The 55,435-nt window shown below is 64.0% G+C and carries 58 protein-coding genes, 1 tRNA gene and 1 pseudogene (2 of these 60 running past the window's edge); 39 read left to right on the top strand and 21 right to left on the bottom strand.

The window, feature by feature from the left end; translation table 11 throughout:
* Positions 1-812, top strand: partial view of an SDR family oxidoreductase gene (locus LB516_RS16150; protein WP_224719951.1) — the 3' portion only. Its footprint begins 55 nt before the window's first position; only the last 812 of its 867 coding nucleotides appear in the window; its start codon lies beyond the left edge, outside the window; it ends in the stop codon at positions 810-812.
* Here LB516_RS16150 and LB516_RS16145 read toward each other — a convergent pair.
* Both LB516_RS16145 and LB516_RS16140 read right to left on the bottom strand, forming a co-directional pair.
* Positions 806-1,006 carry a type II toxin-antitoxin system ParD family antitoxin gene (locus tag LB516_RS16145; RefSeq protein WP_224719950.1) on the bottom strand — a complete coding sequence of 67 codons (201 nt, stop codon included), beginning with the start codon at positions 1,004-1,006 and terminating at the stop codon, positions 806-808. The genes LB516_RS16150 and LB516_RS16145 overlap by 7 nt on opposite strands.
* A gap of 262 nt (positions 1,007-1,268) precedes the next feature.
* The gene (locus LB516_RS16140; RefSeq protein WP_411969396.1) at positions 1,269-3,368 is read right to left on the bottom strand and encodes an OmpA family protein; all 2,100 of its coding nucleotides are present in this window, start codon (positions 3,366-3,368) and stop codon (positions 1,269-1,271) included.
* 198 nt (positions 3,369-3,566) lie between these two features.
* Between LB516_RS16140 and LB516_RS16135 the strand changes: the two genes are divergently transcribed.
* Together LB516_RS16135 and LB516_RS16130 are read left to right on the top strand one after the other, a co-directional pair.
* A complete protein-coding gene (locus LB516_RS16135) occupies positions 3,567-4,013 on the top strand; it encodes a YcgN family cysteine cluster protein (RefSeq protein WP_041163697.1) in 447 nt (148 codons plus the stop codon).
* A 264-nt stretch (positions 4,014-4,277) separates the two neighbouring features.
* A complete protein-coding gene (locus tag LB516_RS16130) occupies positions 4,278-4,634 on the top strand; it encodes a hypothetical protein (RefSeq protein WP_015316248.1) in 357 nt (118 codons plus the stop codon).
* Positions 4,635-4,802: 168 nt separating this feature from the next.
* On the opposite strand, the gene LB516_RS16125 is transcribed toward LB516_RS16130, so the two are convergent.
* Positions 4,803-5,513: an SIMPL domain-containing protein gene (locus LB516_RS16125; protein WP_140617816.1), complete on the bottom strand. Its 711-nt coding sequence runs from the start codon at positions 5,511-5,513 to the stop codon at positions 4,803-4,805.
* Between the two features lie 135 nt (positions 5,514-5,648).
* On the opposite strand from LB516_RS16125, the gene LB516_RS16120 reads away from it, so the two are divergent.
* From LB516_RS16120 to LB516_RS16070, 11 genes and pseudogenes are all read left to right on the top strand, one after another.
* Positions 5,649-5,724: transfer RNA gene (locus LB516_RS16120), tRNA-Ile, on the top strand.
* Positions 5,725-5,803: 79 nt separating this feature from the next.
* Positions 5,804-6,832 carry a LacI family DNA-binding transcriptional regulator gene (locus tag LB516_RS16115; RefSeq protein WP_015316711.1) on the top strand — a complete coding sequence of 343 codons (1,029 nt, stop codon included), beginning with the start codon at positions 5,804-5,806 and terminating at the stop codon, positions 6,830-6,832.
* A gap of 189 nt (positions 6,833-7,021) precedes the next feature.
* Positions 7,022-8,035: an SIS domain-containing protein gene (locus LB516_RS16110; protein WP_140665925.1), complete on the top strand. Its 1,014-nt coding sequence runs from the start codon at positions 7,022-7,024 to the stop codon at positions 8,033-8,035.
* Between the two features lie 37 nt (positions 8,036-8,072).
* Positions 8,073-9,395, top strand: coding sequence for an ABC transporter substrate-binding protein (locus LB516_RS16105; protein WP_140727089.1), 1,323 nt, complete (start codon positions 8,073-8,075; stop codon positions 9,393-9,395).
* A gap of 4 nt (positions 9,396-9,399) precedes the next feature.
* The gene (locus LB516_RS16100) at positions 9,400-10,359 is read left to right on the top strand and encodes a carbohydrate ABC transporter permease (protein WP_224527425.1); all 960 of its coding nucleotides are present in this window, start codon (positions 9,400-9,402) and stop codon (positions 10,357-10,359) included.
* Between the two features lie 5 nt (positions 10,360-10,364).
* Positions 10,365-11,216 carry a carbohydrate ABC transporter permease gene (locus tag LB516_RS16095; RefSeq protein WP_041163763.1) on the top strand — a complete coding sequence of 284 codons (852 nt, stop codon included), beginning with the start codon at positions 10,365-10,367 and terminating at the stop codon, positions 11,214-11,216.
* A 19-nt stretch (positions 11,217-11,235) separates the two neighbouring features.
* The gene (locus LB516_RS16090; RefSeq protein WP_224719948.1) at positions 11,236-12,090 is read left to right on the top strand and encodes a sugar phosphate isomerase/epimerase family protein; all 855 of its coding nucleotides are present in this window, start codon (positions 11,236-11,238) and stop codon (positions 12,088-12,090) included.
* Positions 12,087-12,953, top strand: coding sequence for a PfkB family carbohydrate kinase (locus LB516_RS16085; protein ID WP_224719947.1), 867 nt, complete (start codon positions 12,087-12,089; stop codon positions 12,951-12,953). The genes LB516_RS16090 and LB516_RS16085 overlap by 4 nt, the downstream gene beginning before the upstream one ends.
* Before the next feature lies 1 nt (position 12,954).
* Positions 12,955-14,370, top strand: a complete 1,416-nt coding sequence (locus tag LB516_RS16080; RefSeq protein WP_224719946.1) for an NAD(P)/FAD-dependent oxidoreductase — start codon at positions 12,955-12,957, stop codon at positions 14,368-14,370.
* Between the two features lie 156 nt (positions 14,371-14,526).
* Positions 14,527-16,022, top strand: a pseudogene (locus LB516_RS16075) (aldehyde dehydrogenase family protein).
* A 149-nt stretch (positions 16,023-16,171) separates the two neighbouring features.
* On the top strand, positions 16,172-16,447 hold the full coding sequence (locus LB516_RS16070) for a hypothetical protein (RefSeq protein WP_015316720.1): 276 nt from the start codon (positions 16,172-16,174) through the stop codon (positions 16,445-16,447).
* Positions 16,448-16,550: 103 nt separating this feature from the next.
* Here the strand turns inward: LB516_RS16070 and LB516_RS16065 are convergent, their stop codons facing one another.
* The gene (locus tag LB516_RS16065) at positions 16,551-17,051 is read right to left on the bottom strand and encodes a peptide deformylase (protein WP_224719945.1); all 501 of its coding nucleotides are present in this window, start codon (positions 17,049-17,051) and stop codon (positions 16,551-16,553) included.
* A 10-nt stretch (positions 17,052-17,061) separates the two neighbouring features.
* Positions 17,062-18,144 carry a CaiB/BaiF CoA transferase family protein gene (locus tag LB516_RS16060; protein ID WP_224719944.1) on the bottom strand — a complete coding sequence of 361 codons (1,083 nt, stop codon included), beginning with the start codon at positions 18,142-18,144 and terminating at the stop codon, positions 17,062-17,064.
* A 105-nt stretch (positions 18,145-18,249) separates the two neighbouring features.
* Here LB516_RS16060 and LB516_RS16055 point away from each other — a divergent pair, with 105 nt between their 5' ends.
* Both LB516_RS16055 and LB516_RS16050 read left to right on the top strand, forming a co-directional pair.
* Complete coding sequence (locus tag LB516_RS16055; protein ID WP_140713849.1) at positions 18,250-19,272, top strand: LLM class flavin-dependent oxidoreductase; 1,023 nt, start codon at positions 18,250-18,252, stop codon at positions 19,270-19,272.
* Between the two features lie 49 nt (positions 19,273-19,321).
* Positions 19,322-19,969 carry a ThuA domain-containing protein gene (locus LB516_RS16050; RefSeq protein WP_140617827.1) on the top strand — a complete coding sequence of 216 codons (648 nt, stop codon included), beginning with the start codon at positions 19,322-19,324 and terminating at the stop codon, positions 19,967-19,969.
* Position 19,970: 1 nt separating this feature from the next.
* Here LB516_RS16050 and LB516_RS16045 read toward each other — a convergent pair whose 3' ends face one another.
* Both LB516_RS16045 and LB516_RS16040 read right to left on the bottom strand, forming a co-directional pair.
* Positions 19,971-20,300, bottom strand: a complete 330-nt coding sequence (locus tag LB516_RS16045; protein WP_224719943.1) for a VOC family protein — start codon at positions 20,298-20,300, stop codon at positions 19,971-19,973.
* Between the two features lie 140 nt (positions 20,301-20,440).
* On the bottom strand, positions 20,441-22,468 hold the full coding sequence (locus tag LB516_RS16040; RefSeq protein ID WP_224719942.1) for an amidase: 2,028 nt from the start codon (positions 22,466-22,468) through the stop codon (positions 20,441-20,443).
* Positions 22,469-22,627: 159 nt separating this feature from the next.
* Between LB516_RS16040 and LB516_RS16035 the strand changes: the two genes are divergently transcribed.
* The gene (locus LB516_RS16035; RefSeq protein ID WP_140665957.1) at positions 22,628-22,858 is read left to right on the top strand and encodes a hypothetical protein; all 231 of its coding nucleotides are present in this window, start codon (positions 22,628-22,630) and stop codon (positions 22,856-22,858) included.
* Positions 22,859-22,936: 78 nt separating this feature from the next.
* Positions 22,937-23,137: a hypothetical protein gene (locus LB516_RS16030; protein WP_224684267.1), complete on the top strand. Its 201-nt coding sequence runs from the start codon at positions 22,937-22,939 to the stop codon at positions 23,135-23,137.
* 65 nt (positions 23,138-23,202) lie between these two features.
* Here the strand turns inward: LB516_RS16030 and LB516_RS16025 are convergent, their stop codons facing one another.
* Complete coding sequence (locus LB516_RS16025; RefSeq protein WP_224719963.1) at positions 23,203-24,429, bottom strand: alpha-D-ribose 1-methylphosphonate 5-triphosphate diphosphatase; 1,227 nt, start codon at positions 24,427-24,429, stop codon at positions 23,203-23,205.
* A gap of 435 nt (positions 24,430-24,864) precedes the next feature.
* A complete protein-coding gene (locus tag LB516_RS16020; RefSeq protein ID WP_224719941.1) occupies positions 24,865-26,979 on the bottom strand; it encodes an alpha/beta fold hydrolase in 2,115 nt (704 codons plus the stop codon).
* Between the two features lie 899 nt (positions 26,980-27,878).
* On the opposite strand from LB516_RS16020, the gene LB516_RS16015 reads away from it, so the two are divergent.
* The 3 genes from LB516_RS16015 (at position 27,879) to LB516_RS16005 (ending at position 29,889) form a co-directional block, all read left to right on the top strand.
* On the top strand, positions 27,879-28,535 hold the full coding sequence (locus LB516_RS16015; protein ID WP_224719940.1) for an alpha-hydroxy-acid oxidizing protein: 657 nt from the start codon (positions 27,879-27,881) through the stop codon (positions 28,533-28,535).
* The gene (locus LB516_RS16010) at positions 28,505-28,936 is read left to right on the top strand and encodes an alpha-hydroxy-acid oxidizing protein (protein ID WP_318011816.1); all 432 of its coding nucleotides are present in this window, start codon (positions 28,505-28,507) and stop codon (positions 28,934-28,936) included. Before LB516_RS16015 ends, LB516_RS16010 begins: the two co-directional genes overlap by 31 nt.
* Before the next feature lie 401 nt (positions 28,937-29,337).
* Positions 29,338-29,889, top strand: coding sequence for a GNAT family N-acetyltransferase (locus LB516_RS16005; protein WP_224719939.1), 552 nt, complete (start codon positions 29,338-29,340; stop codon positions 29,887-29,889).
* A 40-nt stretch (positions 29,890-29,929) separates the two neighbouring features.
* Here LB516_RS16005 and LB516_RS16000 read toward each other — a convergent pair whose 3' ends face one another.
* Entirely contained in the window at positions 29,930-30,952 is a 1,023-nt protein-coding gene (locus tag LB516_RS16000; RefSeq protein WP_224719938.1) for an aminopeptidase, read from the bottom strand.
* A gap of 241 nt (positions 30,953-31,193) precedes the next feature.
* Here LB516_RS16000 and LB516_RS15995 point away from each other — a divergent pair, with 241 nt between their 5' ends.
* Both LB516_RS15995 and LB516_RS15990 read left to right on the top strand, forming a co-directional pair.
* Positions 31,194-31,952: an SDR family NAD(P)-dependent oxidoreductase gene (locus tag LB516_RS15995; protein WP_140713861.1), complete on the top strand. Its 759-nt coding sequence runs from the start codon at positions 31,194-31,196 to the stop codon at positions 31,950-31,952.
* Positions 31,949-32,845, top strand: coding sequence for a sigma-70 family RNA polymerase sigma factor (locus LB516_RS15990; protein ID WP_224719937.1), 897 nt, complete (start codon positions 31,949-31,951; stop codon positions 32,843-32,845). Before LB516_RS15995 ends, LB516_RS15990 begins: the two co-directional genes overlap by 4 nt.
* Positions 32,846-32,857: 12 nt before the next feature.
* Here the strand turns inward: LB516_RS15990 and LB516_RS15985 are convergent, their stop codons facing one another.
* The 3 genes from LB516_RS15985 to LB516_RS15975 form a co-directional block, all read right to left on the bottom strand.
* Entirely contained in the window at positions 32,858-33,478 is a 621-nt protein-coding gene (locus tag LB516_RS15985; RefSeq protein WP_140727134.1) for an FMN-binding negative transcriptional regulator, read from the bottom strand.
* Between the two features lie 127 nt (positions 33,479-33,605).
* Positions 33,606-34,754, bottom strand: coding sequence for an amidohydrolase (locus LB516_RS15980; RefSeq protein ID WP_015316738.1), 1,149 nt, complete (start codon positions 34,752-34,754; stop codon positions 33,606-33,608).
* A 98-nt stretch (positions 34,755-34,852) separates the two neighbouring features.
* Positions 34,853-35,308 carry a hypothetical protein gene (locus LB516_RS15975; protein WP_224719936.1) on the bottom strand — a complete coding sequence of 152 codons (456 nt, stop codon included), beginning with the start codon at positions 35,306-35,308 and terminating at the stop codon, positions 34,853-34,855.
* A gap of 215 nt (positions 35,309-35,523) precedes the next feature.
* Between LB516_RS15975 and LB516_RS15970 the strand changes: the two genes are divergently transcribed.
* The 4 genes from LB516_RS15970 to LB516_RS15955 are packed head-to-tail and all read left to right on the top strand — an operon-like array spanning position 35,524 to position 39,386.
* Positions 35,524-36,384 (top strand): FAD binding domain-containing protein, encoded by an 861-nt coding sequence (locus tag LB516_RS15970; protein ID WP_224719935.1) that lies wholly within the window; start codon positions 35,524-35,526, stop codon positions 36,382-36,384.
* Entirely contained in the window at positions 36,384-36,860 is a 477-nt protein-coding gene (locus LB516_RS15965; protein WP_015316741.1) for a (2Fe-2S)-binding protein, read from the top strand. Before LB516_RS15970 ends, LB516_RS15965 begins: the two co-directional genes overlap by 1 nt.
* Before the next feature lies 1 nt (position 36,861).
* Positions 36,862-39,126, top strand: coding sequence for a xanthine dehydrogenase family protein molybdopterin-binding subunit (locus LB516_RS15960; RefSeq protein ID WP_224719934.1), 2,265 nt, complete (start codon positions 36,862-36,864; stop codon positions 39,124-39,126).
* Positions 39,127-39,140: 14 nt separating this feature from the next.
* Positions 39,141-39,386: a MoaD/ThiS family protein gene (locus LB516_RS15955; RefSeq protein WP_224719933.1), complete on the top strand. Its 246-nt coding sequence runs from the start codon at positions 39,141-39,143 to the stop codon at positions 39,384-39,386.
* A gap of 95 nt (positions 39,387-39,481) precedes the next feature.
* Here the strand turns inward: LB516_RS15955 and LB516_RS15950 are convergent, their stop codons facing one another.
* From LB516_RS15950 to LB516_RS15935, 4 genes are all read right to left on the bottom strand, one after another.
* Positions 39,482-39,934, bottom strand: a complete 453-nt coding sequence (locus LB516_RS15950; RefSeq protein ID WP_224719932.1) for a DUF488 family protein — start codon at positions 39,932-39,934, stop codon at positions 39,482-39,484.
* Positions 39,931-40,554, bottom strand: a complete 624-nt coding sequence (locus LB516_RS15945; protein ID WP_224719931.1) for a DUF488 family protein — start codon at positions 40,552-40,554, stop codon at positions 39,931-39,933. The genes LB516_RS15950 and LB516_RS15945 overlap by 4 nt, the downstream gene beginning before the upstream one ends.
* A gap of 4 nt (positions 40,555-40,558) precedes the next feature.
* Positions 40,559-41,227, bottom strand: a complete 669-nt coding sequence (locus tag LB516_RS15940; RefSeq protein WP_224719930.1) for a hypothetical protein — start codon at positions 41,225-41,227, stop codon at positions 40,559-40,561.
* A 452-nt stretch (positions 41,228-41,679) separates the two neighbouring features.
* Positions 41,680-42,885, bottom strand: coding sequence for a toll/interleukin-1 receptor domain-containing protein (locus tag LB516_RS15935; protein WP_224719929.1), 1,206 nt, complete (start codon positions 42,883-42,885; stop codon positions 41,680-41,682).
* Between the two features lie 356 nt (positions 42,886-43,241).
* Here LB516_RS15935 and LB516_RS15930 point away from each other — a divergent pair, with 356 nt between their 5' ends.
* Positions 43,242-43,883, top strand: a complete 642-nt coding sequence (locus LB516_RS15930) for a hypothetical protein (protein WP_224719928.1) — start codon at positions 43,242-43,244, stop codon at positions 43,881-43,883.
* 28 nt (positions 43,884-43,911) lie between these two features.
* On the opposite strand, the gene LB516_RS15925 is transcribed toward LB516_RS15930, so the two are convergent.
* On the bottom strand, positions 43,912-44,874 hold the full coding sequence (locus LB516_RS15925; RefSeq protein WP_224719927.1) for an ornithine cyclodeaminase family protein: 963 nt from the start codon (positions 44,872-44,874) through the stop codon (positions 43,912-43,914).
* A gap of 202 nt (positions 44,875-45,076) precedes the next feature.
* Here LB516_RS15925 and LB516_RS15920 point away from each other — a divergent pair, with 202 nt between their 5' ends.
* The 3 genes from LB516_RS15920 (at position 45,077) to LB516_RS15910 (ending at position 46,735) form a co-directional block, all read left to right on the top strand.
* The gene (locus tag LB516_RS15920) at positions 45,077-45,490 is read left to right on the top strand and encodes a DOPA 4,5-dioxygenase family protein (RefSeq protein WP_224719926.1); all 414 of its coding nucleotides are present in this window, start codon (positions 45,077-45,079) and stop codon (positions 45,488-45,490) included.
* A gap of 86 nt (positions 45,491-45,576) precedes the next feature.
* A complete protein-coding gene (locus tag LB516_RS15915; RefSeq protein ID WP_224719925.1) occupies positions 45,577-46,410 on the top strand; it encodes a methyltransferase domain-containing protein in 834 nt (277 codons plus the stop codon).
* 181 nt (positions 46,411-46,591) lie between these two features.
* Positions 46,592-46,735 carry a hypothetical protein gene (locus LB516_RS15910; RefSeq protein WP_181177909.1) on the top strand — a complete coding sequence of 48 codons (144 nt, stop codon included), beginning with the start codon at positions 46,592-46,594 and terminating at the stop codon, positions 46,733-46,735.
* A 70-nt stretch (positions 46,736-46,805) separates the two neighbouring features.
* Here the strand turns inward: LB516_RS15910 and LB516_RS15905 are convergent, their stop codons facing one another.
* Entirely contained in the window at positions 46,806-49,016 is a 2,211-nt protein-coding gene (locus tag LB516_RS15905) for a cation:proton antiporter (protein WP_411969398.1), read from the bottom strand.
* A gap of 207 nt (positions 49,017-49,223) precedes the next feature.
* Positions 49,224-49,916 (bottom strand): DUF2270 domain-containing protein, encoded by a 693-nt coding sequence (locus tag LB516_RS15900; protein ID WP_140724925.1) that lies wholly within the window; start codon positions 49,914-49,916, stop codon positions 49,224-49,226.
* Between the two features lie 249 nt (positions 49,917-50,165).
* On the opposite strand from LB516_RS15900, the gene LB516_RS15895 reads away from it, so the two are divergent.
* The 8 genes from LB516_RS15895 to LB516_RS15860 all read left to right on the top strand — a co-directional run bounded on the left by LB516_RS15895 (position 50,166) and on the right by LB516_RS15860 (position 54,792).
* Complete coding sequence (locus LB516_RS15895; protein ID WP_224719923.1) at positions 50,166-50,897, top strand: gamma-glutamylcyclotransferase; 732 nt, start codon at positions 50,166-50,168, stop codon at positions 50,895-50,897.
* 95 nt (positions 50,898-50,992) lie between these two features.
* Positions 50,993-51,316: an ArsR/SmtB family transcription factor gene (locus LB516_RS15890; protein WP_140716564.1), complete on the top strand. Its 324-nt coding sequence runs from the start codon at positions 50,993-50,995 to the stop codon at positions 51,314-51,316.
* Positions 51,313-51,744, top strand: a complete 432-nt coding sequence (locus LB516_RS15885; RefSeq protein ID WP_224719922.1) for an SRPBCC family protein — start codon at positions 51,313-51,315, stop codon at positions 51,742-51,744. The genes LB516_RS15890 and LB516_RS15885 overlap by 4 nt, the downstream gene beginning before the upstream one ends.
* Positions 51,745-51,823: 79 nt before the next feature.
* Complete coding sequence (locus LB516_RS15880; protein WP_140617872.1) at positions 51,824-52,216, top strand: VOC family protein; 393 nt, start codon at positions 51,824-51,826, stop codon at positions 52,214-52,216.
* Between the two features lie 39 nt (positions 52,217-52,255).
* On the top strand, positions 52,256-52,477 hold the full coding sequence (locus LB516_RS15875) for a hypothetical protein (protein ID WP_224597114.1): 222 nt from the start codon (positions 52,256-52,258) through the stop codon (positions 52,475-52,477).
* A gap of 11 nt (positions 52,478-52,488) precedes the next feature.
* The gene (locus LB516_RS15870) at positions 52,489-52,917 is read left to right on the top strand and encodes a DUF1801 domain-containing protein (protein ID WP_224597112.1); all 429 of its coding nucleotides are present in this window, start codon (positions 52,489-52,491) and stop codon (positions 52,915-52,917) included.
* A gap of 32 nt (positions 52,918-52,949) precedes the next feature.
* Positions 52,950-53,342, top strand: a complete 393-nt coding sequence (locus LB516_RS15865; protein WP_224719921.1) for a DUF1801 domain-containing protein — start codon at positions 52,950-52,952, stop codon at positions 53,340-53,342.
* A 355-nt stretch (positions 53,343-53,697) separates the two neighbouring features.
* Positions 53,698-54,792, top strand: coding sequence for an acyltransferase family protein (locus LB516_RS15860; protein WP_224719920.1), 1,095 nt, complete (start codon positions 53,698-53,700; stop codon positions 54,790-54,792).
* A gap of 29 nt (positions 54,793-54,821) precedes the next feature.
* On the opposite strand, the gene LB516_RS15855 is transcribed toward LB516_RS15860, so the two are convergent.
* A protein-coding gene (locus LB516_RS15855) for a glycoside hydrolase family 127 protein (protein WP_224719919.1) crosses the window boundary here: on the bottom strand, positions 54,822-55,435 show its end. It continues 1,369 nt past the right edge of the window; 614 of the gene's 1,983 nt are visible here — the last part of the coding sequence; its start codon lies off the right edge, out of view — the gene reads right to left on this strand; the stop codon is at positions 54,822-54,824.

The raw sequence follows: 55,435 nt of genomic DNA, 5'->3' as shown, positions 1-55,435 counted from the left end.
TGGCGATCGCGCTGCGCGCCGCGCGCGACGGCGCCAATGTGACGATCGCCGCCAAGACGGCGGAGCCGCACCCGAAGCTGCCGGGAACGATCTACAGCGCCGCTGAAGAGATCGAGCAGGCCGGCGGCAAGGCACTGCCGGTGCTATGCGACATCCGCGAGGAAGCGCAGGTGGCCGAGGCGGTCGGCAGAACCGTCGAGAAATTCGGCGGCATCGATATCTGCGTCAACAATGCCAGCGCCATCCAGCTTACCGGCACGCTGGAAACCGACATGAAGCGCTACGATCTGATGCATCAGATCAACACGCGCGGCACCTTCCTCGTGTCCAAAATGTGCATTCCACACCTGAAGTTGGCGAAGAACCCTCACATCCTGAATCTGGCGCCGCCGCTCGACATGAAGGCCAAATGGTTCAAGAACCATGTCGCCTACACCATGGCCAAGTTCGGCATGTCGATGTGCACGCTGGGCATGAGCGCGGAATTCGCCAGGGATGGCATCGCGGTCAATTCGCTGTGGCCGATCTCGACCATCGACACGGCCGCGGTACGCAACCTTCTGGGCGGAGCGACGGTCGCGGCGATGAGCCGGTCGCCCGACATCATGGCCGACGCCGCGCACGCGATCTTCATGCGGCCGTCGCGCGAGGAATCAGGCAATTTCTATATCGACGAAGAGGTGCTGCGCGCCGAGGGCGTCAGCGATTTCTCGGTCTATGCGCCTGACGCAACCGGACCGCTGGCCGGAGATTTTTTTGTGCCGGATGAGGTGTTTGCCAGGACGGACAGCAAGATCAGGAACATCTACTGAAGGCGATCCTGCCGCCGCCGCTTGCTTTCAAAAAATGACTCGACATCGAACGGCTCCGGTTCACCTGACTGGTCGCCCTCGTCGATTGCCCGACGAAGCCGCTCAAGCCTCTGATCGCCGGTTTCTTCCGTAGGCATCAATTCGCCTCGTCCTTCGTTGAGCGCGTATTTCGACTGCCAGGCCAGCGTTTGCAAGGTGGGCCTAAAAGCAAAAAACCCCGCCGGAGAGGGCCGGCGGGGCTCAATGCGTCCCGCTGGAGTCGGGACGGGGCAGGGAACGCCCAGTCAGGAATCTGGGGTGCGAAGCCCGGTGATTCAATGAGCCGGCTCCAAGGCCTGTACAATTCTTGTTGACCCGGGCCGTGCCGTCGGCAGTTCGTCCCATCCCGGTTGATCGGGATGGGACCTTGTTTCCGACCTCGTTCCAGAAACCACTGCAAGTCGCTGGAAAAGCAGGTCAGTTGTTGCTCGCCACCGGCGCCACGAGCGAGGTGATGCGGCGGATGGCGACGCGCCGGTTCTCGCGGTTGGGCGCCGAGGTGTCGACCTTCAGATACTCCTCGCCATAGCCCTGTGTCGTCAGGTTCTCGGGCGGGATGCCGAAGGCGTTGGTCAGCGCTTCGGCGACCGCTTCGGCGCGACGGTCCGACAGAGCAAGGTTTGCCTCGGGCGTGCCGACGGCGTCGGTATGGCCCTCGATCAGGAAGGTCTCGGCCGGGTTCTTTTTCAACAGCTTCTCCATGGCGTCGGCGACACCCTGGAGCTTCTGCACCTCGGTGTCGGAGATCGAGGACGAGCCGAATTCGAAGTTCAGCGTGTCGAGATCGATGCGCCGTGCAATGTCGCGCACGCGAGCCGAACGCTTGACCTCGTTGATCGAATACAGACGCTGCACTTTCTCCACCGGCGGCTGTTCGAGGAAGGTGTAATAGTCGTCGGGGCTTTCGACATCCTCGGAATCGAGGATGTAGTCCCGGCGCGGGATGGTCAGCCGCATCGGCGGCAGGTCATCGCCGGGATCGCGCCAGTCATCTTCGTCCTGGTAGCTGCGCTCGTCGACATAGCTCAGAACGTATTCGCGACCGTCGGGCGCGATGCGCGACCGCTGCAGGATGTCGCCGTAGCGGTTGCGTATGGTGACGATCCGGAAGCCATTGTCGCGCTCGACCGTCTCGCGCGTGCGGCCTTGCGGCAGGTCCTCGTAGTAGACATCCTTGGCGCCGCGGGTCAGGCGCGGGCGATCGTTGCTTTGGACGAACGTCTGGTCGTTGAACTGGACGATCACCCGGTCGCCGATTTCCTTGAGCACGTCGACGCCCTTGGGCCGGCGGCGGTCACGGATGTCCTCGTCAGGCGCGCGCTCGAGCCGCTTGCCCTTCTCCTGCGTCACCGGGACGATTTTTTCCGTCTTGATCGCCTCCTGGGCGGCTCTGTCGTCGGTTGGAGGCGGACCCTGATCCACCGGCGCCACTACCGGCTTCCGGCCCTGGTTACCGCCCTGCTGGGCATTCTGCCCACCATTCTGCTGCCCGCCGTTCTGCTGTTCGCCATTCTGGTTGGCGGGCTGGGTGGCCGGGTTCCCGCCGCCCTGGCCGTTCTCGCCGCGACCCTTGCGCCTGGCATCCTTCTGGCTGTCGAGGATGGGGGCGGCATTCTTGTCGGCGGGGGCTTCGCCCTGAACCGGGTTTTCGCCCTGGACAGGCGCGGCCTTCCCATTGGTAGCGGCCCCACCGGTGGCGGGTTGCTCTCCCGTCGCCGGCTGTTCGCCGGTGGTGGGCTGCCTACCGGTCCGCGGCTGTTCGCCGGTCGCGGGCTGCTCGCCATTCGCCGGCTGTTCGCCAGCCGGTTTCCTGCCGTGCTTCTTCGTCTTGTCCTGGGATTGCTCGCCCTGGGCGGGAACCTGCTCGCCGGCGGGAGGGGATTCAACCTTCGGCGTCGCTTCGCCGGCAGGAGCCTGCTTCGGTGTCGGAGCGGTCTCCGGCACGGCGGACGGCGCCTCTTTCTGCTGGTCCAGCTTGTGTTTCCTGCCAGGCTTGGTCGGCTGGTTGTCGTTGGCAGGCGCGGCCTCGCCGGCGGGCGCCTGCTCGGTCTGCTGCTGGTCGCGCTTCTTCCTGCGCGGCTGCTGCTCGTCGGTTGCGGGCGCGGCCTCGCCGGCGGGCGCCTGTTCGGTCTGCTGCTGCTGGTCGCGCTTCTTCCTGCGCGGCTGCTGCTCGTCGGTTGCGGGCGCGGCCTCGCCGGCGGGCGCCTGCTCGGCCTGCTGCTGCTGGTCGCGCTTCTTCCTGCGCGGCTGCTGCTCTTCAGCCGCGGGGGCGGGCTGCTGCGCGGCCGGAGCGGTCTCGGTCTGCTGTTGCTGCTCGCGCTTCTTCTTGCGCGGCTGTTCCTCGTCGCCCTGTCCCTGGTCGGTGGGGGTGTCCTGCGCCAGGATGATCAGCGGTGTCCCCCCGCGTTGCATGGGGCCGAACGCGGCTGTCCCCTGAAGCGGGGACGCGCCTAACGGCGCGGATGCCATCAACAGGCCAAGGGCTGTGCCTGCCAGAATCCGTGGTTGGCGTTTCATCGAAATTCTCCTTGTGGGGTCCCATCCTTGCCGAAACCGCTTTTAACGAAATTGGTTCCAGTTGCCCATCGTTAGGGGCTGTACAGGGCTATTGGCCGACCTTTTGAAGGCAACTTCATGTCATTCGGCCCCCTTTGCAGCCTCATTCCGGCTGTCGCCGCGCTTGACCTTGGCGGCGGCTGGGGCCACATGCCGGAAATGGAAACCCCGTTCTGGAAGACCAAGACGCTGGAAGAGATGAGCCCCACCGAGTGGGAATCGCTCTGCGACGGCTGCGGCAAGTGCTGCCTGTCCAAGCTCGAGGACGAGGACACCGGTGAAATCTACTGGACCAGCGTCGGCTGCCGGCTGTTCGACGCCGAGAGCTGCCGCTGTGCGGACTATGCCAACCGGCTGGCGCGCGTTCCCGACTGCGTCGGCCTGACGCCGCAGAATGTGCGCACCATCAGCTGGCTGCCCAGCACCTGCGCCTACCGGCTGGTGGCCGAGGGCCGCGACCTCTACTGGTGGCATCGGTTGGTTTCCGGCAGTGCCGAGACCGTGCACGAGGCCGGCATTTCCATGCGCGGCCGGGTCAAGGCGAGCGAGACCGACCTGGCCGAGCCGGAAGACTATTTTGACTTTATGCTCGACGACGAGCCCTGACGCGCGCAGGTAGATCGTCAGGAGTTTGCCTGTCGGAAACCGTGCGAGGGGAAGGCGCCTGACGCGATATTGTAGAATGCCGGCAAGGGATTTGGCCGGCGAGGGATTTGGCCGGCAAGATTTGCAAGGTCGGCGCTTTGCCCGTGTGGCGCTACATGAACCGCGGATGAACGGGCAGTTCGTAAATAGTTCAGACAGGCCGGTGCATTCTCCCGCCATCGGTTTCACGAGGAGGGCGCAAGCCCGCAACAAGGAGAGAGAACCATGTACACCACCATCAAGACGGCAGCGCTTTCGGCTCTGGTCGGCCTCGGCACGCTGGCGGCCATCCCCGCCCATGCCGACAGCCTCTATCTTGGCTTCGGCAACAACCAGGATCCGCGCTTCGGCGTCTATGCCGGCGACGACGGCTATCGCCACCGCCGGGACGAGCGCCGCGACGACTGGCGCCGTGGCTGCTCGCCGGACCGCGCCCTCGACAAGGCGGAGCGCATGGGGCTGCACCGTGCCCGCATCGTCGATGTCAACCGCCGCGTGGTCAAGGTGATGGGCCGTCAGTACGGCGACCGCGTCGTCATCGTGTTCGCCAACGAGCGCGGTTGCCCGGTCATCAACCGCTGAGAATCTCAGGCGTGGACCTTCTGTGAAGGTCTGGAGCCCCTTTCCCTAGGGAAAGAAGTGGCCCGAAACCCCCGCGGGAGCGATTCCGCAGGGTTTTTAATGCCCGCGGCGCTCTCTCTTGAGCAGGTCCGTGGCCAAGCAATGCTCGGCCACGGCGTCCAGCGCCGCCTACTTCAGTTCGAAGGTAACGGTGACCTGGACATTGTAGGCGTTCTCGCCGGCCTGTACCGGCGCCGCGCCGGCCGCGGCGTCGAATGCCTTGGCGTTGATCGGCATCGGCGCCGGCCTGATGTTCTGATCGGTGATCTCGAGCACCCGGCCCAGGCTGACCCCGGCCGCCTCGGCCAGCGTCCTGGCCTTGGCCATGGCGTCGGCGACAGCTTTCTTTCGGGCCTCTGTGACGGTGGCCGCCGGATTGTCATTGGTGAAGGCGATGCCGCCGCCCTGGTTGACGCCGAGCGACACCGCCTTGTCGAGGATCTCGCCTGTCTTGTCGACGTCGCGCACGCGCACCGAGAGCGTGTTGGTCACCTGATAGGCGACGAGTTCGGCCTCCTGGCTGCCGTCCGGCTTGTTGGTGTAGTTGTAGCGGGGGTTGATCTGGATGCCCGCGGTCTGCAGGTCGCGATCCTTGATGCCGGCGGCCTTCATCGCGGCAATCACGGCGGCCATGGCATCATTGTTGGCGTCGAGTGCGGCACGCGCCGTCTTGGCTTCGCGCATGACGCTGAGCGTCAGCACCGCCAGATCGGGGGCCACGGTTGCTTCGCCCTCGCCGGACACGATGATGCGGGGCGGCGTCGGCAGATCGGTGGCTCCAGCCATCGCCGGAAAAGCGATTGCAGCGGCGAGCGCGAGGGGCAAAAGATGTCTGGTCATGAAAATCTCCTTGGTCTGCGATCAAGTCGCAGGGGAGCGCGTAGAGCGCGATTATGGGTTGATTTGGGCGATCTGCGAAAGCCCGCCGGGAAAGCCTTGTGCCGCGATGCGAAAAACATTAATCCAGCCCGCGTGGGGCCTGTAGCTCAATGGTTAGAGCCGGCGGCTCATAACCGCTTGGTTGGGGGTTCGAGTCCCTCCGGGCCCACCATTGTTGTTATTTACCAATAGCGTACGGGCAAGTTCGCCCGCGGGTTCGCCAAACGGGATATTGCCGTCCCGGGAGCACAATGATCGTGACGCAGAAAGGGATCACCCTGAAAGACGTGGCCGCCGCGGCCAACGTTTCGCGCGCCACGGCGGCGCGGGCGCTCAACAGTTATGGTTACGTCGGCGACGGTACGGCTTTGCGCGTGCTGGAAGCCGCCGAGCGACTGGGCTATCGCGCCAACCTCGTCGCGCAGGCCCTGCGCAGCGGGCAACTGCCGATCGTCGGCTTCATTCCCGGCGACATCCAGAATCCGTTCTTCGCGCGCATTGCCCATGATATCGAGGCGGAACTGCGCAGGCACCGCCACAATCTTCTGATCGCCAGCAGCGAAGAGAATGTCGAACAGGAAAAGGAACTGCTCGAAAGCCTGCGTTCGCTCAGCATCCGTGGCTTCATTCTCGCGCCGACCTCGGCGACGGACAGCCAGCATATCGTGCAGCTCGCCCGTGAGGGCACGCCGGTCGTGCTGATCGACCGTGTCGTCAAGGAAGTGCACTGCGACAGCGTCGTCGTCGACAATGAAGGCGGTGCGCGCGCGGCCGTGGACTACCTGGTTGCCAATGGCCATGAGCGCATCGGCCTGTTGCGGGACGAATCGCGCATCTTCACCGCGCAGGAGCGCCTTGCCGGTTACCAGAATTCGCTTGCGGCGCATGGCATCGCCCTCGACCCGTCGCTGGTCAGCGTGTCACGCTCGACCGTGGAACATGCTGTCGAAGCCACCATTCGACTGTTCAGCCGCCGCGATCGTCCGACCGCCCTGTTCACCGTGGACAGCCTGATGACCCAAGGCGCGTTGCTCGGCCTGCGCTCGATGGGACTGTCCATCCCGCATGATGTTTCGCTGGTCGGGTTCGACGATTTCAACCTCGCCACCTTCACCGATCCCCAGATCACCGTCATTGCGCAGCCGACAGCCGAAATAGGGCCGCTTGCCGCCAAAATGCTGCTCGACCGCCTGGCCGGCAAGAAGCTGGCCCCGCGCCACACGCGCTTCCCGACCCGTCTCATCGTTCGCGGCTCGGTCTCGCGGCTGCACGGGCGCTGATCGCCCGATCCAAATAGGCTCTTCCGCGAATTCGTCCTGTGAGGGGGCTTGCCAACCTCTGAAATGCGTGCGTTAAATATGTGAGATCGATCTCACAATCATTCGGATCGATGGTGGCCATGGCGATCCGCCGGCGGTGCCTGCAACGAGCGGACGCCCTGCCGCAGCGAAAATACGAGGAAGACCTGCATGCTCAACTTTGACAAAGACCGCTTCATCAAGATCCAGGGCGGAGCCGTCTCCTTCGCCGGAGAGGCGAGGGCGCTCATGCACCGGCTGCTCGGCGAGGGCGTCGAGCGGCTCTATTTCATGGGGACCGGTGGCGTGCAGCTTCTGACCCTTCCAGCGATCGAGCTGGCCGAGCGTCGTACGAGCTTCCCGGTGCGGGGAGAATATCCGGCGCAGGTCGTGCTTGATCCGCCCGCCGGGCTGGACCGGAAGTCGCTCGTGGTCATCCCGTCGCTGTCGGGCACGACGAGGGAAAGCGTGCAGCTGCTTTCCTTCCTGAAGCAGAGAGGCGTGCGCACGCTCTCGCTCACCGGCCATTCCGACACGCCACTTGCCAGGGAAGCCGATTTCACCTTCACGAACTTCGCGGAGGACGACACCTCTTCGGAGTCCTTCTATCTGCAGTCGCTGCTGATCGTGCTGGCACTGCTGGCGGAGCGCGGCGAATACGAGGACTTCGACGCCACGGTGGCCGAGCTCAAGAGACTGCCGGAACTGCTGGTTGGGGCAAAGGCGGCCTATGAAGACAGCGCGGCGAAACTCGCCGACACGATCAAGAACGAAACCTATCACATCTTCACCGGCGCCGGCTCCGTCTGGCCGCAAGCCTACTATTACGGCATGTGCATTCTGGAAGAGATGCAGTGGATCAGGACCAGACCGGTCCATGCCGCCGACTTCTTCCACGGCACGCTGGAGCTGGTCGAACCGGGTGTGAGCGTATTCCTCTTCAAGGGGGAAGATGCCAGCCGTCCGCTGGGTGATCGCGTCGAAAATTTCATCAAACGATACACCGACAAGGTGCACGTTCTCGATGCCGCGTCGGTCGAACTGCCCGGTATCTCGCCTGCTGTCCGCAAGCTGATCTCGCCGATCGTGCTTGCGACGTTGCTGGAACGGGTGAGCGCGCATCTGGAAGTGTTGCGCAATCACCCGCTGACGACGCGCCGCTACTACAAGCGCGTCGAATACTGATCACCTCACCTCATAAAAACGAAGAAGGGAACTGATCATGAAATATTCAACACAGGCGGCAATCGCCGCGCTTGCCGCGGCATCGGCACTGGGTCTGACAATGGGACAGGGTATCGGCGCCGAGGCGGTCCAGGCCGATCCGAACGCTAAGGTCGATTACCAGGGAACGCTGTCGGTCCTGACGAAATTCGGCGCGCAGCAGCTTGCGCCGTATTTTGTCGGCGTCGCCCAGGACTATGAGAAGCTTCATCCCGGCGTGAAGGTCGAACTCATCCAGGAAAGCGACGACAGCGTCAAGGACAAGACCAAAACGCTGGTCGCGTCGAACTCGCTCCCGGACATCTACTTTTCCTGGACCGGCAGCTGGGGCGGAAATTTCGTGCGCGGCCATCGCGCCGTCGACCTGACCCCGGTCATCGGGCCCGATACCGAGTGGGGCAAGACACTGACGCCGGCGGCCGTTCAGGCCTTCATGTACAATGGCAAATACTACGGCATTCCGCTCTATCTCGACGCAAAATTCATGGGCTACAACAAGCAGGCGTTCTCCAAACTCGGCCTGAGCGCGCCCAAGACCTTCGAGGAGCTCCTGTCGTCCTGCGAGACGATCCGGAAATCGGGCATGACGCCGATCTCTTTCGGCAACAAGGAAGCCTGGCCGGCAATCCACTATGTGGGGCAGCTGCTCGCCTACGACGTTCCGCAGGCGGTACTCGAGAAGGATTTCGACCCCGGCACGGCGGACTATAGCGACCCGGGTTATGTCGCCGCGCTCACCCAGTACAAGCAGCTCATCGACAGTTGCACGGATGGCGGCGCCTCGGTGAACGGCACCTCCTATTCGTCGGCCATCCAGACCTTCAGCAACACGAAATCGGCCATGTACTACCAGGAAATCATCGAGTTCGATCAGAGCGCTTCGGCGGATTCCGCTTTGAAAGTATCCGATCTGGGCTTCTTCACGCTGCCTGTGCCGAACGGCGCGAAGGGCGACGCGAAAGCGATCGAAGGCGCGCCGGAAGGCTACATGATCAGTTCCGCCTCCACCAACATCCCGCTGGCGATCGACTTCATGAAATTCGTCACGTCCAAGCAGAATGGCCAGGTGCTCTCGGCTCCGCCCTACGGGCAGCCCAGCGCGACCATCGGCGGGGCGTCGGAAGCCAACATGAACCCTTCCGTCGTGGCCGGCCTCAAGGAGATCGCCTCCGCTTCCTACCTGATGCCGTGGCTGGACACGGTGAACCCGCCGCGCGTGGCCTCCGCCTGGCTGTCCAGCCTCCAGGCCCTCACCGGCGGCTCGATGACGCCGGAACAGGTCATGGAGCAGGTCAAGCAGGCGGCCGCGGCATCGAAATAGGCCAATGGCGAATCCCGGTCTGGCCAGAATGGAAGGCGCTGCCTTGAGCAACGCCAAGGGCGAGCCGGCGGCGAAAGCCGGCCGCCGGTTCCGCCACTGGGGCTCGCTCCGGTGGGTCGCCGTTGCGGTGATCCTGGTCGGCTGGTTCGTGTATTACCCGATCGTCGACAACTTCATCGTCAGCACCACCGACGAGGATATTTTTACCGGCGAGACCACGAATATCGGCCTCGCCAACTATGAGCGGCTGCTACACGACCCGGTCGTCTGGGTGGCGTTGTGGAACAACACGCTCTACGCGTTGATCTCCATCGTCTTCCAGGTCGGCGGCGCCTTCGTGCTGGCGGCGCTGATCGAGGGGCTGGGCAGCGAGCGGCAAAGGCGCTTCTGGCGGGCGATTTATTTCATTCCGTCCGCGATCTCGATCACCGTGACCGGCCTGCTGTTTTATTTCATCTACCAGCCGGATATCGGGCTCTTGAACGCCGGGCTCAGGCGCATTGGCCTGGAACAACTCATCCAGCCCTGGCTCGGCGGCGAGCACACGGCGATCTACGCGATCATCGCGATGAGCCAGTGGCAGGGCTTCGGCTATTCGACGCTCCTGTTCGCGATCGCGATCCAGAAGATTCCGCGTGATCTCTATGATGCCGCGGTCATGGACGGAGCCGGGCCGCTGCGCAGGCTGTGGAGCGTGACGCTGCCACTGACCCGCGAGATGACCGGCCTGATGATCATCGTCACCATCACCGGCGCGTTCCAGGTGTTCAACGAAGTCATGGTCATGACCGCCGGCGGCCCCAACAACCGCAGCCAGGTGCTTGGCACATGGCTTTACCAGCAGGGCTTCATCCAGAACAATTTCGGCTACGGCGCCGCGATCGCCGCCGTGATCTTCGCCGTGACCATGATCACCGGAGCGGCCCAGCTTTGGTACACCAGGCGCCGGAGGGTCGAGCTGTGACGGTGATGGCGGCCAGCGGGCGGACCGCGCGCCCGGCCTTCGGGAGCGCTCTTGCGAAAGCCTTTCTGTACTCGTTCCTGATCTGTCTCGGCATCGTCGTGCTTTATCCGCTGGTCTGGATGGCGCTCAACGGCTTCAAGGATAATGGGCAGATCTTCGGCGACCCGTTCGCGCTGCCGTCGCGGTGGACCTGGGGCAATTATGTGCAGGCCTGGAACCGGGGCGTCCGCGACTATCTGGTCTCGAGCCTGCTGGTGACCGTCGCTTCAGCGATCTGCACGGTGCTGATCAGCGCCTGGACCGCCTACGGGCTGACGCGAACGCCAATGCCCGGCAAGCCGCTTATCGTCGGTCTGGTTCTTGGCGGCCTCATGCTCAGTCCGACCGTGGCGCTGATCCCGCTGGTGCGGATGCTGCAGGCCATCGGCCTCTACAACACCTACTGGGCGCTGATCATCCTCTACACGGCGTTCCGGATTCCGTTCAGCACCTTCCTGATCCGCGCCTACATGCTTGGGCTGCCGAAGGATCTCGACGAGGCGGCCCGCATCGACGGCGCCAGCGAGGGGCAGATCTTCTGGCGTATCATCCTGCCGCTGTGCCAGCCGATCATCATCTCCTGCATCATCCTGCACGTGCTGTTCGCCTGGAACGAGTATTTATTCGCGATGGTCTTCACCAATGGATCGGCGGTGCAGACGCTGCCCGTCGGCCTCACCTCGCTGATGTCCAAGAACGGCACCAATTACGGCGTCGTCTTCGCGGCGATGACGATCTCGGCCCTGCCGATCGTCCTGCTTTTCTTCGCCGCACAGCGGTACTTCATCCGCGGCCTCTCCGAAGGCATCGGCAAATAAATCACCGGGAAGGACGTCAATGCCGCAATTCAAGGTCGACCAGCTGATTGGGGCCAACTTCGCCTTCCAGCATTACGCATTCGAGCGCGTTGCCGGGATCCTTCGCGGCTTCGGCTTCAAGGAGATCGAGCTTTGGGGCATCGCGCCGCATCTCGACCTGTTTCATGCGACAGAGGCGCATGTTCGATCGGTTCGCGAGATACTTGCGCAGAACGGCCTGACGGTCTGGTGCTTCACGCCCGAGCAGGTGATCTATCCGATCAACATCGCGTCGGGCGACGGCGCATACCGCCGCGACAGCGTCAGGCGGTTCTGCCGCGCGGCGGACATATGCGCCGAACTGGGCGCCCGATATTTGTTTCTGACGTCCGGGCGTGGATATGAACACGACCCGCCGCAAGAGGCGTGGGCACGGTCGGCCCAGTCGCTCGCGGAGATCGCCGCCCATGCGTCCTCGGTCGGCGTGCGCTGCCTGCTCGAGCCGCTTCAACGCGTCGAAACCAACGTCGTCACCAATGCGGCGGGCCTGCGCGAAATGCTCGATGAGATCGGCGCCGACACTGTTGATGTGGTCCTGGACACGGTCGGCATGGCCACTGCCGGCGATACCGTGGCCGACTATGTCAGGCTGTTCGGGCCGCGCCTCGCGCATGTGCAGATCGTCGACGGGCTGCCGGCGGGACATCTTGTCTGGGGCGACGGCAAGCTTCCGATCGGCCAGTACCTCGACGACCTCGCCGCGTCGGGCTATCGGGGGAAACTGACCTTCGAGCCGTTCGGAAATGGCTCCTATGCTCTGGACCCGGTCGCGGCGTGGACACGCAATCTCAAGGCCATCGAGCCTCACATGACGCGGGCGCCGACAGCAGCATGACCGGAAGAGCACCGCCCAATCTGGTCGCCGTCGGTGACAACTGCCTCGACGTCTATCTCAACAAGGACCTCCTGACCGTGGGCGGGAACGCCCTCAACGTTGCCGTTCAATGGCGCCGCAATGGCTGGAGCGCACGCTATTTCGGCGCCGTTGGCGATGATCCTGAAGGTGAGATAACGCTCCGCGAGATCGAGACCGCCGGGCTGTCCCGCAACGATGTCGAGATGATGTCCGGCGACACGGCTGTAACCTTGCTGCGCGACCAGTCGGGCGACCGTACTTTCCTGTTCGAATCCTTCGGCGTCGGCGAGAATTACATGCCCGCGCCGCGCAACTGGCAGGTCATTTCGAAAGCCGATTGGGTGCATCTGGGCACCAATGCCAACGAGGATCTCGTGCGCCGCCTGGTTCGCGAGCGCGTGCCGTTCAGTCTTGACGTCTCGACCGCGCATCTGGCCTTGCCACTGGAGGGCGTGCCTCTGGTCTTCGCGTCCGGTCCAGACGAGCCGAGCGTGCCGGTCGAGCCCCTCATGACCGCGCTGCGGTCGGCCGGGGCGCGCCAGGTCGTGCTCACCTGCGGCAGCCGCGGCGCCTATTTCGGCGACAGCCAAGGCGTTCGCCATGTCGAGGCGTCGCCGACCGCCGTCGTGGACACGTGCGGTGCGGGAGACAGCTTTATCGCCACCTTCATCACCGCGTTCTGCTTCGCGGGTCTCGATGCCGACGATGCCATGCGAAAAGCCTCTCTCGACGCCAGCAGGACCTGCACGCATCTCGGCGGCTTCCCGCAGGAACCGCGCCCCATCCCCGACTGGCTGCCGCTGAAATATGCCGACGTGATCAATCGCGAGACGAGGGTCTGACATGGCCACTTTACGGATGAGACAGCCGGCGGTCGCGGCGACAGCCGATCGGTCGTTCTGGCTGCAGGACATTGCCGCTGCCCCGGCGACCCAACCCTTGGTCGGCGGCGAGCAGGCCGACGTGGTGATCGTCGGCGGCGGCTATACCGGGCTGTGGACGGCGTTGCGGATCCGCGATCTGGCTCCCGAAACCCGCGTCATGGTGATCGAGGCCGATCAGTGCGGCTCCGGCGCTTCGGGGCGCAATGGTGGACAGGTGCATTCCTGGTTCGCCGAGCTCGATCAGATCAGCGCCGTCGTCGGCGAGGAGGAGGGGCGGGCGCTTTGCGCCGATAGCGTCGATGCCATCGCAGAGCTGGAGAAACTTCAGCGCGACGGCACGATCGATATGGATCTTCGTCTCGACGGCTGGCTGTGGACGGCCAGTTCCACGGCCCAGGAGGGAGCCTGGAACCGCGCTGTCGCGATGACCGAGGCAGCCGGGGCCAACCGCTTCCGGCAGCTGACCGGCGAGGAGATCAAGCAGCGGACCGGGTCTTCCGCCTCCTATGCCGGCGTCGTCGAGGCGAATGCCGGAACCGTGCATCCAGCCAAGCTGGCGACCGGCCTGCGCGACCTGGCGATCGCTCGCGGCGTGGTCGTCCATGAGCGCAGTCCCGTCACCGAAATCGTGCCCGGCAGGACCTGTGTGGTCCGGACCGCGCAGGGCGAGGTGAGGGCCGAGAAGGTCGTGCTGGCGGCCAATGCCTGGCTGTCGGCGCTGCCCGAACTGCGACGGCATCTCTACGTGGTCGCAAGCCAGGTGGTCGCGACCGCGGAAATCCCTGACTTGCTCGACCGAATCGGCTGGCGAGACGGAGCCTCCATCTGCGACGCGCAGCGCCAGGTCCTCTATTACCAGCGCACCCCGAAAGGCCGGGTGGTCTTCGGCCGCGGCAGCGGCAACATCGCCTATGCGGGCAATTTCGGCCAAAGCTTCAACCGCAGCCCCGAACACGGAAGGGACAATATCCGCGAACTGGCCCGCGTCTACCCCGAACTGCGAGGAGTGCCGATCGACTATGATTGGGCGGGCCCGATCGACTGCGTGCCGGAGCATGTCCCCGTCTTCGATCACTTGAAGGGTCATCCTAACATTGTCTTTGGCATGGGCTACAACGGGACCGGCATTGCCCAGACCCCAATCGGCGGCCGCGTCCTCGCCAGCCTTGTTCTGGAACGGAAGGATCGCTGGAGCAGCAGTGGGCTGGTGGGGCTCGATCGGCGCAAGACGATGCCGCCGGAACCGTTCCGCTATCTCGGCGCCAAGCTTGTGCGCGCCGCGATCGCGCGCCGGAACGACGTCGAGATCCGCAACGGGACGCCAGGCGCTCTAACGCGATTCCTGTCGGAACGCACGCCGGGCGGCGGGGGCTAGGCATCTTTAAACCCGCAAGGACCTGTTGTTGCGCCTTTCTGGTGAACACGGGCGCGGACGCTGGCGGTCCGATTACCCGAACGCCCTTCAGCTTTCCTTGTTGAGGTCGCCCGCGCCGGGAGTAATAGTCGCCCGGGAATTTGCGAGGAGGAAGGGATGACGGTGAATTTCGACCCGAGGGCGAAGGCCACGTCGCTCTACCATGGCGAATTCCGGCCGATGTTCATCGGCGGCAAGTGGGTCGCCGCGCAGTCCGGCGAGGTGATGCAGGCGCTGAACCCGGCGACCGGCGAGGTGCTGGCGACGGTGCCGCGTGGCGGAGCCGCCGATGTCGATGCGGCGGTCGCGGCAGCGCGCGCGGCTTTCGAAGGTCCATGGTCGAAATTCTCGCCCTATGAGCGGCAATGCGTGCTGCTCAGGATCGCCGACCTGTTCGAGACACATTGGGAAGAGCTCAGCGTTTGCGACACGCTCGACATGGGGCTGCCGATCACGCGCACGCTGGCCAACCGGCGCCGCGTCATCGGCATGCTGCGCTTCTATGCAGGCATGGCGACGGCGCTGCATGGCGAGGCGATCGACAATTCCATTCCGGGCGAAATCGTCACCTTCACAAGGCGCGAGCCGGTTGGCGTCGTTGGCGCGATCATTCCCTGGAACGCGCCGACCGCGGCTCGATCTGGAAGATCGCGCCGGCGCTCGCCACGGGCTGTACCATCGTGCTGAAACCGTCCGAGGAGGCATCGCTGACGCCGCTGCTGATCGCCGGGCTGATGCAGGAAGCCGGCGTGCCCGACGGCGTCGTCAACATCGTCACCGGTACCGGGGCCGAAGCGGGCGCGCGGCTCGCCGAACATCCCGACGTCAACAAGATCGTCTTCACCGGCTCGACGCTGACAGGTCAAGCGATCGCGCGGGCTGCTGTCACCAACCTCAAGCGCGTCTCGCTTGAGCTTGGCGGCAAGTCACCGATCATTGTCTGCCGCGACGCCGACATCGACAAGGCTGTCCCAATCGCGGCGATGGCGGTGTTCGTGCATTCGGGCCAGATCTGCATTGCCGGCTCGCGCCTGTTCGTGGCGCGCGAGATCCATGACGAATTCGTGCGCCGGCTGGCGGAGTTCGCCGGAAAACTGCGCATCGGCCATGGCATCGAGGCGGAGACCGAAATCGGGCCGCTCATCAATGCCAGGCAGGCCGGCAAAGTGGAAGGCTACATCAAGGCCGGCAGCGACGAAGGCGCTCAACTGGTCGCCGGCGGCGCGCGGCTGACAGGCGAACTCTATGATGGCGGCAACTTCATCGCGCCGACCGTTTTCGGCGCGGTGTCGGACACCATGACCATCGCGCGGGAGGAGATTTTCGGACCCGTTATTTCGGCGATGCCGTTCGACACGCTGGACGAGGCTGTCGCGCGCGCCAACGCGACGCCCTACGGGCTTGCGGCCGGCGTCTTCACCACCCACCTCGGCACCGCGCACAAGCTAGCCCGCCGCATCAAGGCCGGCTCGGTCTGGGTCAACATGTACCATGCCATCGATCCGGCCGTGCCTTTCGGCGGGATGAAGATGTCCGGCCATGGCCGCGAGGGCGGCATCGAGCATCTGCACGAGTATCTGGAGACCAAATCCGTCTGGATCCAGACGGATTGAGGGCGTGGCGATGTCAGGTGAGGGCGCCCGCGGTCCGGGCTCGTCGGCGACTGCCGCGCATCGGCCGGAGCAAGGCCGTTAATCAGGAACTTTTCGTCATCTGGCGATTTTCGATATAAGATCGAATCCCGAACAGAAGGGTGTTTGCGATGACGACGAAACGGTTGGCGATCTGCGCTCTTGCTCTCGCGATGGGCTTCGGCATGTCCTCGTTGGCTTTCGCGGGCGCCAAGCACCGTCATCACCAGGACGAACAGGAGCGCTACGTTCCCGCCAATGACGATCTCATCGACTTCCTCTTCGGCGGCCCGCGCTACTACGACCAGCAGTTGTTCACAACGGCTGCTGGAGCCTGCTCCTACCACCGGACTGGTCCGGACGGTTTTGCGATAAACAAGATCAACGATCACCACTGCGGAAAATGACCGGCGGACGTTTCGTCCGCGATCAGGCCATCACGTTGCGAACGTGACACGGTCCGCCAGCGCGGCCATGCCCGGCGTAACATCGCAATCCGCCCCGTGGCGTCTACGAGGCTCGCGTCAGCTTGCTATAGCGCTTGATCAGCCGGTCGCGCTTGAGGCGGGTCAGTCTGTGCGTCCAGAACAGCCCGTCGAGCTGATCGATCTCATGCTGATGGCAAACCGCCAGCAGGCCCTCGGCGTCCTCGAACCGCTCATTGCCATCCAGATCCTGATAGCGAACGCGGATGCGGGCATGCCGCTCGATGTCGTCGGTGACACCGGGCATCGAAACGCTGCCTTCCTCATGACGGATCATTTCGGTCGAGGCCTGGACGACGGACGGATTTGCATAGATCGCCGGTTTTGCCGCGGAAGGGAGCTGGATGACGACCAGGCGTTTCAGAATGCCGATGTGCGGGGCGGTGATACCGATTCCGGGGGCCGCGCGCATGGTGTCGATGAGGTCGCTGGCCAAGGCCTGCAGATCGTCGTCGAACAGCTCCACGGGTTGGGCCACGGCGCGAAGGAGGGGATTGGGGAATTTCACGATCGACCGAACTGTCATGGACCTCGCCTCAACTCGGCAAGCCTGCGCGGATTTCTGCGTCATGTTCGCCGGGCATGGGGCTTTTGGCCGGTGTCTTTTGTTCCCATCCGGAAAAGCGCGGCGCGGCCGCCGCCTGCAGGAGGCCGTCCACCTTCAGCCACGTGCCGCGCGCGGCCATGTGCGGATGCAGTGCCGCTTCGTGGGGGCTGAAGACCGGACCGACACAGGCGTCCGAGCCCGCGAACAACTTGACCCACTCGTCGCGAGATCGCGTGGCGAAGATCGCCGCCAGCCGTTCGCAAAGCCCGGGCCACAGTTCGCGATCGAACTGGCTGGCGAATTGCGGATCGGCGGTCAAGCCAAGCCTGTCGAGGAAGAGCGCGTAGAATTTCGGCTCGACGCACTGGACGCTGATGAAGCCGGCGTCCGATGTCCGGTAGACGCGGCACCAATGCGGTCCGTCGAGAAGGCTCCGGCCGCGGTCGGCGGCAAGCGCGCCGGACCGTGCGAGCGACATCAGCAGGTTCATCATATGGGCCGAGCCGTCGACGATCGCCGCGTCGACGACGATGCCCTGGCCGCCGGCGCGCGCGTTCATCATGGCGGCCAGCATGCCGATCACCAGATAGAGCGCCCCGCCGCCGACGTCGCCGACCAGCGTCGGCGGCGCCATGGGCGGCTCTCCCGGCAAGGAGCCGTACCAGAGCGCGCCGGACAGGCCGATATAGTTCATGTCGTGGCCGGCGGTGGCGGCCAGCGGACCGTGCTGGCCCCAGCCGGTCATGCGGCCATAGACCAGGCGCGGATTGGCCGCGAGGCAGGCCTCCGGGCCAAGCCCGAGACGCTCCATGACGCCGGGCCGGAAACCCTCGATCAGCCCGTCGGCGGTGGCGATGAGGCGCGTCAGCACGGCCACGTCATCCAAATTCTTCAGGTCGAGCGCGATGGAGCGCTTGCCGCGATCGAGCAGCGAGCGCTGGGGCGCGCCCGGCACGGACGGCTCCCTGCGGTGGACGACGATGACATCGGCGCCGAGGTCCGCGAAAAGCATGCCGGCGAAGGGCGCCGGTCCCAGCGCCTCGATCTCGACGATGCGGATTCCCCTGAGCATCCATCCTCTCTGGTGTTGCGCGTTTAAGCTATTGCGGAGGGCGACGGTGTGTAACCCTGTTCTTTCGCCATTGAAGCATGTGCCGCCCGCATATACTTCAGGACCATGAAAAAAATTGGTTTCCTGTCATTCGGGCACTGGTCGCCCTCTTCGCAATCGCAGGTGCGTTCGGCATCCGACGCGCTGTTGCAATCGATCGATCTCGCCGTCGCCGCCGAGCAGCTCGGCGCCGACGGAGCCTATTTCCGCGTGCATCACTTCGCCCGCCAGCTCGCCTCGCCATTCCCGCTGCTGGCGGCCGTCGGCGCCAAGACCAGCCGCATCGAGATCGGCACGGCCGTCATCGACATGCGCTACGAGAATCCGCTCTACATGGCCGAGGATGCGGGCGCGGCCGACATCATCGCCGGCGGCCGGCTGCAGCTCGGCATCAGCCGCGGCTCGCCCGAGCAGGTGATCGATGGCTGGCGCTATTTCGGCTATGTGCCGCAGGAAGGCAAAAGCGACGCCGACATGGCGCGGCATCACGCCGAGGTGTTCCTCGATACGCTGCGCGGCGAAGGCTTCGCGCAGCCCAATCCACGGCCGATGTTCCCCAACCCGCCCGGCTTGCTCAGGCTCGAGCCGCATTCGGAGGGCTTGCGCGAGCGCATCTGGTGGGGCGCGGCGACCAACGCCACCTCTGAATGGGCGGCGAAGCTCGGCATGAATTTGCAGAGCTCGACGCTGAAATTCGACGAGAGCGGCAAGCCGTTCCATGTCCAGCAGGCCGAGCAGATCCGCATCTATCGCGAAGCCTGGAAGGCGGCCGGGCATGAACGCGAACCGCGCGTCTCGGTCAGCCGCAGCATCTTCGCGCTGGTCGACGACCGCGACCGCGCCTATTTCGGGCGCGGCAATGAGAGCCGCGACCAGATCGGCTTTATCGAGGAAAATACCAGGGCGATCTTCGGCCGCAGCTACGCCGCCGAGCCGGACGTGCTGATCAAGGAGCTGGCGCAGGACGAGGCGATCGCCGAGGCCGACACGCTTTTGCTCACGGTTCCCAACCAGCTCGGCGTCGACTACAACGCCCATGTCATCGAGGCGATCCTCACCCATGTCGCGCCGGCGCTAGGCTGGCGCTGACCGGTGCGGGGAGCGGTCGTCGGTCTAATGGATCGAGGGAGGTTGCCGCATGTCCAGGAAAGCCCTGATTGCCTGGGGAGGCTGGGAAGGCCACACGCCAGAGCGCAGCGCCAACATCATCCGCGACATGCTGGAGCGTAACGGCTTCGCGGTCACGCTCGGCGAGGGGACAGCGATGTTCGCCGATCCGAACCTTGCATCATTCGATCTCATCGTGCCTGTCATCACCATGTCGACGATCGAAAAGGCAGAGCTGAACAACCTGACGCAGGCGGTTCGCCTAGGGAGCGGGCTCGGCGGCTTTCACGGCACGATGGGCGACAGTTTTCGCGCGGAGCCCGACTACCAGTTCATGACCGGCGGCCAGTGGGTCGCGCATCCCGGCAACATCATCGACTACCATGTCGTCATCACCCGGCCGGACGATCCGGTCACGACAGGCGTCAGCGATTTCGCCTACCGGTCGGAGCAATATTACATGCATGTCGACCCGGGCAACGAGGTGCTGGCGACCACCACCTTTACCGACGCGCATTTTCCCGGAATTGGCGGCGTCGTCATGCCGGTCGTCTGGAAGCGCCGCTATGGCGCGGGCAAGGTTTTTTACAGTTCCCTTGGCCATACGGCGGACGAGTTCGCGGTGCCGGAAATGGCGCTAATCACGGAGCGCGGTTTGCTGTGGGCCGCGCGCGACTAGCCTACCAGTCCGCGACGCGGTCGCCGCCGGTGAATTGCGCGCTTTTGCCGGTGTATTCAAACAGTTCGATCTTCACCTCATTGGGATCGCGCAGCCAGGCCTGGTACGTGTCGTCGCAGGCGTGCTTTTTGGCGGTGATGTCCACGCCCATGGACGCGATGTGCGCGATCGCGGCGTCGATGTGTTCGACTTCCAGGCAGAAATGGTTGATCTGATCCGTCTCGCTGAACCGCGCGCCCTCTTTCTGGAAGACCTCGACATGGCTGCGGCCGCCGCAATTGAGGTAGAAACCGAAAACCGCGCAGGAAATTGAACTGGATGTCCATGGCAAGGACATTTTCGTAGAAGCGCCGTGTTTCTTCCAGGTCGTTGGCGAAAATGCAGACATGGGCGAGTTGCTTGACTTTGATCATGGCTGGGTTCCGTGGCTTGGCCCGTTGTGCATGGTAAGGCGGCCCGTAAGGCGCATCATCACTCGATTCCGCCGGTGACCACATAGGCGCCGGCGCTGCGTCCATCCTGTAGCCGCACCACCGCCGTGACGATCGAACCGTATGAGCCGCGCCAGACGCTGTGAAAGCGCCGATGCTCGACGGCAGGGACGAGCGCCCGCCCGCTGAGCCGCGTGCCGGCTTGGTGCATGTCAATCGCCTGGCCGTTGACATGCACGTTGAGGCTGGCGTGCTCCGCTTCGCTTGCCTCGACAGCTAGGTCGATTGTGACCGTGATCTCGTCGTGATCACCGGACGCGCGCGTTTCAGCTGTTAGCGCGATTTCCACTATCGGCGCCTTGCCATTGCCGGCTTGAGTAGGCTGGCGCGAAAAGACATCATCAGGCAATTCAGGCGTGCGCGGCGGCTGGGTGCGGCGCTGCGTGGAACGCTCGAAATCGCCGGCCATGCAAAGCAGCCTTTCATCGTCATAGGCCTTACCTGCGAAGGTCAGGCCGACCGGCATGCCGATGTCGGCCATTGTGCCCATCGGCACGGTGACGGTCGGGATGCCGAAATGGCGCCAGACCAGATTGCCGTTGGCGACCCAGGTGCCGTTGCGCCAGGCCAGATCGGCTGACGCCTCGTTGACGTCGGCGTCGGCCGGGCCGACATCGGCGGCGGCCGGCAGGACCACGGCATCGAGGCCTTGTGCGTCCAGCCAGTCCTCGAAGTCGATGCGTCTTGTTGCTTCGAGTCCCTTGATGCCATCCGCGATCGTGGGAATATGGGTCAAGGGCGCGACGCCGAGCTTTGCCCGCTCGACATACTCGGCCAGATCGAAGCCGCCTTCATAGCGGTCGGGCAGCGTGCCCGGTGGCTGCGGGAAGATTTTTGGGCCGTCGACCGAGGCGAGATCGGGCAGAGCAGGGTCGGCGTTGGCCCGCAGGAAATCGTCCCAGCCCCAGATGCAGAGATCCCAGATTTCGCGGTCGGCGAAGTCCCCGGGCACCAGCCCACGCTCGACCATGGTCCGCGCGCCTGGGCGGTCGCGCTCATAGTTGGAGACGACGGGAAAGTCGACCTCGACCACTTCGGCGCCGAGCCGCCGCAGATCCGCGGCCGCCTGTTCCCAGAGATCAAGTACCGAGGCGCGGGTTTCGATCGGGCGATCTATTTCCGTGTCCCGGCCGATATACATTCTGGGTACGCCGAGCCGCTTGCCCTTCAGCGAACCCGCAAGCGTCAGGTCGGTATAACGTCGTGGCCGCATCCCGGAGCTTTTCGGCAGCGCCACCCAAGGCTGGGCGCGCCAGAAATCGCCTCGCGTTTCCGGATCGTCGGCGACGATGACGTCAAGCAGTTCCAGCATGTCGGGCACGCTGCGGGTGTGCGGCACCACGATATCCATGGTCGGCACCAAGGGCCAGTTGCCGCGCACCGAAATGACGCCGCGCGAGGGCGTGTAGGCGACCAGCGCGTTGTTGGTGGCCGGCGCACGGCCGGACGACCACGTCTCTTCGCCGAGCCCGAAGGCGCAGAAGCTGGCCGCCGTCGCGGTGCCCGAGCCGTTGGAGGAGCCCGACGCGAAGGCGGCGGTCAGATAGTCGCCATTGTAGGGGCTTTCAGCGCGGCCATAGACGCCGCGCTGCATGCCGCCATTGGCCATGGGCGGCATGTTGGTGAGGCCGATCAGCACCGCGCCGCCGGCGCGCAGCCGGGCGATGGTGAAGGCGTCCTCGTTGGCGACGAGATGCTCGAAGGCGGGCGAGCCGGCAGCCACCGTCAGGCCTTTGACCTTGTAGCTGTCCTTGGCGGTGTAGGGGATGCCGTCGAGCGGGCCAAGCGTCTTTCCTTGCCGGCGCCGCTCGTCGGAAGCGGCGGCATCCTCGAACATTTCAGGGTTGAGCACCGGCACGGCGTTCAGCGCGATGCCGTGCCGGTCGAAATACGCGATCCGCCTGACATAGGCCGCGACCAGTTCGACGCTGGTGATGGCGCCGTCGTCGAGCGCTTGGCGCAATTGGTCGATCGACGCTTCGACGAGGTGAAGGCTGGTCTCGGTCATCATTGGCCCCAGTGTCTGTACGCCATGGATGAGCGAGGCCGCCGGCTTCGGCAAGAGCCAATTGGAACTCTTTCGCGGCCTCCCCGAAAAAATCGATTTTTTAGGCAACCTCCGATGGACGCGTGCGTTACTGCGTTCCGGGGAAGGTTGAGGTTTGCATTGGACCGTTTCGAGATTTTGAATGAGCCGACAGGCACGTATTCCATTTTCGACAGATACACCGAATTGCCGGTGACGGTGCAAGGCAGGATTTTGATCGGGCTCTGCCGGCACGAAGTGCCGCTTGCCCTGCTCCGCGCCATGGAAGGCGACGACAGCGGGACGCCGTCGCTCTCCCCGTTGGGCGGCTGTCGATCGTACGAACATCAACGAGATGACTTGCAAGCGTGAATGAATGCTCGCATAAGTTGCGCCAAGGCATACAGCATGAAGAAAATGGTGCCGTTATCGTAGCATGAAAGGGGAATCATGCCTGACCAGATTGCGCTTGTCCGCGCAGCCATCGCGCGGCTGCTTTCGGAAAAAACCGGGGCTCCCGTGATTTCGATGAGGGAGAGTATCGCCGAACTGCCGGCGATATCAGGTGCGCCGCTGACCACCGAAAACCTGCAGGATCTGCTGCTGGAAATGGCGGAGGTGCGCGGGATGATGGTGGCGCTCGATCTTTAGCAACTACTGGGGAAGCGCCACGCGCTTTTCCCCAGAGAACCGCTAAGCCCTAGTTGCCTAGGTGTCTAGTCCTGGGATTGCCCTCGGTCGGCTGGCAGCGGCCGGCCGCGGTCTCCCTCGATCGCCCTGTTCTGCGCCGGTTCAAGCGTGCCGTCGCCGTAGATCATGCGGCCGGCGCGGAAGGTGGCTCGCACACGTGGTACCGGCTGGCGGTCGGCCACGACGAGATCGGCCAGCAGCCCAGCTTCGATGGCGCCGCGATCGGTGAGCCCGAGTGCGGCGGCCGGGTTGGCGCTCGTCAGCGCCGCCGCCTTCGCCAGGCCACCGTCGCTCAGTTTCGCCAGGCCGAGCACGGCCGGCAGGATCGAGGCCGGGTGATAGTCGCTGGCCAGCATGTCGAGCAACCCGGCCTCATAGGCCTGGCGAGCGGAAAGATTGCCGGAATAGGATTCTCCGCGCAGCGCATTGGGCGCGCCCATGGCCGTATACATGCCGAGCCGGCGGGCTTCCCGCGCCGCCTCCAGCGTCACCGGGAATTCGCTGAGCACGGTTCCCAGGCCGTGGACGAATTCCACCTTTTCCGGCGTGTCGTCATCGTGCGAGGCGAGCACGATGCAGCGCGCGCGGGCAAACGCCGACAGGCCCTGCAGCGTGCCGAGCACACCGCCATGCCCGTTCCGATCGGCCATGCGCTTGCCGACGACCTCGGATACGTCGGCTATCGACATGCCGCGCTCCTTGGCCAGGCGGGCGATATACAGTTCGACGTCGCGGTACTGTCCCTGGCCGGGCGTGTGATCCATCAGCGAAACCAAATGCAGCTTGCCGGCATCCATCAATCTTTCCAGCACGCCGACAGCCGCGCTGAACGTCACCTCGAAGCGGGCATGGATGCGGTGATCGACCAAAAGGTGGTCTTTCAGCCCGGTGATGGTCTCGATGATGGACGATGTGTGTTCTTCCGAGCGCAGCAAGGCGGCCGTGGCGCTGTTGCCGATGAAGGAGAGCGCGGCATAGGCGGTGGTCACGCCGCAGGAGGCCAGCCGCTTGTCGAGCTCGGCGATGCCGATTTCCATCGGCACGTGGACCCCGCTGCGCGGCTCCACTTCCCGTTCCACCATGTCGCCGTGCATGTCGATGAAACCAGGCAGCAGCAGGCGGCCGCCGCCGACGAAGTCGGCATTCTCGACAGGCTGGTCGCGGATCTCCGCGATCAGGCCGTCTTCGATCCTGACCGCGCCATTGGCAATGACACGGTCGCGCAGCACAATCTCGAATTCGCTCAACCACAGATCCTGTTTTGTCGGCTGATTCCGATGGGGTGCGGCCCTGTCCGTCCGTTCAAGCATGGTCGTCTCCGAAAACAGCATTCCACATGTCCCGATCGCCCTCCGGCCGGCGGTTTCAAGGCGTGTCATGTGGATGGTTCATTCCCGAGGATCGGATAAGCTCAGTTGGTGACAGCTTTGTGTAGGACAGGCGGGTTGGGCCGCCGTGCTGCCACCGGGTGGGCAATCGCAAGATGTGATACGAGACGCACGTTGGCTACCTACGTCAGGAATGCGCCGCATTTCGGACGTATAAATTGTCTTCGCCAAGTCCTGATAGCAGACATTGCAAGGGGGACTGCGGAGGTCGCGGCCGCGCCAAGACTCCTCACCGTGCCCATCGTGCTTTGAGCCACCACAAAGTGCAAACGCGTGGCCGAAATGGCTATCCGTGGCTGGTCACCCGCCAGCGCCGGACGGCGCCCCACTGACGGAAAAGAACGCGAGCACGCCGGGCATCCCGCTCGCTTCCATCTCGCCATAATCTTCGAATGTCAGGCCGGAGCCAACCACGAGATCGCGCACCGTCCGCGACGCGATGATCTCGCCCGGCCGGGCATGGTCGAGCAATCGCGATGACAGCTCGATCGCGATGCCGGTGAAGTCATCGCCGCGCTCCTCGCATTCGCCGGTGTGGACCGCGGAGCGGACATCCAGACCGGATTGTCTCAGGCGATGGCGGATCGCGATCGCGCACTGGATCGACCGCGTCGGTCGTTGGAACACCGCGAGCATTCGGCTTGGCGAGCGCCTGATCTGCCTGCCTTCAGCGAGAAGTAATTGGCTTCTGATCTCTTCTGCGTGTCGCTCAATCAGATCTGCGCCGGAGTCAGAATGCGGGTCGCCTATCTCCAGCGACAGCACCGACACCAGGAGCCGTTCGCCCGGTGTCGCCTGGAGAGCGTTGGTGACGAAAACCTCGATCTCGTCGACGAGGCGATCGGAATTCTCGCCCCAGATCACGTGATCCCGGCCGGTGAGCTCGACATATCTGGCGCCTTCGATATGCGTTGCCAGGTAGCGTCCTTCTTCCCGTTTGACCCAGCGGTCGCCCGACGTCTGAACGATCAGTGTCGGAACATGAATGACAGGCAGGATGTCGCGAACATCGATTTCGGTTCCCCAGCGCCAGAGCGAGATCGCGTCTGCGGGCGAGGCTGAATTCCTGAGGTAAGCGGCGAACCATTCTCTTTCGAACGTGTCGTTCATCAGGCTGGGGGCCGCATTGCCCATGTCCGCCGGCTCTCCCCACTGTCTCTCAATGGTGGCCAGGTCTTCTTCCACCTGCTCGGCCGTCCTTGCCCAAGGGTAATCCTTCGACCATCTGCCCCTGGCATAGGTTCCGTTGAGCACAAGTGCCGCCGTGCGCTCGGGGTAGGTCGCCGCGAATAGCATGCACATGGGGCCGCCCTCGGAACCGCCGAACACAACCGTGCGCTTCGAGCCGACCGCATCCAGCACGGCTCGCATGTCCTCCATCCGCTCTTCCATGGTCGGCAAACCGACATTGCGGTCGGATAGCCCTGTGCCGTGCTTGTCCATGCGGATCAAGCGGCAGAAGCTGCCGAGCCGCTGGAACACATGCGAAAGCCGTGGCGAGGCCCAGGCAAGGTCGAGATTGGAGACCCATCCAGGCACATAGATCAGGTCGATCGGCCCGTCGCCGGTCACCTGATAGGCGATGCTGACCCCGGAGGATTTGACATAGTGGGTGGAGGGGCGCAGGGGTTCGCCGCCCGCCTCGGCGCGCGGCGGCTCGGAGGCCGAGGCCGGACGCGGCGATGTCGTGCGGCGGGCCCGCAGCGTATCGTGCAAATGTCTTGTCTCCGGCTCGGGCTGCAGCCTCAGCTCCCGCTGCAGCGCATCGCGGCAATTGTCATATTGCTTGAGCGCCAGATTGATCCGGCCCTGCGCCGCATAGACGTGCATCAGGGCGCGGTGGATGTCCTCCCGCAACGGCTCCATGGCGAGCAGGCGCGTAGCAGCGCGGACGCAGGAGGCCGGATCCTTGGTTGCACTATAATGCGCGACCAGCCTGTCCAGCGCCGCGACAGCCGTTGCCCTCAGACGCTCGCGCTCGATCCGCAGCCAGTCCTCGAAAGGCTCCTGCTTCAGGCCGAAACCGTCAAGCAGGTCGCCGCGATAGACGACAAGCGCCTGTTCGAGGTTATCAGGCTCCGAGCTGGCTGCCAGCGCCTCGAACCGCGCGACATCGAAATCAAGGCCATCGAGATGAAGGGCGACATTGTCGCTATCCCTGAGGAAGCGAGCACTGCCAGAAGCTTGCATAGCCTTGCCGACAACCGAAACCGCTTGTCGCAGGTTCATCCGCGCCTGGGTCTCGCTGTTGCCACCCCACAAAAGGGCGGCGAGCTTTTCGCGCGACTGCGCATGTCCCGATTGCAGCGCGAGGTAAGCCATCATCGCCCGCGCCTTGCGGCTGAAGGCGGGGACCGCAGCCCCAACGCCGGCAAAGTCGAAACCACCCAGTAGATAGAGATGAGGCCCGGTCATCGGATCCGCCACAACAGCCACCACGCACCGGCGATCCTTTCGTGTCGCCGTCCCTATTTCAACCGTGATTCTGCCAAAATCGCGCTTTTCACGATTCCATCACGCTGGTTGCTGCGCGTTTCTCACGGCTGTCGAGGAGATTGCCGCACTGAGCCCCTTGTTTCTCACTCCGCGTGTCTCAGGAGGACGCCGTGCAACGCCCAAGCTCGATCGACTGGCCCATCTGGCATGACGATCCCTTGCATGAAGAGTCTTGGCACAATCCGGCGTGGCGCGGCGCGGTTGCACCACTGTGTCACGACATTGCGCTTGCCAACTATCTCGAAAGGCAAAAGGCCCACCGCGGATCAGTGGTTCGCCGGCTTGATCTCTCAGCCGCCGTCATGGGCCGCGCATGCGTAACTATCGCGCGTGTCGGACGCGCTTTCCTCCAGCGATTGCGCCCGTTGCAGCGTAGCGGGGACCCTGCGAAGAATGCTTGAGTTGGTCGACGACATTGACTTGAGAATGTCGAGGGCCCACTCGGGATTCAGCAAGGCTCTGGGCCATCGTGCGCGGCACCCGAGACCGGTGACATACTGCCCTATCCACGGACTGACCTTCCGACCCACAGGGCCGAACCCCGCCATGACCCCTTCTCCCACAACCGGGAGCAGGCAGGCTCGGTTGGTCGGCAATTTCGGGGCCGATCAAGTCGATGCGAGCGACAAGCCCTGAAAGTCATTTTTGAAGATCCAAGCCTCAAAGCTCCTGGTCTGCCTCTGGCCGCGTTTCCGCCGCCCGGTCATCGACGTTCGTTGCCCTGCGCGCTGTGCCGCCGTCTTGCGGCCAGCGGCCAAATGCGCGAATGTTGTCTTTGGACTTAGCCGACTTTTTTGACACGTTGACCGGAGTGGGCCATGCCGCTCGACATCGAGACCCGGTTTCTCTGCCTAGCGGATCTTGAACCGGCGGCACGAGAGGTATTGCCGCACGCAGTTTACGAGTTCATTGCTGGGGGTGCTGGCGACGAAATCACCAAGCGTGACAATGAAGCCGCATTCGACCGCATCAGATTAAGGCCGCGCGTGCTACGCGATGTGACAAGACTTGATACCGGGATCACGCTCTTCGGACAAAGTCTGCCGCATCCGATCATCCTGGCCCCAATAGCATATCAGCGGCTGGTGCATCCGGAAGGCGAGGTGGCAGCGGCGCGCGGCGCCGGAGTGGCGGAAGCGGTGTTCACTCTGGGTACCACGGCGACGGCGGCGATCGAGGATTGCGTGGCGGTGAGCCAGTCTCCAGTCTGGTTCCTGCTCTATTGGCAAAGCGATCGCGGTTTCAATGGCGAACTCGTATCGCGCATGGCGGCACTGGGCGCGAAGGCAATCAGCGTGACTGTCGACTTGCCAACGCCAGGCGATCGCCACAGGCAGTTCCGGGCAGGATTCAAAATTCCCGACAGCCTCGCAACGCCATACTTCAAGGACCGTAACACCGGCGTGCTCAAAGTTGGCACTGCGCAGCGGCGGGCGATGCCGACCTGGGCGGATATGCCTGGCTGCGTTCGCTGACAACCCTACCGCTTATCCTGAAGGGCATTCTCGATCCTGACGATGCCGAGCAGGCAATCAGAACCGGTGCCGATGCCATCGTCGTCTCGAACCACGGTTCGCGCAACCTCGACACCCTGCCAGCGACCATCGACGCCCTGCCCGCCATCTCGGAGCGGGTAGCCGGGCGGATTCCCATCATCCTCGACGGCGGCGTGAGGCGTGGCACAGACGTTTTGAAGGCGATTGCCCTAGGGGCAAGCGCCGTCATGATTGGTCGCCCCTATGTCTACGCACTTGCAACGGATGGTGCCGACGGCGTAGCCTATTGTGTCCACCTGCTCCGCAGAGACTTCGAGGCGGCAATGGCGCTAACCGGCCGGGCGCGCATCGACGAGATCGACCGGTCGGCAATCTGGTGAAGCCCCAACTATTCCTCGGCATGTTCAGTATTGCAGATCTACGCTTTACTCCGTCCCGCTTTTTGTCCAGCCGAGCGCCCACTATAATGTCGTATTGTCGCCGATTCTGAGAATTTGGACAGAGAAGCCGATGGTCTGCTGTCGGCCCCACAACAGCCGTTTATGTTCATCGCGAATCGCCAACGCGCGTTGCCATAGTCCCGCCCTACGGTGGGCTGGCGCCACTGCCAAATCTCACGTCATGACCGGCGGTAGCCGGGTGGCCCCGGAGTGATTGAAGCGCAGGGCGCTGGGGCTGAAGGCGGTTGGGCGTAGCTTGCGGTCGAATCTGTCCTGGCGGTCAGCCGCCGCGGCTCTCAGCGCCGTTGCATTGGCGCTGCCCCGGGTCGAAAATGCCCTCCATGAAAGCAGTTCCCAGGCTCACCACACCAAGGCTCGTGCTTCGGGCGCCGGGCGAGCGGGATATCCCGGCGTGGTTCGCGCGCGCGAGCGATATCGAATCCGCCTCCCTTGCCGGCGATCCCGTTGCCGACGACATCAGCGCGGGCGAGCGATGGCTCGCCCTTGCGCGTCAGCGGTTCGCCGACGGCCGGGCGATCAAATGGTCGATAGACCAGACAGGCGTGGCGGACGCGATCGGGACGATAACCCTGTCCTTCGGCGCGGACGATGCCAGGTCGGCCGCATTGGGATTTGTGCTGGGGCGTGCGCATTGGGGGCAGGGGCTGGGCTCCGAGGCGGCACGCGAAGTGGTTCGCTACGCCTTCGAGACCCTGGCGCTCGAACAGGTGACGGCCGAGGCGGCGGCGCGCAATGTCGCGTCGCTGCGGATCCTGGCGAAGCTCGGCTTCAAACATGTCGACAGCTTCATCGATGAGTCCGACGGCGAGCAATGCGAGCGTTTCGTGCTCGCCGCGCACATAGGACCGTTGGTCCTGGCGAACCAGGCTTAGAGCTATCGGAGCACGCCAAAGGCCGCCGTGTTTGCTCAGGTCAATCGCAGCTGGTCGCCGCCTTGAGCGCTTCGGCACGGGCCGGTTCGCGCAGGTCAGCGATCCGTCGAACGGAAGCGTAGAATCTCGGATAATCGCCGGAGCATAAATCGAACAAGCGAATAAACGCCGGAACCTGTTCGCCATAGACAGACGTCGCTGCGAGCTTTGCGTTGTTGATCGGCGCATTGAACCAGGCGTCGTATCCCCGGTATCCGGCCCAGCTTCCGTCGCGCATTTGCCGGTAGCGCGTCCGCAACCTGTCGAGCGTGGCTGCCTTGGCCGCCGCCATCCCGTCGGGGGGCCGCGAGCTTTCATAGACCTGCCGCAACTCGTCGCGCGTTTTCGACACCAGTGCGAGAAAATCGGCGCTGCGCTTGCGATCGGCCTCGTAGCGGCGCAATCCGGCGCGATCGCCGGCGGCGCGGAGCCATTTTCTCGTGCCGGTGGTTTCGACGGCCACCGCGAAAGCCTCATTGAATGCGGAATCGCCGTTCACATAGAGGCGCTGATGCGCGAGTTCATGAAAGACAAGGCTCGCCAGATAGGTGTCGTCCTGACGCAGCATGGTGCTTAGCAGCGGATCGCTGGACCAGCCCAGCGTGGAATAGGCGGTAATGCCGGTGACATAGACGTCCAGCCCCTGTCGATGAAGTGCCATGGCGCTTTCGGTCGCGGATTTCCGATCGAAGTATCCCCGGTACGGAACGCAGCCGAAAACCGGAAAGCACCATGTCTTGGGCGTGAGCGAGAATTGCGGGGCGGCAAAAACGGCCCAGGTCACGGCATCCCGGTGGATGTCGACATAGCTGCGATAGCTGCTGTTGTCGGGCAGTGCCAGCTCATCCGTCGCGAACCGCCTTATGGCGCTCGCCGACGTCAGCTTGGCGCGCAATGCCTCCGGCGTCGAAGGGGCCTGGATCAGTTTTCCAACGTCTTGGCGCGCGGCCATGATCCGGACATGGCCTTCCAGCGATTGCGCGTAGTAGGAAACGCTGGTGCAGCCGCTCAGCGCGGACGCCATGACGGCCGCCGCAAACAATCGAAAAACGCGCTTCACTTCTTCCCCACCGCTTCGTCACCTGCCCATGGAGCACATGTTGCCCCAATGTCCAAACCGGCGCACCAATTTCGTCAAGATCCATAGCGAGCAGCGGCGCGGACTGTCGACCCGGCTTCTGGCTGACGACAAATCCTCCCCACCGCTGACTCTTTTCCCGATCCTCAACCGTCTTAGCTACAGTGAAACACTGGAGCAGGGTCAAATGAGCCTCAGGGATAAGAAAATCGTGGTCACCGGCGGCAGCCGTGGGCTTGGTCTCGGATTGGTCGAAGCGCTTGTCGAGCAAGGCGCCGGCGTGACCGTGGTCGCGCGGGGCGCCGAGGCGCTGCAGGCGGTCGGTGCGCGGCTTGGGGTCGCCACCATCGCCGCCGATGTCACGGACGAGGACGCCGCCTATCGCATTCTTGGCGAGGTCCGCCCTGACATACTGGTGCTCAACGCCGGCGCCACGCCCCGGATGGGGCGGCTGGACCAGTTGAAGTGGGAGGACTTCTCCATCGCATGGGAAACCGATGTCAAGGCCGGGCTCTACTGGCTGCAGGCGTCGCTGAACCTGCCGCTCGGGCCGGGCAGCCGGGTGCTGGTCGGGTCGAGCGGTGCGGCCGTCACCGGGTCGCAGATGTCGGGCGGCTATGGCGGCGCCAAGCGGATGCTCTGGTTCATGGCCAAATACGCCAATGGCGTGGCGCAGGAGAAAGGCCTCGGCATCCGCTTCCAGGCGATCGTGCCGCGGCAGATGATCCTCGACACCGGGATCGGCGATGCGGCGGCGAGCGCCTATGCCGGCTCAATGGGCATCACGCCGGAACAATTCGTCACCCGCTTCGGCGCGCCGATGCCGCCCCGGGCTTTCGGCGACAGGGTGGTCTCGCTGCTGGAAGACCCGCAGTATGGCGAGGGCGTCGTCTTTGGCCTCAGCGGCGACGCCGGGGTGACGATCATGGAGGGCGCGGGTCCTTGAGCGACGCAAAGCCAGCGGTGGAGCGCGACCGGCAGGAAGGGCTGCTTGCCCTTGCCACCGCCTTGCGGCCGGAGCTGCACCGCTATTGTTCGCGCCTGATGGGCTCGGTCATCGACGGCGAGGATGTCGTGCAGGACACGTTCGCGCGCGTCGTCGTTGCCCTGGAGGAGTTGTGTGAGGTGCCTCGGCTCAGGCCGTGGCTGTTCCGGATCGCCCACAACCGCGCGCTTGACCTGTTGCGCAGCCGCGCAATCCGCGCCGTGGAGCCGATCGAGGCGGCGCTCGACATAGCCGACGAAGCCGACCCGGTGGAGGTGCTGATGCGCAGGCAAGCCGTGCAAACCGCCGTGTCGCGCTTCGCCGAGCTTCCGGTGACGCAACGCAGCGTGGTCGTCCTCAGGGATGTGCTCGACGAGCCGCTGGCCGACATCGCCGCCCTGCTCGGCATCACGGTCGATGCGGTGAAGGCGCATCTGGCGCGCGGCCGCGCCCGGCTTCGGCGGATCAACGCCGAGGCCAATCCGCTCCCCGATGCGCGCATCGCATCGGCGGCCATCCTGCGCTACGTCAATCTGTTCAACCGACGCGACTGGGACGGCTTGCGCGCGCTGCTGGCCGACGATGTGAGGCTCCATCAGTCCACGCACAAACCGCGCGCGGGGGCCGCCGACGTCGGCATGTTCTTCACCATCTACGCCAAGAGCGACGGCTTGTGGCTCAGGCCGGCATGGGTCGAGGGCCGCGAGGTGATCGCGGTGTTCGAAGACCGGGCCGACGCGAAACCCAGTCATTTCATGTGGCTGGAATGGCGCGACGGCCGGATCAGCTTCATTCGCGACTACCGTTATGTCCGGTACGTTCTCGAGGACGCCGACCTAGTGCTGGCAAGGTGAGGCGCCGTACCTTCACGGGATGAGGGCGGCGACTTCGCGGTCGGACGGACGCTCGCTCGCGGCCAGCCCGGAGGCCACGCCGGCGCGGTCGGCGGCGTTGCGGTTCTGGCTCATCTTGCGCTTGCCTTCGAGCCTGACGACCGGCATGCGCAGGCCGACAATGCCGCGAAGCTGCGACTGGATGAAGTCTGGCGGCGCGTCCGACACGGCCCAGGGCGCGGCGCGCGCGCCTTCATGCAGGTTGGTCAGCCGGGTGACGACTTCCAGCAGCCTGTCGGCATCCTCGAAGAACTCGACCGGACCGTAGGCGTGGACCGCCGCGTAGTTCCAGGTCGGCACGACCTTGCCGGTTTCCTGCTTGGTGGCGTACCAAGCCGGCGTCACATAGGCGTCCGGGCCCATGAAGATGGCGAGCCCGTCGCCGATCGCGGGAACGCGCCACTGCGGGTTGGCCTTGGCCAGGTGGCCATGGATGACGCCGTGCTCGCCCTCGGTCTCGTCGAGAAAAAGCGGCAGGGGGGTGGCGAGCGGCCCGTCCGCCGTGGCGGTGACGAGATTGGCCAGCCGCGCGGCGCGGATCGTCGCGATCAGGCTGTCCTTGTCGTCGTCGCGGAAGGCGGGCGGCGTGTACATTTTCGAACTCCTCGCGTTGCCCTCACAGATGCCACACAATCCGGCCCGTTGGGAATATCCAGTTCGAGGCATCCAGGTGGCCAGTTGACAGAGCTTTGCGGCGGAGCTGGCCGGCGTGCCGCTGAGATCAGCCGAGAAGGTTGCGCGCGGTCCTCATGAAGATCTTCGAGCCGATCGGGATCAAATCGTCGGGAAAGTCATAGTCGGGATTGTGCAGGGCAGGGTGCCGCTCGCCCGCACCGAGGAAGAACATCGCCGACCTGGCGCTGTGGCCGAACAGGCCGAAATCCTCCGAGGCGCGCATTGGCAAGGCTTCCTCGCCATGCGCGACGCTCTCTTCATCGAGGGCGCGCCGCAGGTGCTCGACCGCATCCGGTGCGTTGACGCTGGCGACGAAGATCTCGTGATAGTCCCAGCTGGCGGAGAGGCCGTGGCGGCCGGCGATCTCCTTGACCAGGGTTTCGGCGGCGGCGCAGAGGTCGGCCATGCGCTCGTCGCGGCGGGTGCGCAGCGTTGCCCAGACCTCGGCGTGGGCGGGCGCGATGCCGAACACGGCTTCGCCCATCCGCGCATGGGTGACGGTGACCATGGAGAAATCATCGTCGGCGAAAGTCGCGCGGCCGAGCGCGGGCAGGGCCGGCATCAGCTCCGAGATCGCCGGCATGGGCGAGGTTCCGGTCTCGGGCATGGAGGAATGCGCGGTCTTGCCCTCCAGCACGATGCGCATGCCGCGCGAGGCGCAATTGACCACGCCGGGCTTGAGCCTGACCTCGCCGAACGGCACGCCGGGCAGATTGTGCAGCGAGAAGGCGAAATCCGGCGCGATCTCGCCAAAGCGCGGATCGGCGACGACGCCGGCCGCGCCATTGCCGGTTTCCTCGGCCGGCTGGAACATCAGCACGACGCGGCCGCTGGCGGGCCGTTCGCGCCCGAACTGGCGGCCAAGGGCGGCCAGGATAGCGGTGTGCCCGTCATGGCCGCACATATGCGACTTGCCAGGAATTTGCGATGCATGCGGCACGCCGGACAGTTCCTCGATGGGCAGCGCGTCGAGTTCGGACCGAAACAGGACGGTTGGTCCGTTTTTGCCGCTGTCGTAGATGGCCGCGACGCCGTTGCCGCCGAGGCCGGTCAGCACCTTGTCCGGCCCGGTGTCGGCGAGGAAAGAGACGACCTCTTTCGCCGTCTTCTCCTCTTCGTTCGAGATTTCCGGCTGCCGGTGCAGCTTGCGCCGCCATTCGGTCAGTTCGACAATGTCGCGATTGGTCAGGGTCATGGTCTTTCGCCTCCACTGCGGTCCTCTGCTAACGATAAACGGCCGTGCTTGCCACAGTCCAAGTCCCGGGCTTTGGCGGGCCAGGCCTCGCGACCGGTCTACTTCACGCGGTTGGGGCAGAGCGCCTTGAACTGGTCCAGCGTATAATCGTAGCCCGAGGCGCCGGAGCCATCCAGCACCACCTTTTCGTCGACGGCGGTGATCCGGTAATCCGTCGTCACATCCGCGCCCTTGTTGCGGCCCTGGAACAGCATGGCGGCGCCATAGAAGGTGGTGAATTCGCCGGTCTTGCAGTTGGCGGTGATTTCGAAATGCAGGGGCGCCTTCATTTCCGCATCAATGCACTCCTCGGTGAAATCATGGCCGTATTCGCGGCAGTAGAGGCGGGCCTTGCGCCTGTCGTGCCTGGCCAGGATGCTGGCGTGCGTGGAGCCGATGCCCGACTTTTTGACGATGGTAAGCTCCATTCCAACCCGGGCGCCGTAATAGAGCGTCGCGGCGCCAGCCGGCGCGGCCAGCATCACGGCGCAAAGCACAGCCAACAGACGTCGCATGGAAATTCCTCCCTTGGCCGGGAAGGATTGACGCACGGGGCGGGGCGGTCAAGCCCCAATTGGCCCCACTGGCTGACGCTTCGCGGCCATGTTCCAGGTCGAGTGGACCGCATTTTGCCGCACCTGGCCCAATCGCCTCGGCTCGGGAAACGGATGGTCATTATGAGACGATTGTTTATAACGGTCGCTGAAAATCGCGATACCAAGGGGAGACGATGCGCTACATACGTCCGCTTTCAATCGAAGACGCCGTCGGCCAATTGGCCGGATCGGCCGGCCCGGCCGCCATCCTTGCCGGTGGCAGTGACCTCCTGGTGAGGATGAAGGGCGGCTTTGTCGAACCCGAACTGATCATCGACATCAAGTCGATCGCCGGCTTGCGCGACATCAGGGAAACCGCCGACGGCTTCAGCATCGGCGCCGCCGTGCCTTGCGCCGTGCTGGGCGAGAACGCCGCGCTGAAGAAGGCTTGGCCTGGCGTGGTCGAGGCGGCCAAGCTGATCGGCTCGAAGCAGGTGCAGGGACGCTGCACCATTGTCGGCAATCTGTGCAACGCCTCGCCGGCGGCCGACAGCGTTCCGGCGCTGGTGGCGGCGGGCGCCAAGGCCGTGGTCGTCGGCCCGTCGGGCAAGCGCACCATCGCCGTCGAGACGGTGCCGACCGCGCCGGGCCGGACCTCGCTCGCCAAGGGCGAGATCATCGAGGCGATCCTGCTCGGCAAGCCCGCGCCGCGTTCGGCCGATGCCTATCTCAGGTTCATTCCGCGCACCGAGATGGACATCGCCGTGGTCAGCGCCGGCGTGAACCTGACGCTGGACGGTGCTGGCGTCGTGACGGCGGCCCGTGTGGCGATCGGCGCCGCGGCGCCGACCGTATTGCTGGTGGAAGAAGGGGCCGAGGCCCTGATCGGCCGCAAGCTCGACGAAGCGGCGCTGGAGCGGCTGGCCAAGGTCTGCGCCGGCGCCTGCCGGCCGATCGACGACAAAAGAGGCACAATCGAATTCAGGCGCAAGGTTGCGGGCGTGCTGGCCAGGCGGGCCGCACAGACCGCCTATGCACGTGCAGGAGGCAAATGATGGCTGGCGTAGCGGTTTCAACAACGATCAACGGCGACAATGTCGAATATCTCTGCCAGCCCGACGAGACGCTGCTCGACGTGCTGCGTGACCGGCTCGGACTGACCGGCGCCAAGGAAGGCTGCGGCACGGGCGATTGCGGCGCCTGCAGCGTCATCGTCGACGACCGGCTGGTGTGTTCGTGCCTGGTGCTGGGCGCGGAAGCGGAAGGCCGCCGCATCGAGACCGTCGAGGGCATGGCGCATGGCGATAGGCTGCATCCGCTGCAGCAGAAATTCCTGGAGCACGCCGCACTGCAATGCGGCATCTGCACGCCAGGTTTCCTGATCGCGGCCAAGGATCTTCTGGCCAAGAACCCCGACCCGACCGAGGAGGAAATCCGCTTTGGGCTGGCCGGCAATCTCTGCCGCTGCACCGGCTACGACAAGATCGTGCGCGCCGTCCAGGACGCGGCCATCGTTATGAAGGGAGCCTGAGATGAATTTCGATCCGCGTTTTTCGGGGCGTAAATTCGCATCCGTCGGCACGCGCCCGATCCGTCCCGACGGTGTCGACAAGGTGACCGGCCGCGCCCGCTATGGCGCCGACTTTAACATGGCCGGCCAGCTGGTCGGCCGCGTGCTGCGCAGCCCGCACGCGCATGCCAAGATCCGCAAGATCGACACTTCCAAGGCGGAAGCGCTTCCCGGCGTCAAGGCGGTGATCACCGCCGCCGACCTGCCCGACCTCACCGACGGCGATGCCGCCATGTACGACATCCTCGACAATTGCATGGCGCGCACCAAGGCGCTCTATGACGGCCATGCGGTGGCCGCCGTCGCCGCGATCGACGCCCGCACGGCGCGGCAAGCGCTGAAGCTGATCGAGGTCGACTACGAGGTGCTGCCGCATGTCACCGATGTCGACGAGGCGATGGCGCACCACGCGCCGCTGATCAACGACACGATCTTCACCGAGGGGCTGGAGGAAAAGCCGGTCAAGCCCTCCAACGTCACCAAGCGCTCGCAGTTCGGCCATGGCGACGTCCATCAGGGTTTCGGGCAGGCCGACTTCATCGTCGAGCGCTCGTTCAAGACCGAGCAGACCCACCAGGGCTATATCGAGCCGCATGCCTGCGTGGCCAATGTCAGCTCCGACGGCACGGCGGACCTGTGGGTCTGCACGCAGGGCCATTTCGTCTACCGCCAGCACTGCGCCCAGCTGCTCGGTATGGAAGCCTCGAAGCTGCGCGTCACCTCGTCGGAGATCGGCGGCGGTTTCGGCGGCAAGACCCATGTCTGGGCCGAGCCGGTGGCGCTGGCTCTGTCGCGCAAGGCCGGCCGCCCGGTGAAGCTGGTGATGACCCGCGACGAGGTGTTCCGCGCCTCGGGGCCGACCAGCGCCACCTCGATCGACGTCAAGATCGGCGCCCGCAAGGACGGCACCATCACGGCGGCGGAAGCGACGCTGCGCTACAGCGCCGGCCCCTATGCCGGCTCCTGGGCCGAAATCGGCGCCATGACGGCGTTCGCCTGCTATCGTCTCGATAACGTCAAGACGGTGGGCTTCGAAGTGCTGGTCAACCGGCCGAAGACCGCCGCCTATCGCGCGCCCTCGGCGCCGATGGCGGCCTTCGCGGTGGAAAGTGCCGTCGACGAGCTCGCCAAGGAACTCGGCATGGATCCGGTCGAGTTCCGCATCAGGAACGCCGCGCAGGAAGGCACGCGGTCGTCCTACGGCCCGGTCTACGGCCCGATCGGCATCGGCCCGACGCTGGAAGCGGTGAAGAGCCATGCGCACATGAAGGCGCCGCTGAAGGAGAACCAGGGCAGGGGCATGGCCTGCGGCTTCTGGTTCAATTTCGGCGGCCAGACCTGCGTGGACTTGAACATCGGCATGGACGGCTCGGTGTCGCTGGCCGTCGGCACGGTCGACGTCGGCGGTTCCCGCGCCTCGCTGTCGCTGGTCGCGGCGGAGGAGCTCGGCATCGACTATTCCCAGCTCAAGGCGGTGGTCGCCGACACCTCTTCCCTCGGTTACAACGACATGACCGACGGCAGCCGCGGCACCTTCTCGTCCTCGATGGCGACCATCTCGGCCGCCCGCAACGCGATAAAAATCCTGCGCGAGCGCGCCGCGCAGATGTGGGACATCTCGGTCGACGACGTGATCTGGGAACAGGGCCATGCGGTCGCCAAGGGCGAGAAGCACGGCAATCTCGGCAAGCTGTCGCTGAAGGAGATCGCGGCCAAATCGGGCACCACCGGCGGGCCGATCGCCGGCCATAGCGAGCTCGTCGCCGACGGCGCCGGCGTCTCCTTCGCCACCCATATATGCGATGTCGAGGTCGACCCCGAGACGGGTTCGACCAAGGTGATCCGCTACACGGTGGTGCAGGATGCCGGCAAGGCGGTGCACCCGACCTATGTCGAGGGCCAGTACCAGGGCGGTGCCGCGCAAGGCATCGGCTGGGCGCTCAACGAGGAGTATATTTACGGCAAGGACGGAAGGCTGCAGAACGCCGGCTTCCTCGACTACCGCATCCCGGTGTGCTCCGACCTGCCGATGATCGACACGCAGATCCTGGAAATCCCCAACCCCAACCACCCCTATGGGGTGCGTGGCGTCGGCGAAACCTCGATCGTGCCGCCGCTGGCGGCGATCGCCAACGCGGTGTCGAACGCGGCCGGCGTGCGCATGACCCACATCCCGATGTCGCCGCCGCGGATTCTCGCGGCGATCGAGGCGGAACGGGAAGGCTAGGACCCCGGCGCGAGATGGTCGAGGTCACGCTCTGGGGGGCGCTCAGCCAGCTTGCCGGAGGCCAGAGCAAGGTCGAGGTCGAGGCCAAGGACATAAGGGAGCTGTTCAGGAAGCTAGCTGAACAGTATCCCGCCCTCGAGCCATGGATCGAGAAGGGCATCGCGGTGGCGATCGACGGGGTGATTTACCGGGATACGTGGGGGAAGACGCTGCCGCAGGGGGCGGAGATATTTTTGCTGCCGAGATTGGCTGGGGGGTGATGGGGGCTGAACTTACGTGCCCTTCCCCCTTTGCAATCCCACGCCGTTGGTCCCATTGATATTTTGCTCGAGGGCTTGCGGCGCTGAAGGCCTGCTTACAGGTGCAGCACTTTGAGTGGTGAACCCCACTTTGAGTTTAGATACTCGCAGACTAGGCGCCGGTGACAATGATGAGGCGTTGCCTCAGAACACAGTAGGCATGTTCCATCGAACATGTCGGGCCGTAAGCGCTCTTCGATTTTTCTGCCTTCCAACAGCTGAGTGAACTGCCTTTCGTATACGCTCCAGTCGCCTTTCTCTTTCTTATAGGCATCGAGAATGTCCGCTGTCGGCGCAAACATCGGCTGATGTACATATTGAATTCCGCCAATCTTTCTGAGGAAATACGCCAAGTCTTCCGCCTTGGCGAAGCCGGCCAATTGAGAAGTGTTGTTGAGCCGTACATCGATCAGTTTCTTCACATTGGCGTTAAGCAGCCGTTCGAAGAAGCGCTCTGCAGTCGATTTGGTGAACCCAATGGTAGAGACGTGAATCGAGTGCATTGTCATTGTCGACTCGCTGCTGTGCGCGGCTGCGTAGATTCCGGTAGCTCTGTGTAAGCGACTCTTCGCGCCCGTGCACGATAGGCATCTGCCAGCGTCGTTCGGCTGCCGTTACCAAGATCCATCTCCTGCTGATCATTGGATTTTAGAAGCCGCTGTTCGATTCCTTCCTGATCGATAGCGTTACCGTCAGGAAGAATATGTTTGACCACAACTCCCCGCTCGGAAAGCGCTCGCCCGACTAAGAGGCATCGGTGGCAGTCGAGCGGGTCGCGCTCCGAACACATTAAGGCTATGCGGTACTTTACCGAACCGTCTATGACCCTTCTTAGGCCTTCATGGAACTCTGGAGCCTTTGCCATGGACTCGTAATCCGCCACCCCATCGCAAAAGTACTGACTGCCGCTAGGGCGCCCTCCAAGTTCCTTGCCGAGAAAAGAATATGCTATGCCATCCATCTGGAGTTCGCTCTTGAGTAAGTCTTTGCTAAAGTGAGGGAAATGACGCGAATAAGGAGCGCTGCGCACGTCGGCTACCGCAGTAACCCCCGCTTTCCGGAGAAGCGTTAAGAACCGTTCATAACTCAGCGTTGAGTGACCGACGCTGTAAATAATTTTGTCCGACATGAACCTATCCGTGAACGCCATTGACCATCATGTAGCATTTGTCTGCGGGATTACCGAATGGACGAGCCAAACCCAACCGCACGTGATAGCGAGCGGCTCCGGGCAATGCTTGGCGGGCCGCGTTGAGCCCACCCTGCCTCCAAGCTTCCTTGAGTACCTTACTTGAGACTGCCAGTTGGTATTCGTGATGGCCATCATCCACGACCGCTTTCAGTTTCTCGAAGCTCTCTACTAATTCAATCGCATTTCTGTCGATTTGAATCGCGCCGAGTGATCGAGTTTGAGCCCCGGCAGCCACATAAACGCCCTGGAGGACACCATTCCATTGATTGTTGTTCGCCACATGATTACCGAATGCCGCAGCCACTGTCCCGAAAATAACCGGGGAGCCTGCTCCAATCCAGTTGATTGGTCCGGCATTCACAAGCTGGATGGCGTTGACGTCGACAGGAATGTCTTCCGTGCTATGCGGAAAAGCACCCGGATGTGCCTGTCCAGTTGGTTGGAACTGGACCGTCGCACCAGGCGCCACACCATGATTCTGTAGTCGCGCCAGCGTCCAGTTGCCACCGCCCGGAAGCGGACGAACCATTTGCTGCGTGTGTGCGCGCCATCCGGCGACGCAATAGTTCCCAGTACTCATCTCGGTGACGTCTGTGATAACAAGTCTCATTTCATCCCCCCTGATTCACCTATTCTTTTAGCATATCCTCCTTGTCTTTGCTTCGAATTCACGCTCGAGCCGAAGCGATCCCAACAGCGACTTCCTCGTAGCGTTCGGTATTTGACGGTGAGGATACAGTTTTCTTGAACACCTGCGCTACGTGTCTGGGCGCGGCGCTAATCAAGCAGCAGGCCACGGGCACCGAGAGGAACGACACTATCGAGCCGCGCCGGGTTGCCGGAGGCCGTTTCGTCTGAGACACGCCGCTCTGGCGACGCCCAACGAGACGAGTGCGTTTCTGCAGCCATGATCGTTCGGACATTTTTTGTGGTTGGGTTCGTGTCGGTCCTTAGTCCAACGTATTGTCACCTCGATCCGAGGTGGGAATTGCCGACCAGGAAGAAAGATGCTTTTGCAATTGGGAACTAGTTCAGGTGGTAGAAGAACCGCTTCCGATCCGACTAGCTTCTGCTCCTCAAGAATCTGCGGGTTTCGTCAGTCCTGACCACACGAACGCAAAGCCAATCATTGGCAAGCGTTTGATAATCAGCGATGAGCTTGCGATCTAGCAAATAAGAAAGTGCTGCGTTCATGCGTCGGCGATCCCATCCATATCTTTCGGCGACGGCTGAGGGGTCGCTGGTTGCCGACGGATCGTTGACTAGTCCCGCTGCAATGCGCAGCGCGTCGTCTTCAGGAGACCATGGCATGAAGTGCTTATCGAATGCTGCGAACAAACAGCTCTTGGCAAGGACTTGTCCTTGGGTCACCGTGACCATGTCCCTTATCTCGTGCAGGGCATCCTCAATGTCCTCCCCGGAGACGCCGATTGCCAACGACAACTCCTCAACGCTTTTTTGAGGGTCGCCAAACAGTGCTGTCCCCGACTGTTCGATCATTGCTTTGGCTATGCTGGTCGCAACTTTTGAATAGCCGGTCGATGGCAATTCAGTTGCCAGAGGACCCCTGCCGAGTAGTGGCTTGCGAGACAGGCCGTAGATATCGTTCACCAGGTCGCGAATGCTCGCGTCGAAATTCGCATCGTCGATCACAGGGGACAGCATCCCGGATAGCAAAGGAGGCAACTCGCTGGCCGAAAGCCCATTACGCAGCGCAATGAAGCGCGCTTGGCCGCTGATGCGTCGGACGAGACCCGCATCCATTTCCTGATTTACCCAAGGTTTCTTCAGCGCTTCATGAGTCAGCAGGACCAGAAAGTGCGTGCAGCCGGACAAGCCGTCATCGATCTTCTGACGTAGACTGTCGCCGGCCTTCATCTCCCATTCGGCCCACCACACGTCGATGCCGTTCGCCGTTAAGGTGCGTGCGACGCGCTCTGCGATACTGCGGTCGTCGAACGAATAACTCAGGAAAGCCTTTGGCGGCACGTGCGGTTCCACTTCCTTAAGATCGATGCCTTCCCGATCTTCGGGTGCCAGGCGCTCATTGACGATTGCGAGAAGTTCTGTGCTGCCCTCGATCGAAACTCGAAGGTCGTCCAGGCGATCACCATGAATCACGACTGTCGGGAACTCACCAGTTTCAGGATGCCGTATGGAACTGAACCGTCGATGCAATTCGTCAGCAACCTCCCTTAGGACGGTACGCTCAAAGTCGTCGGTAAAATCCTGGGCTCGGAATGGTCGCCCGTTGTAAGTCAAATCCACCCCGGCTCTCCGATCTTGAAGAGGTACGAACATAACATGAACATGGTTAAAAGACAACACTTTGTGTGCCGCCCAACCTTGTGTGCATTGATCGAGCTGCCAAACTTGCCCAGTGAGGTGGCGGAGATGGGTTCTCGTCTTGGCACTGCAGAAATCTTGGTGAGGCACGCAAACTTGAGCGGCTGCTCACGCAATTCGCCTTGGCGTGTCCAAGCATTTTCTGGAGACATGCCTTAAGGTACGCTTGGGTTTAGGCTCTGGGTATCACTTTGTGACAACTTGAGCACGAGTTCAATTTCCTCCTAGTACAATATGTCTCTCGTCAGAGTAGATTCGACCGTGCTATCTCCTCCGCCATGAGCAATGACAAATACGCTTTCTGGATTACATTGGTCGCTGGACCGATCCTGGGCGGGTTCTTCGCTTACTTCGTGTCAGCATCGGTGCTGAACGAATTTGCCTGGTGCATAAGTGGAGAAGAGCATTGTGTACGCGAGTGGATCTCAGCGACAAGTGGATGGGCGGCTGCCTTGGCCGCCGCAGTTGCGATCGGACCCTTACTGGGACAGCTGCGAGAACAAAGGCGCCAAACAAGCTTCGTCCTCGGTGATGCCGAACCTACTGTCGACATTGAACGAAGAGCTTATCTGAGCTTGCGTATCCGACTCGTGAACTGGAACCGCCGAGCTCTATACCTGCGACCCCTTCAATTCAAAATGGCAGGAAAATCGTACAATCCTCGAAGCATACTTAGAAGTAACGAGAATCAATCTTATACCAGCGTTGGCGATTACGGATTTACGATCGCTGGTTGGGAAGATCGCTCTTCAGCACCTCCTTTTTCCGAACTCGCGATCGAGCTTGAAGAAGATGGTAAGATTGGCGATTTTAACCAGCCGATCCTCGTAGAAGTCGTTGGCCAGCTAATCGGCGAAGGTGGAGGCTCATTTTATCGGAGGATTTCAATCGACCGCTGGGGCGGCCTGTTATCCTCATGACTTAGTTCATTGCCGGGCCCGGAATCGCCTACACCCCAACCACCCCAGCCACCTTCGCCCGCACATACACCAACCCCGCCACCGCCAAATCCCCCACCGCCAGCCCCCGGAACGCAAACGCCGTCGTCTCGCCCGGCCTCTGCCTCCCCGCAAAATCCCCGCAGACCAGCCCGGTCAGGTCGCCCACAACCAGCGCGGGGTCGACCATCGGCTTGGCCATGTTTCTTTCCTGTTCCAGATCGTCGACGATGATGCGGTCGAAGCGGGGCATGGTCTCTCGCAGCCAGGGCAGGGCCTGGTCGGTCATTACGGTGAAGCTGCCCGGCTTCAGCCAGTTCGCGTCGAGGAAGGGCGCGGGCTTGGGCACCAGGGTCACCGTCGTCACCACCATGTCGGCGCCTTCGATGGCGGCCCTTGCCGTGTCGCAGGGGATTGCTTGCAGACCTCGCGATTGTGCCATTTGGCACAGCGCGTCGCGGTTGGCGGTGCCGCGGCCGAAGGCGCGGATTTCGCGCAAGGGGAAGAGGTCGGCGAAGGCTTCGAGGTGGCCGCGCGCTTGCACCCCGCAGCCGATGAAGGCCAGGGATGACGCATCGCCGCGCGCCATGCGCCTGGCGGCGACGGCGCTCAAGGCGGCCGTGCGCTTCTCGGTCACCCAATTGCCGTCGACCAGGGCAAGCGGCAGGCCGGTCTCGGCGTCGAGCAGCGTGATCAGCGAATTGAGCGTCGGCAGTCCGCGCTCGGCATTGCGCGGATTGACGACCAGCGACTTCGTCGCCAGCACGGGCGGCGTGGAGGCGACGCCCAGCGTCGCCATGATGTAGCGGTCGTCGCCCGGCAGCACGACCGCCTTCGGCGCGCACCAGACCTCGCCGCGCCGCTGGCCGACGATCTGGCGTTCGATCTCGTCGACCATGTCGACGGTGGAGATCGCCAGGCGGTCGAGCAGCTGGGATGACAGATAGGGCAAGGTTGCGGCGGTGTTCATCATGTCATTTTCCCAGGAAAACGATCAGACTACACGATGTGGGCGCGGCCGAAAGCCTCGCGGCGCCGGCGGCGTGACGGCATGCCTGGGAGGCGGGAACCGCGTCCAGCCGGTGCCGGTCGTCCCGGCGGGTGGAGCGGGCAGCCGGTGACCTTGCTTAAGACCGCGCTCTCGGGCTGAATGGCGGGACTAGGAGGGCATCGAGATGAGCCAAGACAGTCCACGGCCACTTGCCGAGATCGCCAGCTATCACGCACATGTCTATTTCGACGGGCCGGCCGAGCGGCAGCATGCCGAATGGCTGCGGCTGCGCATCGCGGAACGGTTCCGCGTGCGCCTGGGCAATTGGCACGACAGACAGGTCGGGCCGCACGACAAGGCCATGTACCAGGTCTCCTTCGCGACCGGGATCTTCGGCGCGCTGGTTCCGTGGCTGATGCTGAACCATGGCGGCCTGAGCATTCTCGTCCACCCGAACACGAGCAATCCCAAGCGCGACCATCTGGTCGATCCCATCTGGATCGGCCGGCCGCTGGCGGTGCATGGCGACGTGCTTCCGGACGACCATGAGGCGGAAGAGGCGCTGGAACCCAACACCGAGCCGTCCCTGCCGGCGTAGGCCGGCGCCGGTTCCACGCGGCGCAGGGCATTGCGCGATGCCGTTGGGTGCGCTTCTATCCCTGCCGCGCCATGGGGGGTGATCATTTGTCTGGCAGGAACCAAACGTCCACCGGCCACGAAGCGAGCGAGGCCGGCTGGCTCGATCTTCATTTCGAATCGTCGCGGCCCGAATACGAGGCGGCCTTGCTCGACGCCGGCATCCGCCCGGGCTGGCGCGTGCTCGACGCCGGTTGCGGCAGCGGCGGCTTCCTGCCGCTCATCGCCAGGGCCGTCGGCCCCTCCGGCTTCATCGCCGCGCTCGACCTCGCGCCCGAAAACATCGGCCGGGTCGAGGCGCTCGCGGGCACGCTGTCTGAGCCGCCGGAAATCGCCACGCATGTCGGCAGCATCCTGTCGCTGCCCTTCGCCGACGCATCGTTCGATTGCGTCTGGTCCGGCAATGTCATGCAGTATCTGACGCCGGCCGAATTCGAGCTTGCCGTCGGCGAGGCCAGGCGCGTGCTGAAGCCGGGCGGCATCCTGGCGGTCAAGGATTTCGATTCGACCATCCTGCAGATCCTGCCCATGGACCGGGCGCTGCTGGCGCGCTTCATGGCCGCCAGGCTGCAGGGGTTCCGCGACCGGGGCGTGCTCGGCACCGATTGCGGTTCGACGCTTCCGACGCGCCTGCGGCGGGCGGGGATGGAGGTTGTCAGCCGCAAGGGCTGGCTGGTCGAGCGCTGGGCGCCGGCGCCTCGCTTCACGCGCGCCTATGTTCGCGACCTGCTGGCCTATTTTGCCAGCGTCGCGCCGGGCTACGCCCTACCTGACGCCGACCAGGCCTATTGGCGGGAGCTCAAGCAGCGGCCGGATCGCCTGCTCGACGATCCCGATTTCTGCTACCGCGAGTTCTTCGTCATGGCGGTCTGCCGGACCTAGCGCTCAGCCGCGACGACCGATGCCCGGCGGCAAACCCGCTTCCGAGATCCAGGCCAGGCCAAGCCGTATTCGCCGGTCATCCACTCGAATGGCCGGCTTTCGATCGAATTTCTTTGCAACCCGTTAATGCGGCCATGCGTCAATAAGCATCTGCTAATTATCCGGTGGCGTGGGGTACGCAATGACCAAGAATCTTGGCAATGGACGCTATGTGCCGCCCAAGGACACAAGCGTCTCCTTGTTCGGCAAGGTCGCGCCGGCGCTGTTTCCGCTCGTCGCGGCGGCGCTGGGCTACGTGATCGGGCGGCAATTCCTCGGCCTGTAGGCGCAATTCCAGGAAAAGTGCGTAGCGCTTCCCCCGGGGGAATTGCGTACTCCGGTCAAGCCGACAGGCATCAAGCCGCGGTCTCGGCTGCCGCCTCCTCGGCGGCCGCTTCGGTTCGCCGGACGCGGTCGCTGGCCAGAAGCACGACCGGGCAGGCGGCGGTGGCCAGCACCGCGCTCGCCGTATCGCCGAAGAATAGCTCGTCGCCTGGCCGCTGCGTGACGCCCATCACCACCATGGCGGCGCCCTTGGCGGCCTCCCTGGCGATCGCCCTGTCGGGCGTGGCGCGCGTCCTGATCGCGGTGTCGACGGCGACGCCATAGCGGTCGGCGAGATCGGCGACATCCTTGAGCACGGCCTCCTCGCGGCGGTGCGAAACCGAGCTCGGCCGGCTGCCCTTGCGGGCCTGCGAAACATAAAGGACTTTCACGCGCGCCCGGTGCGGCCGCGCCAAGGCGAGCGCGAAATCGGCCGCGCGCCGCGCCACCTCGGTGCCGTTCACCGGAACCAGAATGGTCGCGCCGGCGCGCAACATCGGCATCTTGCCATCGGCCTTGGCGCCATTCAGCACCAGGCACAGCGGGCCGTCGAAGCCGCTGGTGATGGCGTTCAGTGTGCCGCTGAAGGTGCCTTCGGCCAGCGCGTTGTCCAGCCCGACCAGCAGCAGGCCGTAGCCCTTGCGGGCTTCCGCGGCGATCGTCTCGGTGGTGGCTTCAAGCTCGGTGCGGGCCGTGAGGTGGACCTTGTCGACGGGCGTATCCTCGGCCTTCCTGACAGCCCTGGCGCTTCTGGCCGCCCCCCTCTTGACCTGCTTGGAGGCCCGCTCGGGACCTTTGTCGCGGGCAGGGCCGGGCAGCTTGCCATCCTCGAGGTGGAGCAGCGTGGTCGGCATGCCGCTGCCGCCGCCGACGAGACCGGCGAGATAGGCGGTGAACTTGCCGACCGGGCTGTCGTCGACGAGCAGCAGCAACCGCTCCAGCTTGGAGACGAAGCCGCGCTCGTCGAGCAGTTCGCGGTCGACGCGCTGCTTTTCCACGTCGCCGACCGGCAGCCGGCCGAGCGCCCAGCGCAGCATTGGCGGCATGGCCAGCGTGGTGATGACGGCCATGGTGACGATCATGGTGAACAGATTGTGGGAGAGGATGTTCATCGACAGGCCGATCGAAGCGACGATGACCTCGGTCGAGCCGCGCGCGTTCATGGCGCTGCCGACGGCGGTGGACTCCTTCAGGGACATGCCGGCCAGGCGGCCGCCGAGGAAGGCGCCCGAGAATTTGCCGATGCTGGCGATCAGCACCAGCGCCAGCGTCAGCAGCGCCAGCGTCGTGTCGGCAAGCACGGTAAGGTCCGCGGACAGGCCGGCCATGCCGAAAAACACCGGCATGAACAGCGCCGTGATGACGCCGCGCAGCTGGCCCTCGATGTGGTCCGACAGGATCGGCGATTCCCCGACCAGTATGCCGGCGACGAAGGCGCCGAGCACGGTGTGGACGCCGATGAGGTTGGTGATCAGCGCCATCACGCCCATGATGATGAGGATAACGGTGATGACGGCGTATTCGCTGCGGAAGGAATCGTTGCTCCAGCGGATCAGGGTGAACACCAGGCGGCGGCCGATGGTGAAGGAGAACACCATGAACAGCGCCACTTCGGCGACCGTCAGCACCAGCGGCAGCACCTGCAGGCTGCCATTGGTGGCGATGCCGAAAGTGACGGCGATGATCAGCCAGCCGATCGTGTCCTCGATGATGGCCGAGGAGACGATGACCTGGCCGAGATTGCGGCGCATGAAGTTCATTTCGCGCACCACCATGGCGACGATTTTGACCGAAGAGATCGACAGCGCCGTGCCGAGGAACAGCCCGGCGACGATGCGCTCGCTCGGCTCGGGCAGAAGCGTATCCGGCAAGACCTGCGCCAGCGCGAAACCGCAGGCAAAAGGCAGGACGACGCCGGTGATCGAGATCGAAAAACAGGCCGCACCCACCCGCCGCACCAGCCGCAGATCCGTCTCCATGCCGGTCAGCAGCAGGAGCAGCAGGATGCCGAGCTGCGAGACGGCATCGATCATGCTTTTCTGCGCCGGATCGGTGGAGAAGATCAGATGCTGGGCGCCGGGCCAGAGCCAGCCGAACAGCGACGGCCCGAGCAGGATGCCGCCGATCAGCTGGCCCATGATCGCCGGCTGCCGGTAGCGCTGGAAGATCTCGCCAAGGCCACGGCCGACCAGAAGCAGAAGCACGATCTCGGCGACGAACAGGCCCTCCGCCGAGCCGCCCATGCCCGAGGCGTGGCCGGCCGGCTGCGCGGCCAGCGCCTGGCTTGCCGGGGCGAGGGCGACAATCGCCAGCGAAAGGGCGGCCGCGGTGCCGTGCGACCTTGTTGCCAGTGGGTGGATCATGGGTCCCTTCAAGACGCCGCCGCGGACTGACCATCACAACGCGCGGCCGGGGTTTGCGTTGCAGCCATCCATCACGAGGTATCGAACTCAGACGTGGACGTCGCCGAAGGAGAGTTCGCCGTCGTCGCCCGGTGTCAGGAAGGCGGCTGCCAGCAGGACGGCATAGAGGAGGGCAACCACGGCGACGATGACCACGCCCGGAATGGGACCGAGCGCCGCGGCGCCGACAGCTTCGCGCATCGTGCCGACAAAGCCTACCGGCACGCCTTGGTCAATCAGGCTCGGGGTCGACAGTTTGAGGATCCAGGCGAGCAGCAGGATCAGCATCATGTGCAGGTAGTTGCGGCGCAAGCGGCGCGCCAGCGCCACGCGCTGCGAGACCAGGAATTTTGGCGTGCGCAGGCTCTCACCGAGGATCAGCAGCCAGTCGGAGGCAAAGTCGGGCTGCGGCGAGAAGATCTGCGCGAAATAATGGCGCTCGAACTGGCGCACGCGGGCGCGATAGACATCGAAGAAGCGGTAGCGGCGCGCCTCGATCCACAACAAGAGCAGCACCAGCAGCATGGCGAACAGCAGCACGCCGTGATGGGCACTGGCCGTCGACAGCGACACCGACAGCATCGCCGCGACAACGGTGATCGCCCAATTGCTGGTGCGGTCGAGGCGGTCGCGCCAGCCCGCCATGCGGGCGATCTCGGCGCGATGGAAATGGGACATCACGGTGACCAGCTCGCCAGGCGAAAGCGGCCTGCCGACGGGCGTTGCCGGCGCATCGTTCATGACTTCCTCCCCGCCGACAACGCTTATGAGGCAATGTCGTTCCGAAGTGCTTGCTTCCGGCCGCTCGCGCCGGCGTAGAGCCCCGATGCCGCTGGTGTCATAGGCACGCCGAACGTCGCCCGATTTTGTTGAATCTGATCAAGCTGCTGCACGGGATGGCTCAGGTATGGATTCCAGGTTTCGAACGGTTCTGGCTCTTGAGAATCCCCTAGCCTTCAGCAACATGGCTGCCATGGCCGAGGCACGACAATGAGCAAGCCGATTTCCGCCGCACCGCGCAAATCAACGCCACGCAAGGCGCCGATGGCGCTGACCGAGGCGCTGGTGGCGCGCACCTTGCGCGTGGTCGAGGATGCCGGGCCGGTGCCGGGCATGATCCCGATGACCGATGACGACTATGCGCGGTTTCGCGACGAGATCCTGGCCTCGGCACCACCCGGGCCGCTGAAGCTGTTCGCCTATGGCTCATTGTTGTGGAAGCCGGCGGGCGAGGTGAGGGGCGGTGAGCGGGCGGTGGCGCGGGGCTGGCACCGGTCGTTCTGCTTCACGGTGCAGCGCTTTCGCGGCACGCTCGAGCAGCCCGGGCTGATGATGGCGCTCGACCGTGGCGGCCAGTGCCAGGGCATGGTGTTCGAGATCGCCGAACCGGTTGCCGCCAATCTGGAAGCGCTGCTGCGCCGCGAAATGACCATCCTGCCCGCCGTCAACGTGCCGCGCTGGCTGCGGGTCAGCACCGAAAGCGGGCCGTGCCTGGCGCTCGGCTTCGTCGTCGATCCCGCCAACCCGCGCTATGCCGGCAAACTGGACAAGCCCGCGGTCGCGGCGACGCTGGCGAACGCCGTCGGCCATTGGGGCTCGGGCGCGCAATATCTGTTCGAGACCATCCGCCATCTCGACGCCTGCGGCATACGCGACCGCAATCTGTGGCACTTGCAGGAACTGGTGGCGCGCGAGATCGGTCGCAGCCACGGCCCCATATAGCCACCACCGTGTCAGGACGCTCCAATCTTCCGCTTGACGAACATATATCCCTGTGGTTATACGTCAACCAATAGCCAACGGGTTATCGATTAGAAATGCCAGACGCTCATGACATGCTCTTCAGGACGCTCGCCGACCCGACACGGCGGGCGATTTTCGAGCGGCTGTGCCGCCAGGGAGAGCAGACGGTCGGGGCGCTGACCAGCCAGTCCGGCGTCTCGCAGCCGGCGGTGTCGAAGCATCTCGGCGTGCTGAAGCAGGCCGGGCTGGTGCGCGACCGCCATGAAGGCCGCCAGACGCATTACAGCGCCCAGCTTGCCGCGCTGGCGCCGCTGATGGACTGGACACGCCATATGGCAGGGTTCTGGGAAAGCCGGTTCGACGACCTCGAGGATTTGCTCAAAAGGATGGACCAGTGAACGATAGCGCACAGCAAACCCGCACTGTCGTCGTCGAGCGGGAGATCTCCCATCCGCCCGAAAAACTCTGGCGCGCGCTGACGCAACCGCATCTGATCGAGGAGTGGCTGATGAAGAGCGATTTCAAACCCGCCGTCGGCCATCGCTTCAACATCAGCGCCGACTGGGGCGGCGTGCTGGACTGCGAGGTGCTTGCCGTCGAGCCGCACAAGAGGTTGTCCTACAGCTGGAACCTCGCGCATCAGGACCCGGCGTTCGATCTCAGGAGCGTGGTGACTTTCACGCTCAACCCGACGCCAACGGGAACCCATCTGCGCATGGAGCAGGCCGGTTTCCGGCCCGACCAGAAGCGGGCCTATGGCGGCGCCAAGGTGGGTTGGCCGCAATTCCTGGAAAAGCTGGAAGAGCTTCTGGCGCGGACGGACTGAGGCCTCTCGGCCGAACTGAAAGCCAGACAGAAATATTAGAGGGTGGGTTTCCCGCCGGCAAAACCATGGAGAAAAAGCGATGAAGATCAAACTGACCAGCATCTATGTCGACGATCAGGAAAAGGCGCTTGCCTTCTACACCGGCGTGCTGGGCTTCACCAAAAAAGCCGATTTCAGCAATGGGCCGTTCCGTTGGCTGACGGTCGTCTCGGCCGAAGAGCCCGACGGCACCGAATTGCAGCTGGCGCTGAACGACAACCCGGCGGCAAAGGCCTACCAGCAGGCGATCTTCAAGCAGGGCCAGCCGGCGCTGATGCTCTTCACCGACAACATCAAGGGCGACCATGAGCGCATCAAGGCCAATGGCGGTGCCTTTGCCATGGCGCCTACCGACGTGACCGGCTCGACCATCGCCAAGTTGGAGGATGGCTGCGGCAATCTCATCCAGATCACCGAACTGGCGCGCTGGTAGGGCGCCGGGTTTCAACGCATAGCGCAAGAGGAGGCAGAATTGGACTGGAGCAAATGGATCAGGCAAGCGCATCGCTGGCTGTCGATCATTTTCACGATCACCGTCATCGCCAATTTCGTCACCATGGCGTTTGGACAGCCGCCGGCCTGGGTGGTCTATTCGCCACTGCCGCCGCTCTTCCTTATGCTGTTCAGCGGCCTCTATATGTTCGTGCTGCCCTATGTCGCGAAAGGACGCAGCGCACAGCGGGCCAATGGATAGGAGGAAAGCGCATGGCCAAGGCGACCCCGGCCAAGGCTGAGCCGAAGCTGCTTTCCGGTGGCAATCCGCAGATCGCCAAGGGCTATGGCGACGCTCCGGTGCAGGCCTATATCGTGGCTATGCCGGGCTGGAAGCGCGAGATGGGCGGGCGGCTCGACGCGCTCATCGAGCGCGCCGTGCCCGGCGTAAACAAGGCGGTGAAATGGAACTCGCCTTTCTACGGCGTCGAGGGCGAGGGCTGGTTCCTCAGCTTCCATTGCTTCACCAGATACATCAAGGTGGCCTTCTTCCGCGGCATGTCGCTGGATCCGGTGCCGCCGGGCGAATCCAGGAGCCAGGACACGCGCTACCTCAATATTCATGAGGACGACGCGTTCGACGAAGCGCAGTTCAGCGCCTGGGTGAAGCAGGCGAGCCTCTTGCCTGGCGAGCGCATGTAAGCGCTCTATCTTCAGTTCGAAGGAGAACCACAATGACGACCACCGAGGACAGCAAATCTCCCTCCGAGCTGATCGACGGCAGGATCAAGGACTTGGGCGACTGGCGCGGCGAGATGCTGGGGCGGCTGCGCGCGCTGATCCATCAAGCCGATCCCGACGTGGTCGAGACGTGGAAATGGCGCGGCGTGCCGGTGTGGGAGGATGCCGGCATGATCTGCACCGGCGAGACCTACAAGGCCGTCGTCAAGCTGACCTTCGCCAAGGGTGCCGCGCTGCCCGATCCCGCGCGCCTGTTTAATTCTAGCCTCGAAGGCAACACACGGCGCGCCATCGATTTCCAGAAAGGCGAGGAGGTCGACCAGGAGGCCTTCAAGGCGCTGGTACGCGCGGCGGTGGCTTTGAACAAATCCAAGTCCCGAAAGTAATCGTTCATTGTGCATAGAGGTCACGGTCGGCGCTGCCCCTCACTGTCCTGCCGGACATCTCTCCCCGTAAACGGGGCGAGAGGGCTGCCGCGAGGCCGACGCTCTTTCCGCAACGCCGGCGATTGGCGAAATCGGCGAGAACGGCGTCCCTCGCCCCGTTTACGGGGAGATGATGCCAGGCAGGCGAGGGGCAGCGCCGACGGCAGATGATTGCCAACGGCTTCAACACGGCGGCCCGCGGACGCTGCCAGCCTCACCGCAAGACAGCCGCGTTTACGATCTGGGAAGCTTGATGGTGCTAGACATCGCGGGATGATGGCTGGCCAGCCGGGCCGGCCGGTTTGGATTCGCCGCCATGAACAGCAGCCCAATGCGCATGCCGTGGGTGGACACGGCCAAAGGCCTCTCGATCATCCTCGTGGTCATGATGTACTCGGCCTACAACACCGGCGAGTATACAGGCGGCGTCGGCTTTCTCCACTATGTCATCGGCTTCGCGACGCCGTTTCGGATGCCGGAATTCTTCCTGATCTCGGGGCTGTTCCTGTCGCAGGTGATCGACCGGCCGTGGCGGCGCTATATCGACCGGCGCGTCGTCCATTACCTCTATTTCTACGTGCTGTGGGCGATCATCTCGATCGGGCTGAAGATCGGCATCTTCAGCCGGGATCCCGCCGGCATGCTGCACGACCTGGCAATGGCCGTCGTCCAGCCCTATGGCGTCCTGTGGTTCATCTACATGCTGGCGGTGTTCGGTCTTGCCGCGAAACTGCTGCGGCAGCTTGCCGTGCCCGCCTGGATCGTCATCCCGATCGCCGCCGGTCTGCAGATGTGGGCGCCGCATCCCGACAGCTACGCGGTCGAACAATTCGCCGCCTACTTCGTCTTTTTCTACGTCGGCTTCGTCATGGCCCCGCTGGTGTTCCGGCTCGTCGAATGGACGCAAGCCCGCCCGGCGCTGACCGTCGCCGGGCTCGTCCTGTGGGCTGTCGTCAATGGCCTGCTGGTCTATTCGCCAGGTTATGCCATGCAGCCGGTCGGCATGCAGATGGGCGTGGCGGCATGGCCGCCGCTGCATCTCGTCCTGGCCGTCGCCGGTGCCGTGGCGCTTTGCGTGCTTGGCGGTTTCCTGTCGAAATTTCCCGCCATGGAATGGCTGCGCTGGCTGGGCGAACATTCCCTGGTCGTCTATGTCGCCTTCACCATTCCGATGTCGCTGTTCCGCGGCGCCGCACTGGCAAGCGGCCTGCTGACCGACACGGGCTTGCTCAGCCTGGCGGTGCTGCTGGTCTCGATCATCAGTCCCATCGTGCTCTACTTCATCGTGCAGCGCATCGGCTTCGGCATGTTCCTGTTCGAGCGGCCGGCCTGGGCGCATATTGACGGCAGCGCCGCGAAAGCAGCGCCGAAAAAGCCGCTGACCGCCGCCGCCCAGTCAAGCCGGACATAACCGGCCGCCCCACGGCGTTGCCGCCGGTATCAACCATCCCGCAGCCAGACCAGCATCTCGCCGGGCTCGCGGTTGTCCCAGGCGAAATAGGGGATGGCGGTCAGGCGCGTCTCGACCCTGGCCGGCGGATCGGCGCGATAAAGGCCGTCCTGCCAGCCATCCCCGGCATCGGCTTGTGCCGTGGCTGAAAGCGTCACCACACCGCCGAGCAGATCCGGTTCGTCATGCGCCTCGATGCCGGCCGTGCGCGGCAGGGTCAGGCGATGCAGGCGATTGTCATTGTCGGTCGCCTCGACGCAGTAGATCAGCGGCCCGCGCGACAGTGCGACGCGGCCGGCATCCTGCCTCACCTCGGGATTGGCATAGAGCCGCTCGATCGGCATTTCGAGATCGAGCCGGACACGGTCGCCCTTCTGCCACCTGCGCCGGATCTCGGCGTAGCCGTCACTGGTCAAATCCTCGAGGTCGACCGTCTCGCCATTGACGGCCAGGCCGGCGTTGCCGCTCCAGGCCGGCACACGCAGGTGCAGCGTGAACTCTACCGGCGCCTGCGGCTCAACGGTGATCTCGACGGCACCATCCCAGGGATAGCGGCTCGCCTGCGTCAGTGTGACCGGTGTGTCTGCAATGTCGAAGCGGGCGG

The organism is Mesorhizobium sp. CO1-1-7, from assembly GCF_020164885.1.
In the GTDB taxonomy this organism is placed as follows: Bacteria; Pseudomonadota; Alphaproteobacteria; order Rhizobiales; family Rhizobiaceae; genus Mesorhizobium; species Mesorhizobium australicum.
This window is presented reverse-complemented; position numbering and strand designations above follow the sequence as displayed.

Bases quoted from the DNA above. Each gene is read 5' to 3' on its own strand.
- LB516_RS16140 (WP_411969396.1), bottom strand. From the start codon at position 3,368: ATGAAACGCCAACCACGGATTCTGGCAGGCACAGCCCTTGGCCTGTTG.
- LB516_RS16135 (WP_041163697.1), top strand. From the start codon at position 3,567: ATGGAAACCCCGTTCTGGAAGACCAAGACGCTGGAAGAGATGAGCCCC.
- LB516_RS16130 (WP_015316248.1), top strand. From the start codon at position 4,278: ATGTACACCACCATCAAGACGGCAGCGCTTTCGGCTCTGGTCGGCCTC.
- LB516_RS16125 (WP_140617816.1), bottom strand. From the start codon at position 5,513: ATGACCAGACATCTTTTGCCCCTCGCGCTCGCCGCTGCAATCGCTTTT.
- LB516_RS16115 (WP_015316711.1), top strand. From the start codon at position 5,804: ATGATCGTGACGCAGAAAGGGATCACCCTGAAAGACGTGGCCGCCGCG.
- LB516_RS16110 (WP_140665925.1), top strand. From the start codon at position 7,022: ATGCTCAACTTTGACAAAGACCGCTTCATCAAGATCCAGGGCGGAGCC.
- LB516_RS16105 (WP_140727089.1), top strand. From the start codon at position 8,073: ATGAAATATTCAACACAGGCGGCAATCGCCGCGCTTGCCGCGGCATCG.
- LB516_RS16100 (WP_224527425.1), top strand. From the start codon at position 9,400: ATGGCGAATCCCGGTCTGGCCAGAATGGAAGGCGCTGCCTTGAGCAAC.
- LB516_RS16095 (WP_041163763.1), top strand. From the start codon at position 10,365: ATGGCGGCCAGCGGGCGGACCGCGCGCCCGGCCTTCGGGAGCGCTCTT.
- LB516_RS16090 (WP_224719948.1), top strand. From the start codon at position 11,236: ATGCCGCAATTCAAGGTCGACCAGCTGATTGGGGCCAACTTCGCCTTC.
- LB516_RS16085 (WP_224719947.1), top strand. From the start codon at position 12,087: ATGACCGGAAGAGCACCGCCCAATCTGGTCGCCGTCGGTGACAACTGC.
- LB516_RS16080 (WP_224719946.1), top strand. From the start codon at position 12,955: ATGGCCACTTTACGGATGAGACAGCCGGCGGTCGCGGCGACAGCCGAT.
- LB516_RS16070 (WP_015316720.1), top strand. From the start codon at position 16,172: ATGACGACGAAACGGTTGGCGATCTGCGCTCTTGCTCTCGCGATGGGC.
- LB516_RS16065 (WP_224719945.1), bottom strand. From the start codon at position 17,051: ATGACAGTTCGGTCGATCGTGAAATTCCCCAATCCCCTCCTTCGCGCC.
- LB516_RS16060 (WP_224719944.1), bottom strand. From the start codon at position 18,144: ATGCTCAGGGGAATCCGCATCGTCGAGATCGAGGCGCTGGGACCGGCG.
- LB516_RS16055 (WP_140713849.1), top strand. From the start codon at position 18,250: ATGAAAAAAATTGGTTTCCTGTCATTCGGGCACTGGTCGCCCTCTTCG.
- LB516_RS16050 (WP_140617827.1), top strand. From the start codon at position 19,322: ATGTCCAGGAAAGCCCTGATTGCCTGGGGAGGCTGGGAAGGCCACACG.
- LB516_RS16040 (WP_224719942.1), bottom strand. From the start codon at position 22,468: ATGACCGAGACCAGCCTTCACCTCGTCGAAGCGTCGATCGACCAATTG.
- LB516_RS16030 (WP_224684267.1), top strand. From the start codon at position 22,937: ATGCCTGACCAGATTGCGCTTGTCCGCGCAGCCATCGCGCGGCTGCTT.
- LB516_RS16020 (WP_224719941.1), bottom strand. From the start codon at position 26,979: ATGACCGGGCCTCATCTCTATCTACTGGGTGGTTTCGACTTTGCCGGC.
- LB516_RS16015 (WP_224719940.1), top strand. From the start codon at position 27,879: ATGCCGCTCGACATCGAGACCCGGTTTCTCTGCCTAGCGGATCTTGAA.
- LB516_RS16005 (WP_224719939.1), top strand. From the start codon at position 29,338: ATGAAAGCAGTTCCCAGGCTCACCACACCAAGGCTCGTGCTTCGGGCG.
- LB516_RS16000 (WP_224719938.1), bottom strand. From the start codon at position 30,952: ATGGCGTCCGCGCTGAGCGGCTGCACCAGCGTTTCCTACTACGCGCAA.
- LB516_RS15995 (WP_140713861.1), top strand. From the start codon at position 31,194: ATGAGCCTCAGGGATAAGAAAATCGTGGTCACCGGCGGCAGCCGTGGG.
- LB516_RS15985 (WP_140727134.1), bottom strand. From the start codon at position 33,478: ATGTACACGCCGCCCGCCTTCCGCGACGACGACAAGGACAGCCTGATC.
- LB516_RS15980 (WP_015316738.1), bottom strand. From the start codon at position 34,754: ATGACCCTGACCAATCGCGACATTGTCGAACTGACCGAATGGCGGCGC.
- LB516_RS15975 (WP_224719936.1), bottom strand. From the start codon at position 35,308: ATGCGACGTCTGTTGGCTGTGCTTTGCGCCGTGATGCTGGCCGCGCCG.
- LB516_RS15970 (WP_224719935.1), top strand. From the start codon at position 35,524: ATGCGCTACATACGTCCGCTTTCAATCGAAGACGCCGTCGGCCAATTG.
- LB516_RS15965 (WP_015316741.1), top strand. From the start codon at position 36,384: ATGGCTGGCGTAGCGGTTTCAACAACGATCAACGGCGACAATGTCGAA.
- LB516_RS15960 (WP_224719934.1), top strand. From the start codon at position 36,862: ATGAATTTCGATCCGCGTTTTTCGGGGCGTAAATTCGCATCCGTCGGC.
- LB516_RS15955 (WP_224719933.1), top strand. From the start codon at position 39,141: ATGGTCGAGGTCACGCTCTGGGGGGCGCTCAGCCAGCTTGCCGGAGGC.
- LB516_RS15950 (WP_224719932.1), bottom strand. From the start codon at position 39,934: ATGACAATGCACTCGATTCACGTCTCTACCATTGGGTTCACCAAATCG.
- LB516_RS15945 (WP_224719931.1), bottom strand. From the start codon at position 40,554: ATGTCGGACAAAATTATTTACAGCGTCGGTCACTCAACGCTGAGTTAT.
- LB516_RS15940 (WP_224719930.1), bottom strand. From the start codon at position 41,227: ATGAGACTTGTTATCACAGACGTCACCGAGATGAGTACTGGGAACTAT.
- LB516_RS15930 (WP_224719928.1), top strand. From the start codon at position 43,242: ATGAGCAATGACAAATACGCTTTCTGGATTACATTGGTCGCTGGACCG.
- LB516_RS15925 (WP_224719927.1), bottom strand. From the start codon at position 44,874: ATGATGAACACCGCCGCAACCTTGCCCTATCTGTCATCCCAGCTGCTC.
- LB516_RS15920 (WP_224719926.1), top strand. From the start codon at position 45,077: ATGAGCCAAGACAGTCCACGGCCACTTGCCGAGATCGCCAGCTATCAC.
- LB516_RS15910 (WP_181177909.1), top strand. From the start codon at position 46,592: ATGACCAAGAATCTTGGCAATGGACGCTATGTGCCGCCCAAGGACACA.
- LB516_RS15905 (WP_411969398.1), bottom strand. From the start codon at position 49,016: ATGGGCGGCTCGGCGGAGGGCCTGTTCGTCGCCGAGATCGTGCTTCTG.
- LB516_RS15900 (WP_140724925.1), bottom strand. From the start codon at position 49,916: ATGAACGATGCGCCGGCAACGCCCGTCGGCAGGCCGCTTTCGCCTGGC.
- LB516_RS15895 (WP_224719923.1), top strand. From the start codon at position 50,166: ATGAGCAAGCCGATTTCCGCCGCACCGCGCAAATCAACGCCACGCAAG.
- LB516_RS15890 (WP_140716564.1), top strand. From the start codon at position 50,993: ATGCCAGACGCTCATGACATGCTCTTCAGGACGCTCGCCGACCCGACA.
- LB516_RS15880 (WP_140617872.1), top strand. From the start codon at position 51,824: ATGAAGATCAAACTGACCAGCATCTATGTCGACGATCAGGAAAAGGCG.
- LB516_RS15870 (WP_224597112.1), top strand. From the start codon at position 52,489: ATGGCCAAGGCGACCCCGGCCAAGGCTGAGCCGAAGCTGCTTTCCGGT.
- LB516_RS15865 (WP_224719921.1), top strand. From the start codon at position 52,950: ATGACGACCACCGAGGACAGCAAATCTCCCTCCGAGCTGATCGACGGC.
- LB516_RS15860 (WP_224719920.1), top strand. From the start codon at position 53,698: ATGAACAGCAGCCCAATGCGCATGCCGTGGGTGGACACGGCCAAAGGC.